We start from the raw sequence: 57,671 nt of genomic DNA, 5'->3' as shown, positions 1-57,671 counted from the left end.
GCCGAAGATCAGTACCAGGTAGCACAGCAGCACGAAGTCGAGCAGCTCGGCCAGCGACAGCACGATCAGGCCGAGCGGTTGCGGCAGCACCCCGAGCAGGGCGAACAGCAGCAGCCGCTTGAGCAACATCACCAGCCATGCCAGCAGCAGGGCGGCCAGGTTGATCCGGCGCCAGTTCGGCAACACGCGGCGGATCGGCGCCAGCACCGGGTTGGTGGTGCGGTAGACGAACTGGCTCAGCGGGTTGTGGAAATCGGCGCGGCAGGCTTCGGCAGCCACGCGCAGCAGCAACAGCACGACCACTGCGTCGAACGCCAGGTCGAGCAGCAGGGAGAGCGCATTCAGCAGGTAGCTCACGGCAATTGGTCCAGTTCGGCGGCGAGTTCCACACCGCGCCGGGTGGCGGCGGCGACGGCGCGGGCGACGATGTGCGACAGGCCGTCGGCGGCGAAGCTTTCCAGTGCGGCCTGGGTGGTGCCATGCGGCGAGGTGACGCGCTGGCGCAGTACGGCCGGGTCTTCGCCGCCCTCCACCAGCATGCGGCCGGCGCCCAGGCAGGTTTGCGCGGCGAGCGCCCGCGCGGTGTCGCGTGGCAGGCCCTGCGCCACCGCGGTGGCTTCCAGTGCTTCGACCAGCGCGAAGAAATACGCCGGACCGGAACCGGACAGTGCGGTGACGGTATCCATCAGCGCCTCGTCGTCGATCCAGCGGGTGATCCCGGCGGCGTCGAGGATGTGTTGTGCCTGCGCCTTCTGCGCCGGGCTGACCCGGTGGTTGGCGCACAGACCGGTGGCGCCGGCGCCGATCAGCGCCGGCGTGTTGGGCATGCAGCGCACGATCGGCAGCCCGCTGCCGAACCAGCGCTCCAACTGGTCCAGCCGCACGCCGGCGGCGATCGAGATCAGCAGCGGCCGGTTGCGCTGCAGGAGGTCGCGCAGATCGGCGTGGATCGCCGGCATCACTTGCGGCTTCACCGCCAGCAGGATCACCTCGGCATCCGCCGCGGCCAGCCGGTTTTCGGCATAGCAGGCGATGCCGAAGTCGCGGCCCAGCGCCTGGCGCGCCTCGGCCAGCGGTTCGGCCACGCTGAGGGTGGCCGGCGCCACGCCGGTTTTCAGCAAGCCGCCGATCAGGCTGCGCGCCATGTTGCCGCCGCCGATGAAGGCAAGTCGTGTCATGCAGGGCTCCTCGTCCGTCCAGAGCACGTACCTTACTGGAGCCGGCGCGCGAGCGACGGGTTTGCCGGCGGAAGGCTGCGCGAAAGGGCGTCGTCGAGGCCGGCTGGCGATTTTTTCGACCGGGTGCGCAAACCGCGTTGGCAGTTTGCGTATGGAGGGCGGAAAGACTGGCCGCACAGCCGCTTGCCCGAGTAGTATCGGCGCGGCTACAGGGGTGCGTAAAGCTCGTCCAGGTGGTGTCGTGATGCCGGTTGCCATGCGCTGCGGCGCACCACGCCCGCGGATGTCATGCGGCCCCGGATGTGGCAGACGAATCCATGCCACCCAGACGATCGGTTGAGGGGAAACGACTTCATGGACATTGCCGAACTGCTTGCCTTCTCGGTGAAGAACAAGGCCTCGGACCTGCACTTGTCCGCCGGGCTGCCACCGATGATCCGCGTCGATGGCGACGTTCGCCGGATCAACATCCCCGCGCTCGAACACAAGCAGGTGCACTCGCTGATCTACGACATCATGTCGGACAAGCAGCGGCGCGACTACGAGGAATTCTACGAAACCGACTTCTCGTTCGAGATTCCCGGGCTGGCACGTTTCCGCGTCAACGCGTTCAACCAGAACCGCGGCGCCGGCGCGGTGTTCCGCACCATTCCGTCCGAGGTGCTGACGTTGGAGGACCTCGGTGCGCCGCACATCTTCAAGGAGCTGATCGAGCAGCCGCAGGGACTGATCCTGGTGACCGGCCCGACCGGCTCGGGCAAGTCGACCACGCTGGCGGCGATGGTCGACCACATCAACAAGAACGAATACGGGCACATGCTCACGATCGAGGACCCGATCGAGTTCGTGCACACCTCGCAGAAGTGCCTGGTCAACCAGCGCGAGATCCACCGCGACACGCTGGGCTTCAATGAAGCGCTGCGTTCGGCGCTGCGCGAAGACCCGGACTACATCCTGGTCGGCGAGTTGCGTGACCTGGAAACCATCCGCCTGGCGCTGACCGCGGCGGAGACCGGCCACCTGGTGTTCGCCACCGTGCATACCAGCTCGGCGGCGAAGACCATCGACCGCATCATCGACGTATTCCCCGCCGGCGAGAAGCCGATGGTGCGCTCGATGCTGTCCGAAAGCCTGCGCGCGGTGATCTCGCAGTCGCTGCTGAAGAAGGTTGGCGGCGGCCGCATCGCGGCGCACGAGATCATGGTCGGCATACCGGCCATCCGCAACCTGATCCGCGAGGACAAGGTGGCGCAGATGTATTCGTCGATCCAGACCGGCCAGCAGTTCGGCATGCAGACGCTGGACCAGTGCCTGCAGGATCTGGTCAAACGCGGCCTGGTGACGCGCCAGCAGGCGCAGGCCTACGCCAAGAACAAGGACAATTTCAAATGAAGCCGGGAATAGGGAATCGGGAATCGGGAATCGTTGAGAAGCGTGGAGCACCGCGCCTGCTCGAACCTCTCGATTTCTGCCGCCGGTTTGCGGTGTGCCTCGACTCCAATTCCCTATTTCCCTATTCCCTATTCCCGGGGCTAAAGCCATGAGTGACTTCGATTTCACCTCGTTCCTGAAACTGATGGTGCACAAGAAGGCCTCCGACTTGTTCATCACCGCGGGCGTCGCTCCTTCGATGAAGGTGCAGGGCCGGATCGTGCCGATCACGCAGAGCCCGCTGTCCATCCAGCAGGCGCGCGACATGGTGCTCAACGTGATGACGCCGGGCCAGCGCGAGGAGTTCGAGAAAACCCACGAGTGCCAGTTCGCGATTTCCGCGCAGGGCGTGGGCCGCTTCCGCGTGTCGTGCTTCTACCAGCGCAACTGCGTGGGCATGGTGCTGCGCCGGATCGAGTCGAAGATCCCCACCATCGAGGAGCTGACGTTGCCGCCGGTGATCAAGCAGCTGGCGATGACCAAGCGCGGCATCATCGTGTTCGTCGGCGCCACCGGGTCGGGCAAATCGACCTCGCTGGCGGCGATGATCGGCTACCGCAACCAGAACTCGACCGGGCACATCATCACCATCGAGGACCCGATCGAATACGTGCACAAGCACGAGGGCTGCATCATCACCCAGCGCGAGGTCGGTATCGACACCGACAGCTGGGACAACGCGCTGAAGAACACCCTGCGCCAGGCGCCGGACGTGATCATGATCGGCGAAGTCCGCACCCGCGAGGGCATGGACCACGCGATCGCCTTCGCCGAAACCGGCCACCTGGTGCTGTGCACGCTGCACGCGAACAATGCCAACCAGGCGATGGACCGCATCCTGCACTTCTTCCCGGAGGATCGCCGCCAGCAGCTGCTGATGGACCTGTCGCTGAACCTGAAGGGCATCGTGGCGCAGCAGCTTATCCCCACGCCCGACGGCAAGGCCCGCCGGGTCGCGGTGGAGATTCTGCTGGGCACGCCGCTGGTGCAGGACTACATCCGCCAGGGCGAGATCCACAAGCTGAAGGAAGTGATGAAGGAGTCCACCCTGCTCGGCATGAAGACCTTCGACCAGAGCCTGGTCGAGCTGTACCACGCCGGCGAGATCAGCTACGAGGATGCCCTGCGCTACGCCGACAGTTCCAACGAGGTGCGCCTGCGCATCAAGCTGGCGCAAGGCGGCGACGCGCATACCCTGTCACAGGGCCTGGAAGGCGTCGAGCTGGAAGAAAACCGCGACTCGCAGAACTTCAGCAGCAATTTCCTCAACCGCTAACGCCGTAACCGCGGCACTGCGAAGAGGCGCCTTCGGGCGCCTTTTCGTTTGGGTGTGGCCGGAAAGGTGGTGCGCCGAAGTCACCTCGACCTTTCGGGGATATGGGTGCGCCAATTGTTACGGAATCGTTGACGTTTTCGTATTTTCTTGTTATCAAATCCCAGGGTCAAGAAATTGATCCCGGAGAGGATTTGCTTTGCCGGTCCAGCTGATTGGGGAATCAGCGGATCGTTCCCGGGCTTCGTCTGCAAGTTCGCCGCGTCCGGTAGGAATCCTCGTTGTCTGCAATTCGCAAAATTTTGCGTGCTATCGATCGCCGTTCGCAATTCTTCAGGGGAAAACGATGAACAAGTTTACGAGTAACGCGCGGCCTCTGCTGCGCCTTTCCGCGCTGTCGGTAGCGCTGGGCATGTCCCTGGCCGGCACCGCGCTGGCGCAGTCCAACATCACCGGCTCGATCTTCGGCCAGGTCGGCGCGAAGCAGGGCGATACGGTGCTGATCCAGAACACGGACACCGGCTTTACCCGCTCGACCACGGTGGACGCCAGCGGTCGCTACCGTTTTTCGTCCTTGCCGGTCGGCAACTACAAGGTCACGCTGCAGAACCACGGGGCCACGGTCAGCAGTCGTGACAACATCACGGTGGTGATCTCGGGCGGATCGGAAGTGTCGTTCGCCTCGCCGGAACGGACCACCGAACTGGGAGCGGTTTCAGTCACGGCCTCCTCGCTGCCGGCGATCGACGTTTCGTCGGTGGACACCCGCACCGTGCTGACGGCCGACCAGCTGCAGAAGCTGCCGCTGTCGCGTGACGTGCTGGCGGCGGCCCTGCTGGCTCCCGGCGTCATCCAGGGCTCGAGCTACAACGCCCCGAGCTTCGGCGGTTCGGCGGCTTCCGAGAACGCCTATTACATCAACGGCTACGCGGTCACCAACCCGCTGACCTCGATCGGTCTCTCGACCCTGCCGTTCGACGCCATCGACCAGGAGCAGGTGCTGACCGGCGGCTACGGCGCCGAATTCGGGCGCTCCACCGGCGGCGTGATCAACATCGTGACCAAGCGCGGCAGCAACGAATGGAAGGCCGGCGTCTACAGCATATGGGCACCGCAGGCGCTGCGTTCCGACCCGCGCAACATCTACTTCGCCAACACCGGGTTCTACGGCTCGGGCAACCGGACGCCGACCGACGGCACCCTGTACCTGAACCGCAATCGCTCGCAGTACTGGACCTCCACCGTGGGCGCCTACGTCGGCGGCCCGCTGATCCGGGACAAGCTGTTCTTCTACGTGAATGCCGAGGTGGAGCGGCAGGAAGGCAACAGCGTCCGCTACTACACCAACTCATCCGCGGCGAACCTCAAGCAGGCGTGGAACGACTACTCCTACAAGAAGCCGCGCTGGACGGCCAAGATCGACTGGAATATCAACGACAGCAACATCGTCGAGCTGACCGGCATCTCCGACAAGACCCTGTACGACGCCAAGTACTCGCCGTACAGCTACGCCAACGACACCCATACCGACACGCAGACCGGCGGCATCTACACCAAGGACGGCGGCGAGCTCTACATCGGCAAGTACACCAGCTACCTGACCGATGACCTGACCCTGTCCGCGCTGTACGGCACGCAGAAGATCGACCATGTCAGCACGCCCTGGGGCTACGATCCGGCCTGCCCGTACATCTCGGTGAATTCCCAGACCGCGGCCCCCGGGCAAACCTACAACACCTGCCAGAAGACCACCGCGCTCCTCCTGGTACCGGGTGCCAAGGACAAGACCCGTGGCGGCCGCCTGGACATCGAGTACCGCATCGGCGACCACGACATCCGCGTGGGCTTCGACAAGCAGATCGCCGATTCGCTGACCGGCAAGAGCTACCCCGGTGGTTACGGCTGGATCTACGGCTGGCAGTCGAACCCCGCCGGGGCGATCGACACCGGCAACGGCGTGGGCTCGCCGGTCTCGGCTGGTGGCCTGGGCACGCAGGGCTACTACGTCTACCGCTACTACCGTACCCAGCTGGCCAAGGTGAAGACCGAGCAGGAGGCGCAGTACATCGAGGATCGCTGGCAGGTGAACAACAACCTGCTGCTCTCGCTCGGCCTGCGCAACGAGCAGTTCACCAACTACAACAGCAGCAACCAGCCGTTCGCGCGCCAGCGCCACCAGCTGGCGCCGCGGCTGGGCGCCTCGTGGGACGTGTTCGGCGACTCCAGCCTCAAGGTGTTCGCCAACGCCGGCCGCTACCACCTGGCGATGCCGAACAACGTGGCCGTGCGCGGCGCCTCCGGCTCGCTGATCACCAGCGAGTACTTCACCTACACCGGCGTCGATCCGCGCACCGGTGCGCCGACCGGCCTCAGCCCGATCGCCGTGGACCACAGCAAGGGCTATACCTGCGGCAACACCAACCTGGTCTCGACCAACCTCGAGTGTGGCCAGGCGCCCGACCCGCGCACGGTGGCGTCCAAAGGCATGAAGTCGCACTTCCAGGACGAGTACATCCTCGGTGCGGAATACCAGGTCAGCCCGACCTTCGTGACGGGCGCCAAGGTCACCCTGCGCAAGCTGCGCAGCGCGATCGACGACACCTGCACCCAGACGCTGGGCGGCCGCTGCTTCCTGTTCAACCCGGGCCAGGCCAACACCTTCCTGCTGGAACAGCCCGATGGCAGCTTCACCGAGGTGCACTACACCAACGAGCAGCTCGGTTTCCCCAAGTTGAAGCGCAAGTACGCCGCGCTGGACCTGTTCGTGGAGCATCCGTTCGCCGACAACTGGTACGGCAAGATCGGCTACACCCTCTCGCACAACTACGGCAACACCGAAGGCCAGCTGCTCTCCGACCTGGATACCGGTGCCGGTGGCCAGGCCGACGTGTCGGTAACCCAGGACTGGGACAAGCCGCAGCTGATGGTGGGCTCCAACGGCTCGCTGCCGAACGACCGCAGGCACCAGATCCGCGCGTTCGGCTACTACCAGTTCAGCAAGGAGTGGCGCGTCGGATCCACCGTGCAGGTGGCGTCCGGCCGTCCCAAGAGCTGCCTCAGTTTCTGGCCTGACACGACCACCAAGGGTATCTACAACTCGTCGAGCTACCACTACTGCGGCCTGAACATCCCGGGCTCGCAGGTCGTGTTCGCCCCGCGCGGCACCAGCGGCACCACGCCGTGGACCTACCGTCTGGACCTCAATGCGGCGTACACGCCGGGCTGGGCGGACAACAAGTTGACGCTGCAGGTCGACGTGCTCAACGTGCTGAACCGCCAGACGCCGCAGTACTACCACATGCGCTACGGGAGCAACCGCACCACGGTGAACCCGCTCTATGGCCGGGTGTTGAACTATACCGACCCGCGGACGGTGCGTTTCACTGTGCGCTACGACATCTGAACATAGCGGATAACGCGGGTTTGGCCTGATGTGCCAAATGCCGAAGCACCACCCCTTGGGCCGCCGGATTTTCCGGCGGCTTTTTTTTCGGGCGCCTTTCCTGTCGGCTCGCGGTACTCAGTGCGCCTACTTCTCCCCGGGCGGCGTGCCGCCGACGGTCAGGCCGCTGGCGTCCACGCTCTTCACGCCCTTGACGAGCTGGGCGACGCGTTCGGCGTGGTCCTTTTGGGACTGCGAGGCAACCGTGCCGCTGAGCGTGACCACGCCATCGTGGGTCGAGACCGAAATGTCGGTGGCCGGGATGCCCTTGGTGGTGCCGAACTCCGATTTCACCTTGGTGGTGATCCAGGCATCGGCCGCCTTGTCCGGCACGGTCTGGTTCTCGGAAGACTGCTGCATGCGCGCGCCGGCGTCCTGGGCTGCGACCTGGCCGAACGGGATGGCCGCGAAGGCGAGCACGAGGGTGGTGGCATACAAGCTGTGGCGGATCGTGGAAGTGCGCATGGCGATCTCCTTGGTGGGATGACGATGCCTGCCTGCCGGAGCGACAGGCGGGATGCTGCCGTCGCCATGGCAACAGCCGGGCCGTGAACGCCGCGTGGCTTCAGCGGGCACCGGTTCAGCGCGGGATTACGGACGCGAAAGGCAGGTCATGGCGATGTTGTCTTCGCGTTGAATGCCGCGAGCCGCGCATGAAAAAAAGCCGGGGCGTCGCTGCGCCCCGGCTTTCCCTCGGTGCCAATGTCTACTTCAGCGCGGTCTGGCTGGTGATCACCATGCCACCCTGGTCCACGTGCATCTGGGCATCGATGCTGTCGACGCGCTCGGCCTGCGATTTCATGGCGGCGAACTGGGCCTTGGTGCGGGCCAGCTCGGCGGCGGCCTCGGCCGCACTGTCGCCCGAGTCGTCGATCGACGGCTCGTCGCTCTTGCCGATCGCTGCAGTGGCGGCGGCCACGCTGTCGATCTTCTGCTCCATCAGCTGCAGCCAGCTCAGGTACATCGCGCCGCTGATGTGCATGCGGCCCATCCGGCCGGTGTCGCCGGTCGGGTCCTTCAGGGCATCGCTCAGGCGGGTGTCCTCGCCTGCGCCGATACCGAAGGCGAGCGCCTTCTCGCCCATGGCCAGCCAGGCCGGCTGGCCCAGCATGCCCACCACGTCCTTCGGCAGCGGCAGCGGCTTGCCGTCATGGCTCGGTTTCAGCGCGGCCAGCGCGGGCACCATCATCTGGCCCATCGCGAACAGGCCGTCGGGGTTGTTGGTGCCGACCAGCACGCGCCCACTGAAGGTGGGCAGGGCGCTCTCCTTGCCCGCCGCCAGCGAGTCCAGCGCAATGCGCAGGCCGAGCATGTCGCCGAACGGCGGGATCGCCGCCTTCTGCATGGCGGGGCCGAGCTTGGCGAAGCTGTCGTTGAGGTCGGTCAGCGAGGGGCAGCTGAACGGCTTGGCGGCCACCGCCTCGGCCTGGGCCAGCCAGAACGTGCGGGCCTCGGCGACCGGCAGGGCCACGCTCAGGTCGAACGGTGCGGTGCCGGCGCCGCCCAGGCCGGGCAGCGCGACCTTGAGCCCGGCGAAGGCCTGGCTAATGTCGCCGGCCAGCGCCACGTCGAAACGCACGTCCTGGTGCTTCGCGTCAAGCCTGGTGTAGCCGAAGCTCATGGCCGGCACGCGTGCGGCGATGCGCGCGGCGTCGGTGCCGCAGCTGGGCGAGCTCTGCAGCTGGGTGGCGACCGGCTCACCGGTCTTCGCTGCGATGGCTTCGGCATGGGCCTTCTGGATCGCGCCGACCAGCGGATCCTTGCCGCCGATCGCCAGCGGCAGCGCGCGAGTCAGATCCAGTTCGCCGAGCAGCCACTTCTGGTAACCCTTGGCCTTGGCCAGCGTCTTCAGCCGGCCATCGTCCTGCAGGCTCTTCTGCGGCCGATCCAGGCCCAGCGCCTGGCGCAGCAGCGCCGGCGAGACATCAGCCGGCAGCAGCGCGGCCACCGCCTGCTTGTTCACCGTGGCCAGCACCAGCTCGGTGCCGGAGGCGGGAAAGGCGTACTTGCGGTAGCTCTGCTTGCCCACGCTGGCGACATCGAGCTTCTTGCCGTAGGCGGTTTCCAGCCTGCCGACGAAACCCTCGAACGCGCCCGGGTCGCTCAGCTGGGAGCGCAGCACCGGGGCCAGGCCGAGGCCGTAGAAGGCGGAGTAGCCCTTGAGGTTCAGGCCGGCGCCCTGGGCGAAGCTCTCGATGGTCTTGCCGTTGAATTCGGCGCGCAGCGCGCGCAGCAGGCGCGCCCCATCGGGGTCCTTTCTGCTCAGCCGCTCGGCGCTGGCGTCGAGCTGGGCGAGCTGGGACGGCAGCTGCGCGTCGGCCTGGGCGAGCAGGGCGCCGCGGGTGGCGTCGTCCATGATGTCGAGGTTGGCCACCACGTACGGCGTGTCCGCCGGCACGAAAGCCAGCGGCGCGTCCTTGTCCTTGTGCCCGCAGGCCGCCAGCATGACGCCGGCGAAACCCAGCGCGATGTATCGCGTCGTCGATCGCATGTTGATCCCCAATGTGGTGAATGCTGCGCCAGTGATTATGCCCGCTTGCCCGTGGCAGTGCCGTGGCGGGCAGCGGGCGCCCGCCGGCCGGTGGGCGGCTCAGCGGGCCAGCACTTCGTCGAGCACGGCCATGCGCACGAACACGCCGTTGCCGACCTGTTCGAGGATGCGCGACTGCGCGCCGTCGGCCACCTCCGAGGCGATCTCGATGCCGCGGTTGATCGGGCCCGGGTGCATCACCAGGCAGCCCGGCGCGGCCAGGCCCAGCCGGCGCCGGTCCAGCCCGTAGTGGGCGAAATACGCCGCCTCGTCCGGCAGTTCGATGCTGGCCATGCGCTCCTTCTGCAGGCGCAGCATGATCACCGCGTCGACGCCCTCGATGGCCTCGTCGAAGTTGCCGTAGCGGCGCACCTGCGGCGCCTCGTCCGCCGGCAGCATCAGCTCCGTCGGCCCGCACAGGCGGATTTCCTTGACCCCCAGCGCGGTGAACGCGTTGATGTCCGAGCGGGCCACCCGCGAATGCTTGATGTCGCCGCAGATCAGCACGGTCAGGTTGCCGAAGTCGGGCCGGTGCTGGCGGATGGTCAGCGTATCCAGCAGGCCCTGAGTGGGGTGCGCGTGGTTGCCGTCGCCGGCGTTGATCACCGAGACCCCGCTCATCGCATGGCGCACCAGCATGTCTGGCGTGCCCGACTGCTTGTGGCGCACCACGATGGCGTCCAGGTGCATCGCCTCGAGCGTGTGCAGGGTGTCGAACAGTTCCTCGCCCTTGCTGGTGGAGGACAGCCCGATGTCGAAGTTGACCACGTCGGCGCCCAGCCGGCGCGCGGCCAGCTCGAATGAGGTGCGGGTGCGCGTGGACGGCTCGAAGAACAGGTTGAGCACGGTGCGCCCGGCCAGCACGTCGAGCTTGCGGGTGCCGTGCGCGCAGGCGTCGCGCAGCGCCTCGGCGCGGTCGAGCAGGCGCTCGATGGTCTCGCGCGGCAGGTTTTCCAGGGAAGTCAGATGGCGCAGGCGAGGGCTCATGGCGGCGGGTCTGGGGTGGAAGGGGAGGTGTGCGTTCAGGGGCTGGCGTTGTCGGCCGCTGGCGCGTCGGCGCCGGCGAGCCAGCGTTCGAGGATGACCGCGGCGGCTTCGGCGTCGATGTCGGCGGCGTCGCGGCGGCGCCTGAGCCCGGCGGCGCGCGCGGTGGCGAAACGTTGCGCCGCTTCCTGCGAGCTGTGCCGTTCGTCGACCAGCACCACCGGCAGGCCATAGCGCTGCTGCAGCTGCGCGGCGAATCGGCGGGCGCGGCGGCTGGCGGGCTGCTCGGCGCCGTCCAGCGCCAGCGGCAGGCCGACCACCAGGGTGTCGGGCTGCCACTGCTGGTGCAGCGAGTCGAGGCGCGGCCAGTCCGGACTGTCGTCGCGGACCGCGAGGGTGGCCAGCGCGCGGGCGCTGGCGGTGTAGGTGCTGCCGATCGCCACGCCGGTGATCCGGCTGCCGACGTCGAAGCCGAACACGCAGCTCATGCGTGGCCCGCGTAGCCGGACAGCTGGCGCGGGTCGACCCCGACCAGGCCGGCAGCGGCGCTCCAGCGTTCCTCCAGCGGGGTGTCGAACACCACGCGGCCGCAGGCCTCGGCGGTGAGCCAGGCGTTGGCCATCAGCTCCTGTTCCAGCTGGCCGGCGTCCCAGCCGGCGTAGCCGAGCACCATGATCGCCTGGCGTGGGCCCTCGCCGGCGGCCATGGCCACCAGGATGTCGCGCGAGGTGGTGACCGACCAGTGGTCGTTGATGCGGTAGCTTGAATCCCAATCGCCCGGTTCGTGATGCAGCACGAAGCCGCGCTCCTGCTGCACCGGGCCGCCGATCAGCACCGGCGCGTCGGCCAGCTCGCTGTCCTGGCATTCCAGTTTCATCTGCGCCAGCACGTCGCCGAAGCGGTACTCGGACAACTGGTTCACCAGCAGGCCCACCGCGCCGGCCTCGTCGTGCTGGCACAGCAGCGCCACGCCGCGCGAGAACGGCGGATCGGCCAGGTTCGGCATGGCGATCAGGAAGTGTCCGGTCAGGGTCGAGGGCTGCACGGCGGTCATGCGTACATTGTAAGCGCAGCGCGTGCCTGGCGCAGACATCGACTGCCTTCGTTCAGCGTGTCTGCAGCACGTTGTTCGGCTGGAAGCGCCAGGTGCGGGTGATGTTGAGCTCGTCGATGCGTTCGGCGCTCCTGGGCGCCGGCGGAAACGGCGCGGCCAGGCGCACGATGCGCTCGGCGGCGGCGTCCAGGATCTTCTGGCCGGAGCTCTGGATCACCTCGATGCTCTTGATGCTGCCGTCGAGGTTGAGCACCACGGTGAGCAGCACGTCGCCGTGCAGCCCGCGGCGGCGGGCCTCCTCCGGGTAGTTGAGGTTGCCGACCCGCTCGACCCGGTCGGACCAGCCGCGCATGTAGGCGGCGTAGGCGTATTCGCGCGTACTGGCGGTGAGGTACTTCACCTTCGGCCGCTTGGCGTAGTCCACCTTCTTCTGGCGCAGCTCGGCGGCCAGCTGGGCGATCGCCTGCTGGCGCTCCAGCTCGGCGGCGGTGGGCGCCTGCTCGTGCGGGTCGACCGCGCTTTGCGCCGTATCGCTGGTCACGCGGAAATCGCTGGCGCCGCGGGTGGTGACCATGCGCGTCGGGGTGGCTTCGCGCGGCTGCGGGGTGGTGGCTTCGACCGGCTGCGCGGCGATGCCGGGGTCGGGTCTGGGGATCGCGCCGGAGAACAGGTCCGACGGTCGCGCCGCGCGGTCGCTGCGGCCGCCGCCGGTGTTGTTGGCCTGGGCCAGGAAATCCGCCTTGTCCGGCGCCTGCTGGTTGGCCACGTTGACCAGGGTCACGTCCAGCGTGGGCAGGCTGGGCGAGGGCTTCACGAAATGGAAGGTGATGCCCAGCAGCAGCACGCCGTGCAGCAGCAGCGAGAACAGCAAGGTGGCGCCGATCGGATCGGGCGGCGAAGGGGCGGTTGCAGTGGCGCTCACGCGTTGCGGTTTCCGGTGACGTGCCGTTCGATGACGTCGAACAGCTGGCCGGCAATGTTAAGCCCGAACTGCGCATCCAGTTCGCGCACGCAGGTCGGGGATGTGACGTTGATCTCGGTCAGATAGTCGCCGATCACGTCCAGCCCGACGAACAGCAGGCCGCGCCGGTGCAGCTCAGGCGCCACCTGGCTGACGATCCAGCGGTCGCGCTCGGACAGCGGCACGCCGACGCCGCGCCCGCCGGCGGCCAGGTTGCCGCGGAACTCGTCGCCTTGCGGGATGCGCGCCAGCGCGTAAGGCACCGGCTCGCCATCGACCACCAGCACGCGCTTGTCGCCGGCGCTGATCGCCGGGATGAACTTCTGCGCGATGGTGAATTGCCGCCCCTCACCGTGCGGGCCGCCGCCGAGCAGGGTTTCCAGCATGGAATTGAGGTTGCCGTCGCCGGTCCGGGCCCGGAAGATGCCGCGCCCGCCCATGCCGTCCAGCGGTTTCAGCACCACTTCGCCGTGTTCGGCCGTGAACCGGCGCAGTTCGCCTGCGTCGCGCGACACCAGGGTCGGCGCGATGCACTGCGGGAAGGCCAGCGCGAACAGCTTCTCGTTGCAGTCACGCAGCGCGCGCGGGTCGTTGACTACCGCCACGCCGCCGCGCTGGGCCGCCTCCAGCACCATCGTGTCGTAGATGAACTGCGCGTCGACCGGGGGGTCCTTGCGCATCAGCACCACGTCCAGCTCGCGTAGGTCGCGCCACTGCGCCGGGCCCAGCGTGAACCAGCGCTGCGGATCCTCGCGCACTTCCAGCGGGGCGATCCGCGCCCATGGCTCGCCGTCGCGCAGCGCCAGGTCGCCCTGCTCGAAGTAGTGCAGCGAATGGCCGCGGCGGCGCGCTTCCAGCAGCATCGCGAAGCTGGTGTCCTTGGCTGTCTTGATCGCGCCGATGGGGTCCATCAGCATGCCGACCGAAAGGGTCATCATGGTTCTCCGAGAGTGGCTCGCCGTGGGCCGGCAGGTGTCGCAAGGCGGTTATGTCCGGCCGATATACTAAGGCGGCGCCGGTCGGGGCGCCGAATTGCGACGAGGCCGGCAGACCCGCGCTGTCGTCAGTGGCCAGATGGTGCCACTATGGGGCACCCGGCAACGGCGGCCCGCGCTGCGTTGATTATTGCTTGACAGTCTTGGCGGGCAGGCGGTAAACAGCAAAGCCACTGGATTCACCGTCTTAGCGCGGTTGTTGTTGGTTGTTTCGACATTTTTTTGCATGCGCACCATCCGGCATGGCCGTTGCATGTCTTGATGACTATCCTGAGCTCGGGGCGGGCCGCAGGGGGAGTAGTGAATTTGAACATGAGCGCTAACGAGTTGGACGGTCTGAAAGTCATGGTGATCGATGACTCGAAGACCATCCGCCGCACGGCGGAAACCCTGCTGAAAAAAGAGGGCTGCGAGGTGCTGACCGCGGTCGACGGTTTCGAGGCGCTCGCCAAGATTTCCGACCAGAAGCCCGCCATCATCTTCGTCGACATCATGATGCCGCGGCTGGACGGCTACCAGACCTGCGCACTGATCAAGAACAACCCGCAGTTTCGCGCCACGCCGGTGATCATGCTTTCCTCCAAGGATGGCCTGTTCGACAAGGCGCGCGGCCGCATCGTCGGCGCCGAGCAATACCTGACCAAGCCGTTCACCCGGGACGAGTTGCTTGGTGCCATCCATCGTCACGTCAGCACGGTATCGAGCCACTGACTGCAGCTTCCGAGGGGGACCAGTGGCCACCATTCTCATCATCGACGACTCGCCGACCGACGTGCGCGTGTTCACCACGCTGCTTGAGCGGGCCGGGCATCAGGTCGTTGCCGTCAGCACTGCCGAGGAGGGTATCGAGTGCGTGCGCGCCGATATGCCCGACCTGGTCATCATGGACGTGATCATGCCCGGCATGAACGGGTTCCAGGCCACGCGTACGCTCACGCGCGACCCGAAAACCCAGAACGTGCCGATCGTGATGATCACCACCAAGTCGATGGAGACCGATCGCGTGTGGGGCTTGCGCCAGGGCGCTCGTGCGTTCATCACCAAGCCGGTGAACGAGAAAGAGCTGCTGGCGTGCATCAACGAATTGCTGCCGAGCGAGAAATGAACCCGTCCGTCAACCGCACTCCGTTCGAGATCCTGGCCCGTTACGAGCGACTGTCGCTGGCGCATGCATCGGATACGCAGGACAAGCTGGAAGCGCCCGGGTTGTGGCGCGGCATCGGTTTCCGGGTCGGTTCGCGCCTGCTGGTCAGCGGCATCGACGAGATCAACGAACTGCTGGCGGTTCCCCTGCTCACCCCGGTGCCGGGCACCCAGCCGTGGCTGCTCGGCGTGGCCAACGTGCGCGGCAACCTGGTGCCGGTGATCGACTTCGGCCGTTTCCTGTTCGGCGACCGCACCCAGCACACCGACCGCAGCCGCCTGCTGGTAGTGCGCCAGGGCGGCGGCAACGTGGCGCTGCTGGTGGACGAGGTGTTCGGCCAGCGCACGGTGGACGAGGAGCAGCGACGCGAGGCGGGGCGCGAGGAAGATCCGCGACTGGCCCGTTTCGTCGACAGCCGGGTGGGTGAGCAGCAGTTGGCCGTTTTCAGCATGAACCGGCTGGTACGCGCACCGGATTTCCGGCAGGCCGCGGCCTGACCCCGGGGCAGGGCTGCGGTGGCATGTAGGTTCGGCGCCCGCGCGGGCCGGAAACTTGGGGCAAGCATTCCCTGGCCGGTACCCGCTGTGCGGGGCCGGCAGCGTAATCAGTTAGACGGATGAGGTGAACATGAGCACTACAGGGGGCGTCAGCAGGGAACGCGGGTATACCGCACTCATTGTCCTGCTGCTGATTGCGATCGGTTTCGCGGCGCTGGACTTCTTCCTGCTCAACCAGAAGAACGGCGAGGATCGCCAGGCGATCGCGCTGACCACGCAGATCCAGGTGCTGTCGCAGCAGACGGCGAAGTTCGCGCTGGAATCGGCGGACGGCAACACCGACTCCTTCAAGGAGCTCGAATCCACCCGCAACGCGATCGACTCCGCCGTGCAGCGGCTGGGCAAGGGCGACCCCAAGAGCGGCATGCAGCCGTACTCGGACAACAACGCCACGCCCGCCGGCCGCGCGGTGAGCGCGCTGGATGCGTCGTGGAAACAGCTCGACGCCGACATCAGCAAGATCCTCTCCAACAAGGCCGTCGTGCTCGACTCCGGTCAGCGCGCGCGAACGCTGGCGCAGCAGATGCCGCTGCTCAATTCGAGCATGGAACAGGTGGTCAACATCCTGCAGCAGCGCAACGGCAGCTCCGAGCAGATGCTCGGCACCTCGCGCCAGATGCTGTCCGCCGACCGTATCATCCGCCGCGTGCAGGAAGTGCTGCAGGGCGGCGACAGCGCCCAGTCGGCGGCCGACGGCCTGTCGCGCGACGCGCAGCTGTACGGCAACGTGCTGAAGGGCCTGATCGAGGGCAACCCGGACAGCGGCGTGCGCCCGATCAACGACGCCAACGCGCGCAAGATCCTCACCGACATGGATGCCAGCTGGGCCCAACTGGCCGACCCGGTGGCCAAGCTGGTCGCCGCCGCCGGCAACATCGCCGACGTGAAGCGCGCGGGCAACCAGGCCTCGCTGGATTCGCAGACCGTGCTGCTGCGCGCGAATGACCTGTCCGAGCAGATCGGCAAGCTGCCGCTGCGGCGGCTGTTCCCGAACGTGTGGTGGGGCCTGCTCGGCGCGATCGCCGCGGTGGCGTTCGCGCTGTTGCTGGTCATCACCCTGGTGCGCGACCAGCGCCGCCGGTTCGCCCAGAGTACCGAGCTGAACCAGCGCAACCAGGAGGCGATCATGCGTCTGCTGGACGAGATGGGCTCGCTCGCCGAAGGCGACCTGACCGTGAAGACCACGGTGTCGGAGGACATCACCGGCGCCATCGCCGACTCGGTGAACTACGCCATCGACGAGTTGCGATCGCTGGTGACCACCATCAACGAGACCTCCGAGCAGGTGTCGTCCTCGGCGCAGGAAACCCAGACCACCGCCCGCCATCTGGCCAACGCGGCCGAGCAGCAGGCGCAGCAGATCAGCACCGCGACCTCGGCGATCAACCAGATCGCCAGCTCGATGGATGACGTGTCGAAGAACTCCGCCGAGTCGGCCGACGTGGCCGAGCGCTCGGTGAAGATCGCCTCGCACGGCGCCGAGGTGGTGCGCGAGACGATCTCAGGCATGGACTCGATCCGCGACCAGATCCAGGAAACGTCGAAGCGCATCAAGCGCCTGGGTGAATCCTCGCAGGAGATCGGCTCGATCGTGGAACTGATCAACGACATCGCCGAGCAGACCAACATCCTGGCCTTGAACGCGGCGATCCAGGCGGCCTCGGCCGGCGAGGCGGGCCGCGGTTTCGCGGTGGTGGCGGACGAAGTGCAGCGACTGGCCGAACGCTCCACCAGCGCGACCAAGCGCATCGAGACCCTGGTGCAGACCATTCAGTCCGATACCAACGAAGCGGTGAACTCGATGGAGCAGACCACCGCCGAGGTGGTCGCCGGTGCACGTCTGGCGGAAGACGCCGGCAGCGCGCTGGGCGACATCGAGCGCGTGTCGCACGACCTGTCCGCGCTGATTCAGAACATCTCCACCGCGGCGCGCGAGCAGTCCGCGGCGGCGACCGATATCTCGGTGTCGATGAACGCAATCCAGGAGATCACCTCGCAGACTTCGCAGGGCGCAAGCCAGACGGCCGACTCGATCGGTACGCTGGCGCAACTGGCGAGCGACCTGCGGCGCTCGGTGGCGCACTTCAAGCTGCCGGGTTGACATCGGCCGGGCCGGTTGCCGGCCCGATTGAGCAAAGCACAAGACAGGGGGCAGTCTCGCTGGTTGCAGGATGCTTGCGTTGTGCAACCGTTGAGAGAGGCGCATGAGACTTCAAGACCACATCGATTTCACCACGCTGCAGTGGGTCAAGCCGGAACTTGACGACACCTTGTCGATCGCCCGCGAGGCGCTGGAGTCGTACGTCGACAACCCGGGCAAGCGCGACTACATGCGCACCTGCGTGGATCACCTGCACCAGGTGCAAGGCACCCTGCAGATGGTCGAGCTGTATGGCGCGGCGATGGTGACGGCGGAAATGGAGGCGCTTGCCCTGGCCCTGCTGGGGGAGAAGGTCACCTATCGCGAAGAAGCCTATGCCGCGTTGATGCGTGGTTTGATGCAACTGCCCGACTACCTGGAGCGGCTTTCCAGCGGGCACCGCGACGTGCCGGTGGTGCTGCTGCCGCTGCTCAACGACCTGCGTGCCAGCCGCGAACTGGAACCGCTGCCCGAATCGGCGATGTTCCACCCCAACCTGGATGCGTTCCTGCCGGAGCAGGCGCCCGCGGCGATGAGCGAAACCTACGCCGACGCGCATCGCGGCGAACTGGCGGAGCTGCGCCTGCGCTTCCAGCAGCAGCTGCTGGGCTGGTTCCGCGGGCAGAACGCCGCGCAGCAATTGGTCAACATGCGCAAGACCCTGCTGGCGATCACCGCGCGCTGCCATCAGGTGCATGGCCGGCGCCTGTGGTGGATCGCCGCCGGGGTGCTGGAAGGCCTGGAACAGGGCGTGCTGAAGGGGCAGGCCGGCGAAATCCGCCAGCTGATCGGCAAGGTCGACCGCAACATCCGGCTGCTGATCGAACAGGGTGAAGCCAGCCTGCGCGGCGGCGATGCGGACGACGTGGCCCGCAAGCTGCTCTACATCGTGGCGCAGGCCAAGCAACGCAGCCCGCAGATGGAGCAGTTGCGCGATACCTACGCGCTGGACACGCTGCTGCCCGATGCCGGCGAACTGGAGCACGCGCGCGGCTCGATGGCCGGGCACAACCGCGCCCTGCTCGATTCCGTCTCGCGCGCACTGAAGGACGACCTGCTGCGCGTCAAGGAGGCGCTGGACCTGTTCCTGCGCCAGCAGAACGGCGACCCGGCCCAGTTGGCGGCACAGGGCGAGGTGCTCGAACGCGTGGGCGACACGCTCGGCATGCTGGCGCTGTCGGTGCCGCGCCGGGTGGTCGCCGAGCAGCGCCGGGTGCTCGACGAGATCGCCAACCGCATGCGCCAGGCCGACGAGGAAACCCTGCTCGACGTGGCCGGCGCACTGCTGTACGTCGAAGCGTCGCTGGACGACCACATCGAAAGCCTGGGCTCCGAGGACGAAGCGGACACGAGCCAGGTCATGCCCAGCCTGCCGCGCAGCGAAGCACTGGGCGTGGTAACCACGCTGATGCAGGAGGCGATCGCCAACACCGGCAAGGTCAAGGACGCGATCGTCGCGTTCGTCGAATCCGGCTGGGAACACGGCCGCCTGGCCGGTGCGCCGGCGCTGATGGACGAAGTCGCCGGTGCCATGCACATGCTGTCGTCGCCGCGCCCGGCCGAGCTGGCCCGGGGCGTGGGCCGCTTCATCGGCAACGAACTGCTGGATGACCGGCGCGTACCGAGCGGGGTGCAGATGGACCAGCTGGCCGACGCATTGGCGGCGCTGGAGTATTACCTGGAGGCGGCGCGCGAGCATCGCGGCGGCCTGGAACACATACTCGACGTGGCCGAGCACAGCCTGAGCCTGCTCGGCTACTGGCCGCTGCCGTCGGCCCGCGCGGCATCCGCCGCGCCGCTGGCATCCGAGGCGGCGTCGGTCGAATCCGCGGCTGCGGACGAGGAACATCTGGAACTGACCGAGTCGGTCAGCCTGCTGCCGGGCGAGGACCTGAGGCAGCTCTTCGTTGGTGACAGCCAGCCGCTTGCCGCCGCCGTCCACGACCTGGACGGGCTGCGCCTGGCGCAGACCGAAACCGCCGCCCCGGTCGGCGCGGATCGCGCCGCGGCGGACGAGGCGGGCGAGGACTGGATCGAGATCGAGGAAGAGGTGGTCGAGCGGGTCCCGGTGCGCGACGCACTGGCAGACAACACCAACTTCAACGTCAATGCCGAAGGCATCGACGACGATATCCGCGAGATCTTCCTCGAGGAGATGCAGGAGGAAATCGACAACCTGCGCAGCGCCGAGCAGCTTTGGCTGGCCGACCCTGCGCAGAATGCGGCGCTGGTCGGTATCCGCCGCTCGTTCCACACGCTGAAGGGCTCGGGCCGGCTGGTCGGTGCCGGGGTGCTGGGCGAGTTTGCGTGGAAAGTGGAGGACATGCTCAACCGTGTGCTGGACGGCACCATCCAGCCGGACGAGAACGTGCAGGCGCTGGTGCGCCATGCGATCGATGCGCTGCCGCAGCTGCTGGCCGCACTCAAGGACGAAGGCATGCCACGCGCACCGCTCGGCGCGATCATGCATACCGCCGAACAGCTCGCGGCCGGCAACCCGGCGCGGGTGGAGGATCACGCACCACGCGCGATGGAGACGGTGCGGCGCATCGTGCGCCGGCGCGTGCCGCGTCTCGCCACGGCGGCTGAGGCCATACCCGCGGCGGGCCTGGCCGGAGTGGGCGCCGCCCCGGAGCCGGTCGAACCCGAGCACGCCGTGGAGATGCCGGTGATGCCGCCGGTGGACCCGGTGCTGCTGGAGATCCTGCGCAGCGAGGTGGCGCAGTACCTGCAGACCATCCGCGCCGCGATCCAGCGCAGCGGCGACGAGTTGCCGATCGGCGAGGAACTGCTGCGCGCCGTGCACACGCTGCACGGGGCGATCGCGATGGTCGACATTCCGCTGCTGACGCAGTTGCTGTCGCCGCTGGAAGGCCTGTTCAAGCGCCTGCGTGCCGCCAACCTGCCGCTGTCGTCCGAGGGCCTTCGCCTGCTGGGCCAGGCGGTCGACGTGGTCGATCGCGTGATGGGCCAGTTCGACGCGGTCGAGCCGCAACTGCCGGACGCCGACGCGCTCACCGCGCAGATCACCAACCTGCGCGACCGCTACCCCGAGTCGAAGGTGGCGCACGTCGTGTTCGAGCCGCAGGCCGAAGAGGCCGAGTCGGCGGAAATCGCCGGCATGACCGACGAGGCCGATGCCTACCAGGCGATCATCGCCGACTCGCTGGAGGCCAGCATGGCCGACGCCGCGACGGCACGGGCCGGGACGGCGCCCGCCGACGCACCAGCCAATGCCGGCGAGATCCCGGAGATCCATCTGGAAGATGCGCAACACACCGAGCTGACCGCCGAGCTGGTGGCGGCGCTGGGCGCCTTTGAGCCCGAGCGGGCCGACGCCGAGCGGGCGGCTGCCGAAAAGCTGGCGGCCGAGCAGGCCGCGGCGGCGCAGGCGGAAGCAGAGAAACTGGCGGCCGAACAGGCCGCGGCAGCGCAGGCGGCAGCAGAGAAGCTGGCGGCCGAACAGGCCGCGGCAGCGCAGGCGGCAGCAGAGAAGCTGGCGGTCGAGCAGGCTGCGGCAGCGCAGGCTGCCGCAGAGAGACTGGCGGTCGAGCAGGCTGCGGCAGCGCAGGCTGCCGCAGAGAAGCAGGCGGCCAAACAGGCGGCAGCGGACCGGGCGAACGAAGAAGCGACTGGCACTGCGACGCCGGAGCCCGCGTATGCCCTGGCCGGGTCCGGCCATATCGACGCCGACCTGCTGGAAGTCTTCATCGACGAGGCGCGCGAGATCCTCGACCACGCCGACGACGTGCTGGCCCAGTGGCATGCCGAACCCGCCGAACTGGCGCACGTGCCGGAACTGCAGCGCGACCTGCACACGCTCAAGGGTGGCGCACGCATCGCCGGGCTGACGGCGGTGGGCGACCTCAGCCATGCGATCGAGACCCTGCTGGAGGAGCCGATCCGCGATGTGTCCAGGACCGGGCCACTGATTGCCGCACTGGAGGCCAGCTTCGACCAGTTGCACGCGCTGGTGCAACGGGTGGCGCAGGGCCAGGCGACCGACTACCCGCGGGCGATGATCGACCACCTGCTGGAGCTGGCCGGCGAAACCGTGCTGGCCGACGACGCGACCGCCGCGATGCCGGCGCCTGTGCCGGTTCCGGCCGCATCGTCGCCGGTCGTTTCCGCGGCGGGCGAACCAGGGCTGCCCGAGCTGATGCCGGAAGCAGAGGAGGAAGTGCGCTCCCCGCAGGAGCAGATCCGCGTTCGCGCCGACCTGCTCGACAACCTGGTCAACCATGCCGGCGAAGTGGCGATCTACCGCTCGCGGCTGGAGCAGCAGGTTGCCGGCTACCGTTTCAACCTGGTCGAGCTGGAACAGACCGTCGCGCGTCTGCGCAGCCAGTTGCGCATGCTGGAAATCGAGACCGAGGCGCAGATCATCGCGCGCTTCCAGCGCGAGCATCGCGAGGCGGGCATGGCGGCGTTCGATCCGCTCGAGCTCGACCGCTACTCGCAGCTGCAGCAGTACTCGCGTGCACTGGCCGAGTCGGTATCCGACCTGGTGTCGATCCAGAGCATGCTGGACGAGCTGACCCGCCAGGCCGAGACACTGCTGATCCAGCAGTCGCGGGTCAGCACCGAGCTGCAGGACGGCCTGCTGCGCACGCGCATGCTGCCGTTCGACACGATGGTGCCGAACCTGCGCCGCACGCTGCGCCAGGCAGCGCAGGAGCAGGACAAGCACGCGCAGCTGCACGTGGACGGTGCCCACGGCGAAATGGACCGCAACCTGCTCGACCGCATCAAGGCGCCGTTCGAGCACATGCTGCGCAACGCGATCGCGCACGGCATCGAGACTCCGGCCGAGCGTCGCAAGGCCGGCAAGCCGGTCGAGGGCGTGGTGAACATCACGGTCGCGCGCGAAGCCACCGAAGTGGTGATCCGGGTCAGCGACGACGGTCGCGGCCTGAACCGCGAGGCGATCCGCAAGCGCGGCATCGAGCGCGGGCTGCTGCGCCCCGAGACCCGGCCGACCGACAACCAGCTGCTCTCGCTGATCACCCAGACCGGCTTCTCCACCGCCAGCCAGGTCACCCAGCTGGCCGGCCGCGGCGTCGGCATGGACGTGGTGGCGAACGAGATCAAGCAGCTCGGCGGCTCGCTGTCGATCGAGTCGGAGGAAGGCAAGGGCACCACCTTCATCCTGCGCCTGCCGTTCACCCTGGCAGTGACCCAGGCCATCCTGGTGCGCATCGGCGAGGCCACGTTCGCGATTCCGATGACCTCGGTGCAGGGCGTGGCGCGGGTCAACCCGGACGAGCTGACCGCGCTGATGGCCGAGGCCGAACCCTCGTTCCAGTATGGCCTCGAGGATTACGGCATCCACGACCTGGCCGAACTGCTGGGTCTGCCGCCGGGCCTGCCGACCGAGGACGAGCAGCAGCCGTTGCTGCTGACCCGCGCCGGCGACCTGCGCGCGGCGATCCGCATCGACGCGGTGCTCGGCTCGCGCGAGATCGTGGTCAAGTCGGTCGGCCCGCAGATCAGTTCGGTCCCCGGCCTGCTCGGTGCGACCATCATGGGTGACGGTTCGGTGCTGATCATTCTCGACCTGGCGCCGCTGGTCCGCCACGGCATGATCCGGCGCGAACAGCGCCTGGCCGAAGGCCTCAGCGCGGTCCAGGCGCCGGTGGTCGAGGAAGTGCAGACCAAGCCACTGGTGATGGTGGTGGACGACTCGATCACCATGCGCAAGGTCACCAGCCGCGTGCTGGAGCGCCACGAGTACGAGGTCAGCACCGCGAAGGACGGCGTGGACGCGCTGGAGAAACTGCACGAGCGCGTGCCGGACCTGATGCTGCTGGACATCGAGATGCCGCGCATGGACGGCTACGAGCTGGCCACCCACATGAAGGCCGACCCGCGGCTGCGCGACGTGCCGATCATCATGATCACCTCGCGCAGCGGCGACAAACACCGCCAGCGCGCGTTCGACATCGGGGTGGACCGCTACCTCGGCAAGCCGTATCAGGAAGCCGAGTTGCTGGTGCAGATCGGAGAGGTGCTGGAGCAGCGTGCGGTGGAGCCGGTTCATGACTGATACGGCTCCCGCGGTCGCCTTGCTGTTCGACGACACCGAGCTGGGTAGCCAACTGCGTGAGGCGCTGCACGAGCGCGGCGCCCGGATCGTGCACGAAGGCGGCGTCGCCAGCCTCAGCCGCGAGTTGCTGCAGCAGGTCGGTGCCGACGTGCTGGTGGTCAACCTGGACGACAGCGCCGACGACGCACTCGACCGTCTCTACGAGGTGATCGACGACGACTGTCCGCGGGTGGTGTTCAACGACGCCCAGGCCAGCCGCGCGCTGGCCGGCTGGGACCGCGCCCGCTGGGCGCGCCATCTGGCGGTCAAGGTGCTGGCCGAGGGCGACATCGACCCGCCGCGACCGGGCGACGCGCCCGGCATCGAGGTGGCCGCGACGGCGCAGCCGCCAGCGCCTGCGGCCGAGGTCGTCGCGATGGCCGCTCCGGTGATGACCGCTCCTGCGGCGCAGCCGGTGGTCGAACCCGTCGTGGCGGTCGACGCCGAACCGGTGGCCGGGGTCCCGGCGCACGATGGCGCCGACGGTCGGCATGGTCAGGTCGCATCGGTGGAATCGGAAAGCCTGGCGGCGGAGCTCGAAGCTCTGCTGGCCTCCGGCGAACTGCCGCCCGATGACGACATGTCAGCCGGTCCGGGCTTGCGTTTTGTCGATGACGAAGAGCCGCCGTCGCTGCACGACGGGAACTTTGGTGCGCCGGCGGGGAGTCCGGCGGCGGTGCCGACGGCAGAGGCGCCGGTACTGTCCGGTCTGACGCCCTCGGCGTTCCAACTGGATTCCTTGCCATCGTCGTCGCTGACCGACGTCGCGCTCGCCACCGCGCCGGCATCACCGGCGGCGGCATCGCCGGTGCGTGCCCCCGCGGGCTGGACGCTGGTCGACGACGAGGCGCCCCAGGCCGCGCCGGAAGCCCCCGAAAGCCCGGATGCCCAGGTGTTCGGGATCCAGAAGCTGAGCGCTGCCGACTTTCTCGCGCCCGATGTCGAGATGGTCGCCGCCGACGTCGAGCCACGTATGAGCCTCGAGCTGGTGTCGATGGAGGAAGCCATCGCACCGCAGGCGTACGTGCATGAGCATGAGATGGTGCTCGACGATCTCGACGGTGCGCTGAGCCGGGTGGTGCTGCTCGGTGCCGCCATCGACGGCATCGACGCGGTGTGCGCCTTCCTGGCCGCGTTGCCGGCGTCGACCGGGCAGACTTTCCTGCTCACCCAGCACCTGGGTCGGCAGTCCGATGCGTCGCTGGTGGCGGAGTTTTCCGCCAACTGCGCGTTGCCGGTGCGGCTGGCCAAGGGCGGCCGCACCAGGCCGGGCGAGGTATTGCTGGTGCCGGCCGGGCAGCAGGTACGCCTGCGCCGCGATGGCATCGTCGAACTGCAGGCGAACGGCGCCGATGCGCCGCCGGAGCCGTCGATCGACGCCAGCCTGACCATGGCGGCGAATGCGTTCGGGCGCGATGCGCTGGCAATCGTGTTCGCCGGGCGCGGCAACGATGCCGTGGCCGGCGCGCAGGCGATCCATGATCGCGGTGGGCAGGTCTGGGTGGAGTCGTCGTCCGGCGAGCATTTCGCCGACATGGTCAGCGGCATCCTTGCCGAACGACTGGTCAGTTTCTCCGGTACGCCGCCCGAACTGGCGGCGCACCTGATCGAGGTGTTTCCATGAGTGATCCGCTGCCGCGTGAAATCCGTTGCGTCCTGGTGCCGGTGGGCAACCTGCGCCTGCTGCTGCCCAATGCCACCATCGCCGAGGTGGTCACCCACAGCACGCCCGAACCGCTGGCCGGTGCGCCTGCCTGGCTGCTCGGCCGGATCGCGTGGCGCGGCTGGCGGGTGCCGCTGGTGTCGTTCACCCAACTGGCCGGCACCGAGGAGGGCGACGCCGAACTGATCGAGCGCGTGGCCGTGCTGAAGGCACTCGGCGGTAACCCGAAACTGCCGTTCATCGCCGTGCTCACCCAGGGCTTCCCGCGCCTGACCACGCTGAATGCGGAGCTGATCATTCCTACCCACGACGGCAAGCCGCTGCCGCCGGGCGTGCGCGCGCATGTGCTGGTGCGTGACGACGTGGCGATGATCCCCGACCTGGAATGGATCGAGGCCAGCCTGCTGGACCTGCTCGATGCCGCCGAGCCGGCAGAGTCGATGGCGTCGTCGGTCTCGGACGACTGAACCGCTTCGGTGGGCGGCGGACTCAGCCGTCGCCGTGCAGCGCCTGCAGTGCCGCCAGCGCGGCCAGGCCGGCGGTTTCCGTGCGCAGGATGCGCGGCCCCAGCCGCAGACCCTCGAAACCGGCGGCGCCGAGTGCTTCGACATCGCGCTCGCCCAGACCGCCTTCCGGCCCCACCACCAGCAGGCCGCCAGCCGCGGTGAAGCGCAATTCGCGCGACGCCCGGCCCGCTTCCGGCAGCAGCGCCAGACGCAGCGCGCCGTCGTCGGCCAGGTCGTGCAGCCAGGCCGCCAGCGGCAGTGCCGGGGCGACCTCCGGCAGGTGCGCGCGGCCGCTCTGCTCGCAGGCACTGGCCACCACCGCGCGCCAGTGCGCCAGCCGCCTTTCCGCGCGGGCGGCGTCCAGCTTCACTTCCGAGCGCTCGGTCAGCAGCGGCACGATGCGCGCCACGCCCAGCTCGGTTGCCTTCTGCACGATCAGGTCCATCTTCTCGCCGCGCGCCACACCCTGGGCCAGGGTCAGCGGCAGTGGCGATTCGTTGCGTACGAGCTGCTTCGATTCGATCCGCACACTCAGCTCGCGCTTGCCCATGGCGAGGATGATCGCGGCGTAGTCGTGGCCGTCGCCGTTGAACACGGTGAGCGGGTCGCCGGGGTTCATGCGCAGCACGCGTGCGACGTGTTCGGCGGCCTGTGCCGGCAGGTTCAGTTCGGCGGCGACGGCGAGCGGCTGGTCGAGGTGGATACGGATCGTGCGCATCGGAACGGGTTGGGCGGGAAGGGCCGCCCAGCATAGCGCGGCGCACCACCGCCACGCCCGCGGATGAACGCACGCGAGACGGCCTGACGCCGCCGCTTGCCCCTGCTGTCGGGTCGTATCAGCATGGACTGCACTCCCCATGCGCGCTCGCCGCATCCTGTCCGCGAGCCGGAGGTGCCATGTCTAGGTTCGTTCTGATTTCCGCCATATTGCTGGCCGGCTGCGGCACAAGCGCCGCATTGCTGGCACAGGATGCCGCCACTGCGACGCGGCCGGCCGGCTCGTCCAGTCAGCCGTCGGCGCCCTCCGCCGCCCGGCCCGACGAGTACAACTGCATCCGTGAAACCGGCAGCCATATCCCGGCCAGGCAAGGGCGCTGCCTGCCGGTGAACGGGCGCAGCTACACCCTGCAGGAGCTGCAGCGCACAGGCGAGCCCGAGCTGGGCCGGGCGCTGCAGAAACTCGACCCGCGCATCACCGTCCGCGGGCACTGAGCAAAACGGGTTCAGTCCGCCACGGCGTGTTCGATGCCGGCGATGGCGGTGTCGACCAGCAGGTCGATGTCGGTCGTACTGACCACGTAGGGCGGCATGAAGTACACCACGTTGCCCAGCGGGCGCAGCAGCGCACCGTGCCGCAGGCCATGCAGGTAGACGCGCAGGCCGCGCCGCTCCGCTGCGGGATATGGCCGCCGGTCGGCCTTGTCGGCGACCAGCTCGACGGCGGCGATCATGCCGGTCTGGCGCACGTCGGCCACATGAGGATGATCGCGCAGCGGTGCCAGCCGCCGCGCCAGGTGCGCGGCCAGTGCGCGGTTGCGCGCCAGCACCGGCTCGTCGCGGAAGATCGCCAGCGTCTCCAGCGCGACCCGGCAGGCCAGCGGGTTGCCGGTGTAGCTGTGCGAGTGCAGGAACGCCTTGCCGGCGTTGTACTCGGCGTAGAACGCCTGGTAGACCCGCTCGCGGGTCAGCACCGCCGACAGTGGCAGCGTACCGCCGGTGAGCCCCTTCGACAGGCACATGAAGTCGGGCGACACCGATGCCTGCTCGCAGGCGAACAGCGTGCCGGTGCGACCGAAGCCCACTGCGATCTCGTCGGCGATGAAGTGCACCGCGAACTCGTCGCACAGCGCGCGCAGGCCGGCGAGGTAGGTCGGGTGGTACATGCGCATGCCGCCGGCGCATTGCACCAGCGGCTCGACGATCACCGCGCAGGTCTCGTGGGCGTGGCGTTCCAGCAGCGCGCGCAACTCGTCGAGGCGGCGTTTGGCCGTCTGCTCGGCGGACTCGCCGGGTTCGCCTTCGTACGCATCCGGCGATGGCGCCAGGAACGGTGTCAGCAGGAGCGGCGCATAGGTCTTGCGGTACAGCGCCACGTCGCTCACCGACAGCGCACCCAGCGTCTCGCCGTGGTAGCTGCCGGTCAGCGCGATGAAGCGGGTCTTCTCGCCATGGCCCTGGTTGAGCCAGTAGTGGAAGCTCATCTTCAGCGCCACCTCGATCGCCGCTGAACCGTTGTCGGCGTAGAACACCTTGTCCAGTCCCGGTGGGGTGATCCGCACCAGCTCCTCCGCCAGTTCGATCGCTGGCGTGTGGGTGAAGCCGGCGAAGATCACGTGCTCCAGCCGCTGTGCCTGGTCGGCAAGGGCGGCGGCGAGGCGCGGGTTGGCGTGGCCGAACAGGTTGGTCCACCACGAGCTGATGCCGTCCAGGTAGCGCCGGCCGTCGGCATCGACCAGCCACGCGTCTTCGCCGCGCACGATCGGCAGCATCGGTATCGTCTCGTGGTCGTGCATCTGCGTGCAGGGATGCCAGACATGTCGCAGGTCGCGTGCGGCGAGCGCGGCGTTGCCGCTTGCGGGATGGTTCATCCGGCTATGATCGGCGCTGGGCGGCGGACACTCAAGTCCACGCGGCGTCACTGCGGAAACCACGCTTGAAGTCACTGCGGACATACCTGATCGGCCTCGGCGTAGTGCTGGCCGCGGCCACGCTGCTGTGGTTCCTGCCGGCGCGCTGGGCGCTGCCGTGGCTGGTGCCGCGGCTGCACGGACTGCAGCTGCAGCAGGTGCAGGGCAGCGTGTGGGATGGCCGGGCTGGCGCGGTGACGACCGCCGACGGAAAGGCCCTGGGGCGACTGCAGTGGCAGTTGTCTCGGCGCGCCCTGCTCGGGCAGCGGCGGCTGCAGCTGCAATTCGAGGGGCCGCAACTGGCGTTTTCAGGCAGGGTCGGGCGCTTGGCTGATGGCCGGGTCGAAGCACGCCAGGCGAACGTGCGCGTGCAGCTGGCCGCACTGGATCGTTACGCGGCGTCGCCACTGGGACAGCCGCGCGGCGAACTGCAGCTGGACATCGACCATGCCCTGCTGCAAGGCGGCTGGCCGCTGCAGCTGGCGGCGCAGGCACGATGGCCGCGGGCGGTCATGCACACGCGCGACGGCGACGTGGCGCTGGGCACGCTGCTGGCGCAGGCGAGCGCGCAGGGCGGCGTGATCCAGGCCCAGCTGCACGACGATGGGCACGGCCCGCTGCACGCCGATGGCAAGCTCCAGCTGAGCCCGCTGGGCTGGCGACTGGACGCGACGCTACGCGCCCGACAGACTGACCCGGCCCTGCGCCGCTGGCTGGCCAGGCTGGGGCCGCCGGCGGCCGACGGCAGCGTGCGCATCGAGCGCGGCGGCGGCCTGGCCGGCAGTGGCAGTGTGCCGGCCCAACCCACGAACTGAAGGACGCGAGACAGCATGAGCCCGGATATCGCCGCAACCGCCCTGGCGGCCGCACGTGAGGCCGCCGCCGCCGCGGCCGAGGTGATCAGGCATTACTGGCGGCGTGGCGTCGAGGTGGAGCTGAAGCCCGATGCCACGCCGGTGACGATCGCCGACCGCGAGGCCGAGCAGGCAATCCGGAAGGTGCTGCAGGCGGCCCTGCCGCAGGCGTCGATCTATGGTGAGGAGTTCGGCCTGGACGGCGAACGCGGTGACCTGCTGTGGCTGGTCGACCCGCTCGACGGCACCAAGAGTTTCGTGCGCCGCACGCCGTTCTTCTCCACCCAGATCGCGCTGCTGGACGGCGATGAACTGGTGCTCGGCGTATCCAGCGCGCCGGTCTACGGCGAGACGATGTGGGCCAGCGTGGGCCACGGCGCGTGGCTCGATGGCGTGCGCGTGGGCGTGGCGGACACGGCACAGATGGCGCAGGCCTCGATCTCCATCGGCAACGTGAAGACGCTCACCGCCGACGCGCGCTGGGAAGCGCTGGGCGCGCTGATCCGCGACAGCAACCGGATTCGCGGCTACGGCGATTTCTGCCACTACCACCTGCTCTCGCGTGGCAGCCTGGACCTGGTGATCGAGTCGGACGTGAACATCCTCGACATCGCCGCGCTGGCGGTGATCGTGCGCGAGGCCGGTGGCGTGTTCACCGACCTGGATGGTGCGCCGCCGACGCTGGACACGCGCAGCGTGCTGGCCGGCACGCCGGCGATCCACGCGCAGGCCCTGCAGCGCCTGCGGCGTTGAGCGGCGCGGGTTAGAATCGCCCGATGCGCAAACTACCGACCGTCCACGCCACGCGCGACGTTACCGACAGCCACTTCCTGCACGTCGAGCAGCTCGATCTGGAATTCTCCAACGGCGTGCGTCGCACCTACGAGCGACTGAAGGGCAGCGGCCTGGGCGCGGTGATCATCGTACCGATGCTGGACGACGACACCGTGTTGCTGGTGCGCGAGTACGCCGGTGGGCTCGGCCGCTACGAGCTGGGCCTGCCGAAGGGTCGGCTGGATCAGGACGAAACCGCCGAGCAGGGCGCCGAGCGCGAGCTGAAGGAGGAGGTTGGCTACGGCGCGCGCAAGCTGAAGATCCTGCACAACCTGTCGTTGTCGCCGTCGTACATGACGCACATGGCGCATGTGGTGCTGGCACAGGACCTCTACCCCGAGAAGCTGGTCGGCGACGAGCCGGAGGAACTCGAGGTGGTGCCGTGGAAGATGGCCGAGCTGCACGCCCTGCTGGGCCGCGACGACGTCACCGAGGGGCGCTCGATCGCCGCGCTGTTCATGGCCCGCGAGTACCTCGCCGGGCGCTTCCGGCGCACATGAGCACGCCGCCAGGAAATATTCCGTCCGGGCTGGCCCGACAGGTTGGCGCGATCGCCCGCGCCGCCGGCACGGCCATCCTCGACGTCTACCACAGCGATTTCGCGGTGCAGACCAAGGCCGACGCCTCGCCCTTGACCGCCGCCGACCTGGCCGCCCAACAGGTCATCATGGCCGGCCTGGCCGCGCTGGAGCCGGCACTGCCGGTGCTATCGGAAGAAGCGAAGGCCCTGCCATGGTCAGAGCGCCGGCACTGGTCGCGTTACTGGCTGGTCGACCCGCTCGACGGTACCCGCGAATTCATCAAGCGCAACGGCGAATTCACCGTCAACATCGCGCTGATCGACGACCACCGCAGTGTGCTCGGCGTGGTGCTGGCGCCAGTCAGCGGCGAGCTGTATGTGGCCGCCCGGGACCATGGCGCCTGGCTGCAGGCGCAGGCCGACGGCCCCTGGCAACGCATCCACACGCGTCCGCTGGGGCAGCCGCCGCTGGTGGCCGGCAGCCGTTCGCACGGCGGTGTGCAGGGCGGCATGCTGCAGCAGCTGGTCGGTAGCGAGTACCAGCTGGTGCCGCTGGGTTCGTCGCTGAAGTTCTGCCTGATCGCGCGCGGCGCGGCGGACCTCTACCTGCGCCTGGGCCTCACCAGCGAGTGGGACACCGCCGCGGCGCAGTGCGTGCTGGAGGAGGCCGGCGGGGCGGTGCTCGACCTGGCCGGCCAGCCGTTCCGCTACAACCGCGGCGAGTCGCTGCTGAACCCCGAGTTCGTCGCCGTCGGCGACCTCTCGATCGACTGGATCGCACGGCTGCAGACGCCATGAGCGACTCGCCCCGGCATAGCCTCGACGATCTGCTCGCCATCATGGCGCGCCTGCGCGATCCCGAGCGCGGTTGCCCATGGGACGTGAAGCAGGATTTCGCCTCGATCGCGGCGTACACCATCGAGGAAGCCTACGAGGTCGCCGACGCGATCGACCGCCGCGACTGGCACGACCTGCGCGACGAGCTGGGTGACCTGCTGCTGCAGGTGGCGTTCCACGCGCAGATGGCGGCGGAGCAGGGCCTGTTCGATTTCGCCGACGTCGCCCACGCGATCAGCGCCAAGATGCTGCGGCGCCACCCGCACGTGTTCGGCGACACGCGCTACGCCGATCTCGACGAGCAGATGCAGGCGTGGGAAGCGATCAAGGCGGCCGAGCGCGCGGACAAGGGCGCGCCGGTCGACACCAGCACGCTGGCCGGCATCTCCAGCGGCCTGCCGGAGTGGAAGCGCGCGCAGAAACTGCAGCAGCGTGCGGCCGCCGTGGGTTTCGCCTGGCCCGGCCCCGCGCCGGTGCTGGCCAAGCTGGCCGAGGAGGTGGACGAGGTGCGCGCCGAGTTCGCCAACGGCGCCGACCCGGCCCGCCTGCAGGACGAGATCGGCGATGTGCTGTTCGTGCTGGTGAACCTGGCGCGCCACGCCGGCGTGGATTTTTCGCAGGCGTTGCGCCACGCCAATGCCAAGTTCGAGCGGCGCTTCCGGCAGATGGAACAGCTGGCGGCGGCCGACGGCACGGCGTTCGCCGAGCGCACACTGGACGAGCAGGAGCAGCTGTGGCGGCGCGCCAAGCAGCAGGAGCGCCAGCCTTAGCACCGACGCGACGGCAGCGGGCCGTCGCGGCGGTCGTTTGCGGAAGTTACTTTGCCGCCGGTGCCGCCTTGTCGGCATGCTGCATCCAGGCGGCGCGCATCTTCTCGTGCTCGGCGCGCATCTTCGCCTCGTTGGCCAGGTTCTCGTCCAGCCCCTTGCGCAGCGTGGCGATGGCCTGGTCGATGTTGGCCGGCTGCGCCTGCAGGTGGGCCAGCTGCTGGTAGGCGTAGTCGCGCACATGCGGATCCTGCGACTTGGCCAGCACGTCGTTGTAGACCGCCGCCATCTCCTTGCTGCGGCCGGCATGCATATACAAACGCTCCAGCTCCTGCAGGTCGCCGATCACGCCGCTGCGCTGGTGGTCGAAGCCGTGCATGCGCATGCTGTGGTCACGGTCGCCGTGATGCGCGCGCATGTCCTTGCCGGCCATCGCGGACGGAGTCGCCGACGGCGGAGGCGGCGTATTCTGGGCCATCACGAATGAAGCCGATCCGGCGATGAGCACGGCCAGCGCGGAAGCAAGCAGGGTTTTGTGGGGCATGGTGTGTCTCCTCGGTAGGTAGGTCAGGAAACGCGACCGGCCCGGGCACGTTGACCGGGCCGTCCATGCTTGCAACCTTTCGGCCGCCAGCTGCATCCCAGTCGGGTCGTCCATCCAAGGAGAAACCCATGCGCCGTCTTCTCACCGCCGCCCTGCTGCTGTCCCCGCTGGCCGCTTTCGCCGCCACCCCGTGCAAGTACGAGGCGGCACGCAACCTGCAGCTTGACCTGGCCGGCGTGCGCAGCGTGCAGGTCGACGTGCACAGCCACGACCTGCACCTGACCGGCAGCGCCGACGCCAAGGGTCTGAGCGTTCGCGGCCGCGCCTGCGCCTCCGAACAGGCGGCGCTGGACAAGCTGCAGATCACCCAGCACCGCGAGGGCGACCAGCTGCTGATCGACATCGGCAACAGTGGCGGCTTCAACTTCAGCCTGTTCGGCGGCAGCTCCTACGCGAGTCTGGAAGCCACCGTGCAGATGCCGGCGAACCTGCCGGTCACCGTTCGCGTGGGTTCCGGCGATGCCGACGTCGGCGGCGTGCAGCAGTTGCAGGCCAGCGTGGGGTCGGGCGACCTGCACGTGCGCCAGGTGGCCGGCAAGTTCGCCACCAGCGTGGGCTCCGGCGACGTCGACGCCAGCGACGTCGGCAGCCTGGAACTGGGTTCGGTGGGCTCGGGCGACTTCAAGGCCGACGGCATCAAGGGCGACGCCCGCATCGGCAGCATCGGCTCGGGCGACGTCACGCTGCGCAACGTCGGCGGCAGCGTGCATGCCGACACGCTGGGCTCCGGCGACCTGAGCGTGAACGACGTCGGCGGCGACCTCAGCCTCGGCGCCAAGGGCAGCGGCGACGTCAATCACTCTGGCGTGAAGGGCAAGGTCAGCGTGCCGCACGACAACGACTGAGGGCTGGGAATAGGGAATAGGGAATAGGGAGTAGGGAATAGGGAGTAGGTAGTAGGTAGTAGGTAGTAGGTAGTAGCCCGCTCGCGGCGATGCGCCTGCTTTTGCGTATCCTGAATCCCCGCTACCCGCACCAGCGCCAGGCGAGGTACACCAGCGGCGCGCATACCAGCAGGAACGGCATCGACACCAGGTGCAGCAGCCGCAAGCCATGCGGCTGCTTCGCCAGGCGCAGCGCGATCAGGTTCGCCAGCGAGCCGGTCGCCACGCCGAAGCCGCCCACGTTCACCGCCACCGCCAGCGCGGTCGCGTCGGGCGTGCGTTCCAGCAGCAGCACGGTCGCAGGCACGTTGCTGATCAGCTGCGAGGCGACGATGCCGCTGGCGTACAGGGTCAGTGGCTGGCCGAAATCGCGCCGGTCCAGCATCCGCTGCACCAGCGGCAGCTCGGCGAAGTGGCCGAGGCCCAGGAAGATCGCGGCGAAGGTGAGCAACAGCAGCCAGTCGATCCGTGCCAGGCTCGATCGCGCTAGCAGCGCAAACAGTGCCAGCAGCAGGGTGGCGCCCAGTGGTGCATGGCCGTATTCCATCAGCAGCACCATGCCCGCCAGCGCGGCCATCGACCACGCGCCGAGCCGTGCGGACACTATCCGGCCGTCGATCCGCTCCGGCGCCAGGGCCACCCGCTCGCACGGCAGCCACAGCAGCGTGAACGTCGCCACCAGCACCAGCATGACCGCGGCGACCGGCAGCATCGCTGCGGCGAAATGCAGGAATGGCAGTTGCGAGTGCTGCCACAGCAGCAGGTTCTGCGGGTTGCCGATTGGGCTCAGGGTGGAGCCCGCGTTCACCGCCAGCGCCTCCAGCACCGCCATGCGCAACACTGGCAGGTTCGAGATGGCGCCGATCGCCAGGGTCAGCGGCACGATCAGGAACAGGCTCACGTCGTTGGTCAGCACCATCGACAGCAGCGCCGTCGCCGCCACCAGCAGCAGGCCCAGGCTGCGCAGCGAATGCGCACGCGCCACCACGGCCGCCGCCGCGTGCTGCACCAGCCCGCTGTCGCGGATACCCTGGATCGCGATCAGCAGGCCCGCCAAGCCTGCCAGCGTCGGCAACTGCAGCCAGCGCCGGTAGTTCGCCAGCGGCTGCGGATCGAGCAGGGCCAGCGCGAGCGCCAACGCCGCGAACAGCCACAGCAGCCATTCTTCCCTGAGGCGCTGTCGCGGGCGGTTCGCTGTCATCGGGACATCCGGAGGAGGGTGCCGCGCACTTTATCAGCCGGATCTCCGGCAGCCGCTCAGAGCTTGTGAAGAAAACCACATCCTGTGGTTTTCTTCGATCGCGAGTCCGGTAGACGCCCCGACTCGCTCACATGAAACAGTCACTTGTGCGACTGTTTCATGTCAGGCCATCGGGCAACCGCTCCCTGCGTTGCCTCAACTCGGGCATCCATGCCCTCGCCATGCCCTTGCATGCCCTCGCCGTGGCCGGTCTGAGAGGTTGAAAAAATCACGACCTCTCAGCCTTCGCGCAACAGCCGCATCGGCGGCGTGCGGCTGACCTTGCGGGTACCGGTCAGGCCCAGCAGCATCACCACCAGCGCGGCGCCGACGGCGCCACCGAGCAGCGACCATAGCGGCGGCACGAAGTGCTCGATGTGGAACACCGCCTGGCCCAGCCACAGCCCGGCGCCAGCGGCGCCCAGTGCGGCGGTGAGGCCGGCGACCAGGCCCAGCAGGGCGAACTCGCAGGCGGCGGCCACGCGCAGCTGTGCGCGCCGTGCGCCCAGCGTGCGCAGCAGTGCGGCTTCGTGGCGGCGCTCGGCCGCGCTGGCGGCGAGTGCGGCGGCCAGCACCAGTGCGCCGGCAAGCAAGCTGAAGCCGAGGATCCAGCGCACCGCATGGCTCACGCGGTCGACGATCTCGCGCACGCGGTCGAGCAGCGAATCGACATCGACCAGGCTGAGGTTGGCGTAGTCGCGCGACAGCTGCGCCAGCTCCGCGGCGTGACCGCGCGGCAGGTGGAAACTGGCCAGCCAGGTGTGCGGCAGGCCGCTGGCGTGGGCTGGGTCGAGCAGCAGGAAGAAGTTGACCCGGAACGAGCTCCAGTCAACCTTGCGGATGCTGCCGACTTTTGCCTCGATGCTGCCTTCGCCGACATCGAAGCGCATCGTGTCGCCGATTTTCAGCGAGAACATGTCGCGCCACATGGTGTCGATCGACACCTCGGCGGCGGCCGGCCGCGCGCCGGGCCAGCGGCCGGCAACCACCTCGTTCGCCTGCGGCAGCGCGTCCGACCAGGACAGCCGCAGCTGGCGGTCGGCCCAGTCCTTCGCGCGTTCGTCGTCGAAGTGCAGCCGGTCGACCGGCTGGCCGTTGATCGCGGTGAGCTTGCCCACTGCCAGCGGCAGCATGTTGAGTTGGTTGCCGCCGACGACCGCCAGCGCCCGCGTGAAGCCGGCGCGCTGGTCGTCCTGCAGGTTCAGCGCGAACCAGTTCGGCGTGTCCGCCGGCAATTCCTGGCGCCACCCCTGCAGCAGCGCCGGCGCCACCGCCGCCAACAACAGCAGCGCACACAGGCCCAGGCTGAGCGCGGTGGCCTGGATCACGCTCAGCGCCGGCCGCCGCGCCAGCGCGGCGAGGCCCAGCCGCAGCGCGGGGTGGGCGCCCGGCGCGATGCGCCTGGCCAGCCACAGCAGCGCACCGGCCAGCAGCGCCGCAATCAGCGCCACGCCGAGCAGGCTCGCGGCGAGGATACCGGCCAGGGTGAGTGAACTGCTCTGGCTCCAGATCAGGCCCAGCGCCACCAGCGCCGGGACCAGGTACAGCGCATCGAAGCGACGGACCCGTCGCTGCATGCTCTGGCGGAACACCGACACCGGTGGCACTTCGGCCAGCCGTGCCAGCGGCGGCAGCGCGAAGCCGACCAGCACCGCGATACCCATCGCGGCGGCGGCGAATGACGGCGCCAGCGGCAACGCCGTCGGCACGTTGCCGAACAGCTGGCTGGCCAGCAGCCACGCCAGTTGTGCCAGGCCCAGCGCGAGCAACATGCCGAACGCGGCGGCCGGCACAGCGAGCGCACCCAGCGTGCCCAGCAACAGGCCGAGCACGCGCCGTCGCGGCGTGCCCAGCGCACGCAGCAGCGCCACTTCGGCGGTCTTGCGTCGCGCGTAGCGCTGCGCGGACAGCGCGATCGCGATGCCGGCCAGCAGGGCCGACAGCAGGGCAGTGAGGCGCAGGAACGCACCGGCGCGGTCGAACGAGGTGCGCATACGTTCCTGGGTCTGTTCCGGGGTGATCAGCTCGGCGCCTTGCGGCAGTGCGGTCGCCTGCGCCCAGTCGCGCCACGCTTGCACCGCGGCCGGCGCACCGGCCAGCAACAGGCGGTGGCGGCCGCGGCTGCCAGTGCCAAGCAGACCAGCCTGTTCGGCGTCGGCCAGGCTCATCAGCGCGCGCGGCGCCAGCGCCAGCAACTCGCCGCCGTCGGGCTGGCGCAGCAGTTCGGCGGCGATGGTCAGCTCACGCCCGCCCAGTTGCAGCGGCTGGCCGACCTGGAGGCCCAGCGCCACCAGCGCGCGATGGTCGAGGTAGACCTCGCCCGCGGCGGGGGGCTGGCCGTTGCGCGTGCCGCCGGCGGCATCACGCAGTTCCAGTTTGCCGCGCAGCGGATAGTGCGCATCGACGGCCTGCACGTCGAGCAGTTGGGTCTGTTCATGGGCAAACGCCACGCTGGGAAAGCTGGCGGCGCGGGCGAGCTGCAGGCCGTCGCGACGCGCGCGCTCGGCGAAGGCCTCCGGCAAGGCTTGCGGCGAGGACACGCCGACGTCGCCGCCGATCAGCTCGGCGGCGCTGGCCAGCATGCCGCGTTCGATCCGCGCCGCCAGCGTGGCGACCACGCCCAGCGCCACCACCGCCAGCACCAGCGAGGCGGCCAGCGTGCGCAGTTCCGGCAGGTGCCACTCGCGGCGCAGGCTGCGCAGGGACAGGCGAAGCAGGTTCATCGCTTTGCTCCTCCCGCTGCGCAGCAGGAGGAGGCTGGGAGGGGGAAGCTCGGGCTGGCGGGCAGATCAAAAGCACCCCACCCTGATCCCCAGCGATCGAAGGAAGTCTCTTTGGGGCAGGCAGGGGAGGGAGCAAAGGCGGTGCGTGGAGCTGAGGTGTTCATGCGGGATCCCCGGACGCGGCCAGCACGCGGCCCTCTTCCAGCTCGATCCGGCGATCGCAACGCGCGGCCAGGGTCGTGTCGTGGGTGACCAGCACCAGGGTGGTGCGGTGGTCGCGGTTCAGCGCGAACAGCAGGTCGCTGATGTGGTGGCCGGTGCGCTGGTCGAGGTTGCCGGTGGGTTCGTCGGCGAACAGCACGCGCGGGCCGTGCACGAACGCGCGGGCGATCGCCACGCGCTGCTGTTCGCCGCCGGACAGCTGGGCCGGATAGTGCCGCCGCCGCGCGCCCAGGCCCACCGCTCCGAGCGCATCGCGTGCTCGCGATCGCGCCGCGCTGCTGCCTTCCAGCTCCAGCGGCAGCATCACGTTCTCCTCGGCGGTGAGCGCGGGGAGCAGGTGGAACGACTGGAACACGAAGCCGACCAGGCGCCGGCGCAGGTCGGCGCGGGCCTCCTCGTCCAGCTGCTGCAGCGCATGGCCGTCCAGCGCGATGTGGCCGCTGTCAGGCGTGTCCAGCCCGGCCAGCAGGCCGAGCAGGGTGGTCTTGCCGGAGCCGGAGGCGCCGACGATGGCGAAGCTCTCGCCCGGCTGCACCTGCAGGCTGACCTGGCTGAGGATCTCCAGTCTCCCCTCGGGGCCGTTGACCGACTTGCTAACATCGCAGGCTTCAAGAAGAGGCCGGGAAGAATCGCTCATGCGTCGACGCCTGTGGTGGCTGGTTTTTCTGTGCGGTATCGGCAGCGCCCAGGCGGCGGCGCCGAAAACCGTGCTGGTGCTGGGTGATTCGTTGTCCGCCGCGCACAACATCCCGGTCGAGTCCGGCTGGGTGCAACTGCTGGATACGCGTCTGGACCAGATGGTGCCGAAGTGGCGCGCGATCAATGCCAGCATCAGCGGCGAGACCTCGCTGAGCGGGCGCAACCGCCTGCCCGCACTGCTGGCGAAGTACCGGCCGACCGTGCTGGTGCTGGAACTGGGCGCCAACGACGGCCTGCGTGGCCTGCCGTTGCCGGCGCTGCGCGACAACCTCGATGTGATGATCCGTGCCGCGCAGCAGGCGAAGGTGCGCGTGCTGCTGGTCGGCATCGAGCTGCCGGTGAACTACGGCCCGCGCTACCGCGACGGGTTGCGCGCGGTCTATGGGGAACTGGCGCGCAGCCGGCAGGTGGCGCTGGTGCCGTTCCTGCTCGAAGGCGTCGCGCTCGACCCCGCGTTGATGCAGGCCGATGGCCTGCATCCGGTGGCTGCCGCCGAGCCGCGGGTGCTGCAGACGGTATGGACGGTGCTGCAGCCGCTGCTGCACTGAAACCGAACCGGATCTGAACCACCGTGCCACGCTTTCACGCAGCCGTCACTTGCGCGCCGGTTATCTCTTCACATATGTGAAGCCACGGGAGGTATGGACGATGACCGTACATGACGAACAGGCGGGCTTGATCCTGCTGGTCGAGGACAACCGCCAGATTGCCGAGATGATCGGCGAATTCCTGGAGCGGCGTGGCTATTCGGTGGATTACGCCGCCGACGGCGTGAGTGGGTTGCACCTGGCGGTGTCCAACAGCTACGACGTGTTGGTGCTGGACCTGATGCTGCCGGGCCTGGACGGGCTGGAGGTCTGCCGCAAGCTGCGCCGGGAAGCCAAGAAGGCCACCCCGGTGCTGATGCTGACCGCCCGCGACACGCTGGAGGACAAGCTGGCCGGGCTCGAGGCCGGCGCCGACGATTACCTGGTGAAGCCGTTCGAGGTGCGTGAGCTGGAGGCGCGGCTGCGCGCGCTGATTCGCCGCGACCGCCGCCAGGTGTCCACCGAGGTGCTCAGCGTCGGCGACATGACTCTGGACACCGCCACGCTGCGGCTGACCCGCGACGGCCAGGAACTGACCGTATCGCCGATCGGCCTGAAGCTGCTGGCGATCCTCATGCGCGAGTCGCCGCGGGTGGTCAGTCGACGCGACATTGAACGAGAGATATGGGGTGATACGCTGCCCGATTCCGATACCCTGCGCTCGCACCTTTACAACCTGCGTCGGGTCATCGACAAACCTTTCGCGCGACCGCTGCTACACACCATCCACTCCGCGGGCTACAGGCTGGCGGATCTCGAATCGGAAGTGGCTTCTTCGCCCCAGACGGCCTGACATCAATCACCGTGCATCAGAGGTAGGCGCACACAGGTAATGGACAGCAGGGCCAACGCAGTTACGTCTCGTGTGGGTGCCTTCCGTCGGCGCGTCGCGTGGGTGTTCACCCTGCAGTTCGTGATCGTGGTGGTGGTCTGCATGCTGGGCATCTACAACGTCGCGCACACTGCGGTGGTGATCATGGTGATCGTGCTCACCACCGCGCTCGCCTGGCTCGCCTTGCGGCGCGAGTGGCGGCCGGTGCGCGCGCTGGCGCGGCTGGTGAATCGCTGGGACGGCGAGCTGCTGGATCCGGCATCACTGCGCCTGGAGCAGTTGTCCACCCATGCCGACGCCGACGTGGCCTCGCTGGCGCGGGGCCTGCACGGCTTCGCCACGCGCCTGGCCAGCTACAACCAGCGCGAGCGCAACTTCACCCGCGACGCCAGCCACGAGCTGCGCAGCCCGCTCACCGTGATCAAGATGTCGGCGGACATGCTGGCCGAGGAGGACGGCCTCAGCGACTTCGGCGTGCGCTCGGTGCTCCGGATCAAGCGCGCCACCCGCGAGATGGAAGTGCTGGTGGATGCGCTGCTGATCCTGGCGCGCGAGACGGACAGCCCTGCCGACGACCAGTATTTCGTCGTCAACGATGCGCTGCGCAAGGAACTGGATTTCGCCCGCGAGTTGCTGGCCGGTCGGCCGATCGAGCTGCTGCTGGAAGAGCCCGCCCGCTTCGCGTTGCAGGGCTCGCCGCGGGCGTTCTCAGTGCTGTGCTGGCAGTTGATCCGCAATGCCTGCCAGCAGACCGAGCAGGGCAGCGTAGTGGTCAGCGTGCTGCCCGGCGCGATCAGCGTGCGCAACCGGATTACCTCGCAGACGCCCGGCAACGGCTACCCGGCACGCGCCCGCGGTGCCGACCGGCACGGTTTCGAACTGGCTATTGCCCAGCGGATCAGCGACCGCTTTGCGTGGTCGCTGGAATTGCAGACGGGTCAGGGCCAGGAAAACATCGCGCGCATCCGTTTCCCGCATCCGCTGCCAGCGTATGCGCCGGAGCAGAGTTTCATGAAGTCGTAGGCCTCAGAGCTTGTGAAGAAAACCACTTCCTGTGGTTTTCTTCAGTCGCGAGTCCGCTACACGCCCGGACTCGCTCACATGAAACAGTCACTTGCGTGACTGTTTCATGCTCGGCCCTCGGGCAGCCGCTCCTGCGCTGCCTCAACTCGGGCATCGGGCAACTGCTCCTGCGTTGCCTCAACTCGGGCATCCATGCCCTCGCCATGCCCTCGCCATGCCCTCGCCGTGGCCGGCCTGAGAGGTTGAAAAAATCACAACCTCTCAGTCCAGTTGCAGGCGCAGCGACAGGTCGACGGCGTGCACATGCTTGGTCAGCGCACCGACCGAGATGAAGTCCACGCCGGTGCGGGCGTATTCGCCAATCGTGTCCAGATCGACGTTGCCGGAGGCTTCCAGCGGCACGCGGCCGGCGGTGCGCCGCACCGCCTCGTGCATCTGCGCCGGCTCGAAATTGTCCAGCATGATGCGGTCCACGCCGGCCTGCAGCGCCTGCTCCAGTTCGTCGAGGTTCTCCACCTCGACTTCGAGCAGCAGGTCCGGGTGCAGGCGACGTGCCGCCCGTACCGCAGCGGCGATGCCGCCGGCGGCGATGATGTGGTTTTCCTTGACCAGCACTGCGTCGTACAGCCCCATGCGCTGGTTGTGGCCCCCACCGCAGCGCACTGCGTACTTCTGCGCGACGCGCAGGCCGGGAATGGTCTTGCGCGTGTCCAGCACGCGCACCGGGGTGCCGGCGACGGCGGCGACGTACGCAGCGGTCACCGTGGCGGTGGCTGACAGCAGCTGCAGGAAGTTCAGCGCCGGGCGCTCGGCGGTGACCAGCGAGCGGGCATGCCCGGACAGGCGGCAGATCACCGCGCCGGGGGCGACCCGCTCGCCATCACGCACCTGCCAGTCGATCCGCACGGCGGGGTCGAGGCGGCGGAAGCAGGCGTCGAACCATGGCGTGCCGGCGATCACCGCCGCGTCGCGGCAGGTCAGTTCGGCATGGGCGCCGGCCGCGGCCGGCAGCAGCCCCGCGGTGGCATCGCCCGGGCCGAGATCCTCGGCAAAGGCGCGGTCGATGTCGGCGGCGATCTGCGCGGCATCCGGAGCCGCGAACGGTGCGGCTTCGATCATCCGGCGGCCGCGTCCGCCGGCGGCGTGGGGGCATCCTGCTGGCTCAGCTTGTTGACGATCGCGCTCATCGCACGATCGAACAGCGCGTTGGCGGCAAGCAGGCGGGCACGGCCATCGGTGATCAGCACGGTCAGTTCCTGCGGCGAATAATCAGCCACCTTCAGGCCGCGCCGGTTGACGAACAGGTAGCGGCCGCTCATCGGGCTGATCCACGACAACTTGGCACGGGTCATCGCCTCGTCGGGCAGGCAGAACTCCAGCCAGGTGCCCGGTTGCAGCGCCTGTACCTGGTGCCACTCCGGACTGTCCAGCGGTGCTTCGGCGAGATCTTCCTCGACGCTGTCCGGCGGCGTGGTGGCCTGGTCGATGACCGGCTGGATGCTGTCGGGGATTGCCAGCATCGCGGCATCCTCCTCGACCGCCACGGCCTCGGTGGCGCCCACGGTTTCGCCGAGCCGCTGCCGGTAATAAGTGTGCAACTGGCCCAGCAGGCGCTCGATATCCTGTTCCTGGAACGCCACGTTCGCCAGGCCCTGGCGCAGCGCGCGCTCGATGCCGGGCAGCATCTGGCGCAATGCCTGCCGGCTTTCCGCCGTGGTAGCCGGCTTGGTGCTGGCGATGAAGTCGTCGACGAAGCGCAGCGCGCTCTTGAACTCGGGTGAGCTTTCGCCCTGGCGCAACAGGGTCAGCACCAGATGGTTGGCCCAGGCGCGGGCGAGCACGCCGTGCACCAGTGGCGGCAGCCTGTACTCGCCGACGCGGTCGAGGATTTCGCGCGCGGCGCGACGGCGCGCCTGCTCGAGCTTCTCGCGACCGCGGGTGGATTCGGCCACGCGCTGCTCGGCCAGTTCGGAACGGCGCTTGTTGAGATCCTGGAACTGCTGCAGGTCGAGCAGCAGGCGTTCGAAGATGCCCATGTCGTCGTCGAAGTCGTGCAGCAACTGGTCGACGATCGACTTCACCTTGTCGTGCAGGCGGCGGTCGCGGTCGGATTCCTCGGACCAGCCCTTGGCCTGCTCGGCCAGGCAATCCAGCAGTCGTCGCGCCGGATGCTGGCGGTGCGCGAACAGCTTGCGGTCCAGAATCGCCGCCTTTAGATACGGGATCTGCAGCCGCGCCAGCATCACCTGCATCGTGGCCGGCAGGTTGCGGTCCTCCAGGATGAATTCGAACAACATGCCGACCAGGTCGATGGTATCTTCATCGATGTTGGCGACGTGGCTGGGCTTCTCGCCGCGCAGCGCACCCAGCTGGGTCAGCAGTTGGCCCTTGAGCTGGAGTACCTCGCGGCTCAATGCGGCGGCATCGCCCGGTTGCGCGTACGGCAGTGGCCCGGCGCTGGCGATCTGGCTCTGCAGCACGCTGAGTGCGCCCAGCAGCTCGTTCGCCGACGGCAGCGGTCCGCCCGGCATCGCATGCATGGCGTTGCCGCCGGCGGCCGGGCCGCGGCGCGCGCTGAACAGCGCATGCAGGGTCTGCAGCAGGTCGCCGGGAATCTCGCCGGTCGCCTCGCCGGCCACCTCGGCAGCCGCCTGCGCGGCGCCGGTCGCGTCGCCGCGCAGCGCTTCGTGGCGCAGCTGCGGCAGCACGCCGGCGCGGACCAGCTCGGTATTGATTTCCTGATAGAGCTCTTCCAGCGAGGACAGCACGTAGCGATCGAACAGCTTGTAGATGATCAGCTTGACGCGCATGTCGGCGCTGAGCTCATGCAGCGCCTGGCGGAATGACTGGGCCAGGATCGCCGGCGCCACCGGATTGCTGGAATCCTCGATCTTGCGGCCGCCGCAGATCACCGACAGGCGCTGGTTGACCGCGAACAGGTCGCGCGCGAGGCGCGCGTCGTTCTTGCTGATCATGCTGGTGATGGCCAGCGATTCCTCCAGCTCGTTGTCGGCCACCAGCGTCAGCTCGGGGGTGCCGAACGGCGAGGCCGGGTTGCCCGCGGGCTGCGGATGGATCAGCTCGCCGATCTGGCGGTTGATCGCGCCGAGGAAGCTGCGCTCCACCGTGGGCCGGCGCTTGCGCACTTCGCGCATGCCGTCGAAGTAATGCATCTGCGCGGCGTTGTTCTCGGCCTTCTCGGCCAGGTCGAACAGGGCGTCGTCGACGTGCTCGAAGGCGTTGCCGACCCATTGCTGCAAGCGCTTGCCGGCGATGTTGCGCACGGAGGCGAGCAGTTCGCCGACGCGTTCGCTGGCCGGGTCCAGGCGCTGGCTGAGATGGATGACTCGGGATGGATCACTGGCTTCGTTCATCGCCAACCCCTGAAACGTTGGTACGCGATCCGACCCGGGAAGGCGCCGCGCAAGCGTTGACGATAAGGCAAAGCGGGGGGCCGTGTCATGCGTCGGGCGCCTGTCGGGAAGCGCTGCGCGGCCTCAACTGGCGGGGAATCCGTTCAGCTGGGCGGTGCCGATGCCTTCCTCGGGCAGCATCACCGGAATGCCGTCCTCGACCCGGTAGATCACCTTGTGGTCGGTGGTGATCAGGCCTTCGCCGATCCGCTCGCGCACGGTGGCGCCGGCGACGGTGTCGACCTTGCCTGCGCCGATGGCGTCGTTCAGCGCGTCGAGCTCGCGCTTGCCCAGCGGACGCAGGGGCATTTTGCTGACCGGGCAGCACAGAATATCGAGCAGACGCTTGTCCATGCTTGGATGTGCAGGGTGGGGAAAGCCCTTACAATAGCCGTTTTTGGACGGCCCGGCCATGACAGGAACAAGCAGGGCGCCGCGTGTCGGCGTAGTGATGGGCTCGCGTTCGGACTGGGAAACCATGCAGCACGCGGCGAACGTGCTGACCGAGCTGGGCGTGGCGCACGAGGTGCGGGTGGTTTCCGCCCACCGCACGCCGGACCTGCTGTTCAGCTACGCCGAACAGGCGCCGGCACGCGGGGTGCAGGTGATCATCGCCGGCGCCGGCGGCGCAGCCCACCTGCCGGGCATGCTGGCGGCGAAGACCCGCCTGCCGGTGTTCGGTGTGCCGGTGCAGTCGAAGGCGCTGAACGGGATGGATTCGCTGCTGTCGATCGTGCAGATGCCGGCCGGCGTCCCGGTCGGCACCCTGGCGATCGGTCGGGCCGGCGCGGTGAACGCCGGTCTGCTGGCGGCCGCGGTGCTGGCGCTGCACGATCCGGCGCTGGCCACGTCGCTGGAGCATTGGCGCGCACGCCAGACCGAGGCCGTGCTCGAACAGCCGGACCCGAGCCGATGAGCGATCGGCGGCAACCCGTGCTGGGCGTACTCGGCGGCGGCCAGCTGGCGCGCATGCTGGCGCTGGCGGCGGCGCCACTGGGCGTGAAGACGCTGGTGGTGGACAACGTGGCCGACGCCTGTGCAGGGCAGGTTGCGCCGCTGGTGGTGGCCGACTGGGCCGACTACGACGCGCTGGAGGCTTTCGCCGCGCAGGTCGACGTGGTCACCTTCGATTTCGAGAACGTGCCGGCCGAGACGGCGCGCTGGCTGGCCGAACGGGTGGCAGTGTCGCCGGCGCCACAGGCGCTGGCGGTGGCGCAGGACCGGCTGGCCGAGAAGACCCTGTTCCGCGAGTGCGGCCTGCACACGCCCGACTTCATGACGGTGGATACGCGCGAGCAACTGGATCAGGCGCTGGCCGCGATCGGCGTGCCGGCGATCCTCAAGACGCGCCGGCTCGGCTACGACGGCAAGGGCCAGTTCCGCCTGCACGTGCTGGCGGATGCGGAGGCGGCCTGGGCCGCGCTGGGTGCCCAGGCGGCGAAGCATGGCCTGATCCTGGAAGCGTTCGTGCCGTTCGAGCGCGAGTTGTCGGTGATTGCCGTGCGCGGCCGTGACGGCGATTTCCGCACCTGGCCGCTGACTCGCAACTGGCATGTCGACGGCGTGCTGTCGATGAGCCTGGCGCCGGCGCCGGACATCGGGCAGCTGCAACAGCGCGCCACCGCGCTGGCACGCACGCTGGCCGAGCGGCTGGGCTACGTCGGCGTATTCGCGCTGGAGTTGTTCGTCAAGAATGGCGACTTGCTCGGCAACGAGATGGCGCCGCGCGTGCACAACTCAGGCCATTGGACCATCGAGGGCGCGTACGCCAGCCAGTTCGAGAACCACGTGCGTGCGGTGCTCGGCCTGCCGCTGGGCGACACCGGCGCGCGCAGCCCGTCGGCCATGTTCAACTGGATCGGCGAGCTGCCCGACGCGTCCGCGCTGCTGCGGACCGTCGACGCGCACTGGCACGACTACGGCAAGCAGGCCCGCCCTGGCCGCAAGGTGGGCCATGCCACGGTGTGCGCGCCGGACGCCCGGCAACTGGCCACACGCCTGGGCGCGATTGCCGCGGCGCTCGGGCGCGAGGCGCAGGTGGCGCCGGTGTTGTCTGCGCTCGGTTGAGCGGGGCCGGCGCGGGCACAAAAAAACGGAGCCGCCAGGCTCCGTTTTTTTGTCTGTACCGGGGGAGAATCAGGCCAGGTTGCCGGCCGCGAATTCCCAGTTCACCAGGTTCCAGAACGCCTCGACGTACTTCGGGCGGGCGTTGCGGTAGTCGATGTAGTAGGCATGCTCCCACACGTCGGTGGTGAACAGCGGCTTGTCGCTGCCGGTGATCGGGGTGGCCGCGTTGGAAGTGTTGACGATGCCGAGCGAGCCGTCCGGACGCTGCACCAGCCAGGTCCAGCCGGAGCCGAAATTGCCGGCGGCGGACTTGCTGAACTCCTCCTTGAACTTCTCGAACGAGCCGAACGCCTTGTTGATCGCGTCGGCCAGCTTGCCGCTCGGTGCGCCACCGCCCTTCGGGCTCATCGAATTCCAGTAGAAGGTGTGGTTCCAGACCTGTGCGGCGTTGTTGAACATGCCGCCGGAGGATTTCCGGATGATCTCCTCGAGCGGGGCGCTGGCAAACTCGGTGCCCTCGATCAGCTTGTTGAGGTTGGTCACGTAGGCCTGGTGATGCTTGCCGTAGTGGTATTCCAGCGTTTCGGCGGAGATGTGCGGCTCCAGTGCGTTCTTTTCGTACGGCAGCGGAGGAAGTTCGATCGCCATGATGGGGCTCCTTGAAGGTGGCTGGGGGGGAGGAAAGGTCGGCGTAGCGGACGGCAGCCGACGGGTGACTGATACAATACCGGCTTGCCTGCATTGTAAAGATGAAACACCGAGCCATGGACATCAACGAGCAAATCAGGGCGGTACTGGCCGAGCATCCCATCGTGCTTTTCATGAAGGGCACGCCCGAGTTTCCGATGTGCGGCTTCTCCAGCCGCGCGGCCAGGGCGCTGGCTGACGCCGGCGCCGTGTTCCATGCAGTGAATGTGCTGGCCGATCCGCAGGTTCGCGCGGCGCTGCCGCACTTCTCGAACTGGCCGACGTTCCCGCAATTGTTCATCCAGGGCGAACTGATCGGCGGTTGCGACATCATCGAGGACCTGAAGTCTTCCGGCGAGCTGTCCCGCATGGCTTGCGACGTGGCCGGGGTGGCGCCTTGACGACGTTGCGCGCGTCGCGCCTGCCCACGGGCTGGCAGCCCGCCGCCGACACCCTGGCCGATCGCGTGGTGCTGGTCACCGGCGCCTACGGCGGGCTCGGCGGCGCGGTGGCGCGAGCGGCGTCGCGTGCCGGCGCCATGGTGGTGATCACCGGCAAGCGCCAGCGCCAGCTGGAACAGCTGTACGACGCGATGCTGGCCGAGGGCCTGGCCGAACCAGTGATCCATCCGCTGGACATGGAACTGGCCACGCCGCGCGATTACGTCGCGCTGGCCGAAGGGCTGGAGCGCGATTTCGGCCGGCTCGACGGCATCGTGCACGCGGCGGTCAGCTTCGGCGGACTGACCCCGATCAGCATGCACAAGCCCGATGCCTGGTTGCGCGCGATGCACGTCAACGTGAACGCGCCCTTCGCCCTGACCCAGGCCTGCCTGCCGCTGCTGACCCAGGCTGCCGACAGCGCGGTGGTGTTCGTGCTGGATGATCCCGCGCTGCTGCAGCGCGCGCACTGGGGCGGCTACGGTGCATCGAAGGCGGCGCTGGAACGGTTCGTGGCGATCCTGCACGAGGAGACCGATAGCGGTCCGCTGCGCACCCATGCGATGCTGCCGGCGCCGATGCGCACCGCGCTGCGGCAGCTGGCGTATTTCGGCGAGGACATTCTGCAGCGGCCGTTGCCGGACGCCGCCGCCGCCGCTGCGGTGTACCTGCTCGGCGCGCAGGGTGCCGCGGCGCGCGGCACGTTGCTGGACCTGCGAGACGCCTGACCGGTAGTCACCCGGCGGCACCGTTGCGTGTCGCGCCACTAGAAGGGAGTCGAGATGGAATCGCAGATGACTACATTGTCGGCGGGCATCCTGCTGTTCCTGATCATGGACCCGCTGGGCAACATCCCGTTGTTCCTCAGCCTGCTGAAGGAAGTACCGCCGAAGCGCCGGCGCCGCGTGATGGTGCGTGAACTGCTGATCGCGCTGGGCGTGCTGCTGGTGTTCCTGTTCGGTGGCCAGTACATCCTCAAGCTGCTGCAGCTGAAGCAGGAGTCGATCAGCATCGCCGGCGGCATCGTGCTGTTCCTGATCGGCATCCGCATGGTGTTTCCGCCGGCCGATGGCAGCGGCATCTTCGGCAAGGCCGGCGGCGGCGAGCCGTTCATCGTGCCGATGGCGATTCCCGGCGTGGCCGGCCCCTCGGCGATGGCGGCGCTGCTGCTGCTGACCAACACCCAGCCCGGCCGCACCGCCGACTGGACCATTGCGCTGCTGCTGGCGTGGCTGGCCAGCTCGGTGATCCTGCTCAGTGCCACCTACCTGTTCCGCTGGCTGGGCGAGAGCGTGCTCACCGCGCTGGAGCGCGTGATGGGCATGTTGCTGATCGCACTGTCGGTGCAGATGTTCATGGCCGGCGTGGCTGCCTTCCTTCACGAGAACGTTTGAAACGATGACCTTGGCCCGGTTGTCGCAGAGCAAGGCTCGCATGATCGTGCGGCTGTCATAATCGGCCGGCAGGATGGGGGGAACCCGAGGAGGCAGACATGCTGAGCATCGAACAGTCCCTTGTCGATCGAGTGCCCTGGTTGGCGCAATATCCGCGTCTGCGCCGGCCGATGGCGGGCATGCTCGGGCGGCTGGCCGACGAAGACGGCTTCAACCGCGTGCTGGCCCGGGTCGGTGGTGCCGAAGGCTTCGACTTCGTCGATCGCGTGCTGGACGTGCTCGGCACCAGCCACCACGTCAACCCCGGCGACCTCGAGAACATTCCCGTCGAGGGCCCGCTGCTGGCGGTGGCCAACCATCCGCTGGGCATGCAGGACGCGCTGGCGCTGCTGCAGCTGATCGGCTCGGTGCGCCGCGACGTGCGCATCCTCGGCAACGACTGGCTGGCGACAGTGCCGCAGCTGGGCCAGTTGCTGCTGCCGGTGGACGTGTTCGGCAAGGGAGCCGCCTCGCGCCTGCGCGGCATCTATCGAGCGCTGGAGCGTGGCGAGGCGCTGATCGTGTTCCCCGCCGGCGAGGTCTCGCGCATGCGCCCCGGCGGCGTGCGCGACGGCCACTGGTCGGACGGCTTTGCGCGGTTGTCCTTGCGCAGCAAGACGCCGGTGCTGCCGGTACACGTGTCGGCGCGCAATTCGGCCATGTTCTATGGCCTGTCGATGCTGGCCAAGCCACTGAGCACAGCGATGCTGCCGCGCGAGGCGGTGGCGCCCGGCAAGCGGCGGATCGGTTTCAGCATCGGCGCGCTGGTCAGCCCCGAGGAGCTTGCGCAGCGCAGCGGCGGCTCGCCGAAGCAGGCCGCCAGGCTGATGCGCCGGCACGTCTACCGGGTCGGCCAGCACCGCGGCCTGGTGTTCGGCGGTCAGGCGCCGCTGGCCTTGCCCGAGCCGGCTGCGGAGGTCGCGGCGGAGCTTTTGCGCTGCGAGAAACTGGCCGACCTGGGTGATGGCAAGCAGGCGTGGCTGTTCATGGGGATGCCCGACAGCGCGGTGATGCGCGAGATCGGCCGCCTGCGCGAACTGACCTTTCGCAAGGTCGGCGAAGGTACCGGCGCCCGGCGCGACCTGGATGCCTACGATGCGCACTACGAGCATCTGGTGCTATGGGACCCGCAGGCGCTGCGCATCGTCGGCGCCTACCGCTTCGGCCACGGCGGCCGGCTGATCGCCGAGCGCGGCATGGGCGGCCTGTATACCTCCAGCCTGTTCGACTATTCGCCGGCGCTGGAATCGCGCCTGGCGCAGGGGCTGGAACTGGGGCGCAGCTTCATTGCGCCGGCGTACTGGCGCTCGCGCGCGCTGGATCAGTTGTGGCAGGGCATCGGCCTGTATCTGCAGCGGCACCCGGAGCTGCGCTACCTGTTCGGCCCGGTGAGCATGTCGATGAGCCTGCCGCGCGAGGCGCGCGAATGGATCGTCGCGGCGCATCAGCATTATTTCGGCGCGCCGGGTCTCGCCGCGGCGCGCCAACCCTTCGTGGTCTCGGCCGAAGTGGTGCAGGGAGTGCGCACGGCGCTGGAGGGGCTGGACGCTGTTGCCGGCCTGGGCAGGCTGAAACACCACCTGGACGCGCTGGGCGTGAGCATGCCGGTGCTGTATCGCCAGTATGTCGACCTGGTCGAGCCCGCCGGCGTGCAGTTCTTCGACTTCGGCGAGGACCCGGGTTTCTCCGGCTGCGTGGACGGCCTGGTGATGCTTGACCTGGCCAACCTGAAACCGGCCAAACGTGCGCGCTATCTCGACAAAAGGGAATGATCCGATATAGGCGACGGAGCAGGCTTGGCCGCAATGAAGGCGCCAGCTTGGCTCTATCTCATTGATCAGGAAGGATTCGTGTTGCGACCAAGGGAGATTCGATGACTACCGTTGTCGTGTGACCGTTACAAAAAAGTCACACAATGCCGTTAAAATCGCTTAACAAGCGCGCGGGCGGGAAGGTCCAGCGAGCGGAAATTTTTGCAGGTCCATGCTCCATGGGGCCGCAGCAATACCAAAACCGGGGTTATGCATCGCGTCTGTTCACGCCTGGCACCTGCCGGGCGTGGCGGCGTTTTTGACCCCAATCATGAGTCTTTTTTCGTTGCGAGCCTGAGGGACGACCCAAGTAATGAACAATCGAATTCGCGCCAAACTCCTGCCGTTTGCCATTGCCTCGTTGCTGGCGGCGTCAGTGCCTGTCATTGCGCAGGACACCTCCTCCTCGATCAGCGGCCGCGTGCTCGACGCGAACGGCCAGCCGGTGGCCGGCGCCACCGTGCAGATCGTGCACGAGCCGTCGGGAACCACCAAGATCACCACCACCGACGCGGATGGTCGCTATTCGGCGCAAGGCCTGCGTGTTGGCGGCCCGTTCGACGTGACGGCTTCCAAGGCTGGCCTGAGCCAGGTCGAGCAGAACAACGTCTACTTGCAGTTGTCGCAAAGCACGGCGGTGAACCTGACCATGGGTGCAGTGGAAGCGAAGAACCTGGAAGGCGTGACCGTTTCGGCCAATGCCCTGGCGCAGACCTTCACGCCGGACAACAAGGGGCTTTCGACCAACGTTTCGCAGCGCGAACTGCAGGCGACGCCGACGCCGGGTCGCTCGATCCAGGACATCGCCCGGCTAGACCCGCGTATCGTCATCACGGATCGCGGTGACGGCTCGATGTCGGCGATGGGCCAGAACAGCCGCTACAACAACATCAGCGTGGACGGTGTCTCCGTCGGTGACCCGTTCGGCCTGAACTCGAATGGCATGCCGTACATCGGCTCGCCGGTGTCCACCGACACCATCGAGGAATACAACATTTCGACTGCGAACTTCGACGTGGCCTCCGACACGGTCGGTGCCAACATCAACGCGGTGACCAAGAGCGGCACGAATGAGTTCCACGGTTCGGTGTACTACGCCTATCGCAACGCCGACAAGCTGGTTGGCAACGCGGGCTGGCTCGACAAGGATCGCGAGTACAAGGGTTACAAGAACGACTGGACGGCGGGCGCCACGCTGGGCGGCCCGATCATCAAGGACAAGCTGTTCTTCTTCGCGAATTTCGAGAAGGAAAAAACCGTTGGCCTGGGCGCCGACTCGGCCAATGGCCTGGATCCGTCGCTGACTGGCGCATCGACCTCCAACAAGGTCTCGCCGGCGGACCTGCAGCGCGTCATTGATGCCGCAAATGCCCTGGGCCTGAAGCCGGGCTCCTTCAGCGGCGGCACCTCCGACCTGGAGGACAAGCGCTACCTGCTGAAGCTGGACTGGAACATCGCCGACAACCATCGCGCGAGCCTGTCCTACCAGCGCACCAAGGAAACCCAGCCTATCGTGCAGGGCAACTCCTCCAGCTCCATCGGCTTGACCAGCTACTGGTACACCAAGAACAGCGACACCAAGAACACCGTGCTGCAGGTGTTCGACGACTGGACCGGCAACTTCTCCACCGAGGCCAAGATCGGCTACTCGCAGTTCTCGCAGGTGCGCACGGTCGATACGCAGCAGCCGCAGGTTTGGGTGGACATCACCCGCACCCTCGACAAGAAGGGCAAGCAGCAGGGCAAGGCGCCGTACGTCGACCTGGGCGAGGATCAGTACAGCCATTACAACGTGCTGGACATCAAGACCTGGAAGGGGTTGTTCGCCGGTACGCTGTATCTGGACGAGCACACCATCAAGGGCGGCGTCGATTTCCAGCAGAACAAGATCTACAACCTGTTCGGCCGCACCCAGTTCGGCGCGTACGAGTTCTATGGCATCGACAACTTCGAGAAGGGCATCTACGGCTCCTACAACCTCTATCAGCCGGCCGCCGGCTACACGATGGCCGACGTAGCGGCCGCCTGGACCCTGCGCCAGTACGGCTTCTTCCTGCAGGATACCTGGCAGCCCACCGGCAACCTGTCGGTGCAGTACGGCGTGCGCGTGAACCTCAACAAGACGGGTGATTCGCCGATCTACAACCCGACCTTCACGACCGCGTTCGGGTATCGCAACGACAACACCATCGACGGCATGAAGCTGGTCGAGCCGCGTCTGTCGTTCAATTACAGCTTTGACAGCGAGCGGATGATGCAGCTGCGCGGCGGCGTGGGCCTGTTCCAGTCCAATCCGCCGACGGTGTGGATGACCAACCCGTACCAGAACAATGGCATGACTGTGGCCACCTACTCGGTGTTCAACAACCAGGGCCTGCAGCCCGGCGTCGGCAACACGCTGCCGGTGTTCAGTGCGGACCCGTTTGCGCAGAACCTGCCTCCGGGCAACGCGCAGATGAACGTCGACACGGTCGACCCGAACTTCCAGTTGCCGTCGGTGTGGAAGATGAGCCTGGCGTTCGACCGCGAGCTGCCGTGGCTGGGCACGATCTTCTCGGCCGAATACCAGCGGATCATCACCCGCAACGGCATCTTCTACAAGAACATCAATATCGGTGCGCCGACCGGCGTGCTGCCAGACGGCCGCAACCAGTACTGGAAGACCCCGGGCGAGGCCAGCGTCTCCAGCGACGCGCGGGCCAACCAGGACAAGCGTTTTTCCGGCACGTCGACCCTGCTGACCAACACCCACAAGGGCCGCTCCGAGGCGCTGACCCTGTCGCTGAAGAAGCCGTTCTCGGAGAACTGGTTCGGCAGCCTGGGCGTGACGTTCGGCAATGCCACCGAGGTGAATCCGGGCACGTCCAGCCAGGCCAGCTCGAACTACTCCAACAATGCCTGGGTGAATCCGAACGACGACGTGGCATCCACGTCGAATTATGCGATCAAGCAGCGCCTGAATGCTTCGCTGACCTGGCAGCATCGTTTCTTCGGTGATTATGTGACCAGCGTCAGCGCGTTCTACGACGGCCACAGCGGACAGCCGTACAGCTGGGTCTTCGGCAACGACGCCAACGGCGATTCGTACAAGACCGACCTGATCTACATCCCGAACAAGGGCGATGTGAGCTTCAAGGCGGGCACCAGCCAGGCCGCGATCGATCAGTTCTTCAACTTCATCCAGAACGATTCCTACCTGAAGGATCATCAAGGTGCCATCGCTGGCCGCAACCGTGCCGCTTCGGCCTGGGTGAACCAGGTAGACCTCAGCTTCCGTCAGGAAGTGCCCGGCATCTTCAAAGGCAACAAGGGCGAGCTGCGTCTGGACATCTATAACTTCATGAACCTCCTGAACAGCGACTGGGGCCAGCAGAGCTACGTGCCCTTCCCGTACACGCGCACGCTTGCCAGCTACGAAGGCGTGGGTGCGGACGGGAAATACATCTACTCGCTGCCCACCGACAAGAGCGGCAACTACCAGCCGGCCCCGAAGATCACCTACGACGCCGGCCGCAACACCAAGACCAACGTGGTGTCGCGCTGGTCGGCGATGATCACGCTGCGCTACACGTTCTAAGCGCATCGCGCCGTCTGGCGGGAAAAGCCGGTGGCCCGTGAGGGCGCCGGCTTTTTTCTGGCCGATGCACGCGCAGGCCGATACTTGACCCTGTCCGGCGTATGGCACGAAGCTACGCGGCTAGTCTTGAGCCAAGGCCGACGCACCCAAGAACATGGAGACTCGATGAACGCCCCTTATGCCGATCCTTCTGTCACGGCCAAGACCGTCAGCGCCCGCATCTCGCCGATCGGCGGCCTGGACGTCCTTTCCCGCAACGAGGTGGCGCGCCTGCGCGGCGCCAGCGGTTCGGGCCTGCATGCGCTGCTGCGCCGCTGTGCGCTGGCGGTGCTGACTTCCGGCAACATCAGCGATGATCCGCGGGCGATCCTGGAGCAGTACCCGGATTTCGACATCCAGGTGCTGCAGCAGGATCGCGGCATGAAGATCGAACTGTCGAACGCGCCGGCGCAGGCGTTCGTGGACGGCCAGATCATACGCGGCATCAACGAGCTGCTGGTGGCGGTGGTGCGCGACATCGTCTACGTGTCGACCCAGCTGGAGCAGATTGGTTTCGATCTGGACGCGTCCGCCGCGCTGACCCAGAGCGTGTTCGAGATCCTGCGCAACGCACGCATCCTCAAGCCGCAGGTCGACCCGAACCTGGTGGTGTGCTGGGGCGGCCATTCGATCTCGCGCGAGGAGTACGACTACACCAAGCTGGTCGGCTACCAGCTCGGCCTGCGCGGGCTGGACATCTGCACCGGCTGCGGTCCGGGCGCGATGAAGGGACCGATGAAGGGCGCGACCATCTCGCACGCCAAGCAGCGGCGGCGGCACAACCGCTACATCGGCATCACCGAGCCGGGCATCATCGCGGCCGAGTCGCCGAACCCTATCGTCAACCACCTGGTGATCATGCCGGACATCGAGAAGCGGCTGGAGGCGTTTGTGCGCCTGGGCCACGGCATCATCGTGTTCCCCGGCGGCGTCGGCACGGCCGAGGAGATCCTCTACCTGCTTGGTATCCTGCTGCACCCGGACAACGCCAGCACGCCGTTCCCGCTGATCTTCACCGGTCCGCGCCAGTCGGCGGCCTATTTCGAGCAGATCGACCGCTTTCTGCGGCTCAGCCTGGGCGACGAGGTGGCCCGGCATTACCAGATCGTCGTGGACAACCCGGAAACGGTGGCGCGCATGATGATCAAGGGCCTGGAGAAAGTGCGTCACAACCGGCTCGACACCAAGGATGCATTCTTCTTCAACTGGGCGCTGCAGATTCCGCTGGAGTTCCAGCAGCCGTTTCGCCCTACCCACGAGGCGATGCGCGCACTGCAGATTTACCATGAGCGTCCCCGGCACGAGCTGGCGGCCGACCTGCGCCGGGCGTTTTCCGGCATCGTCGCCGGCAACGTGAAGGAAGAGGGCATACAGGCGATCGAGCAGCACGGCCCGTTCGCCATCGACGGCGACGCGGACATCATGCGCGCGCTGGACAAGCTGCTGCAGGCCTTTGTCGACCAGCACCGCATGAAGCTTCCCGGCGGTACCGCGTACGTGCCGTGCTACCGGGTGCTGAGCGCCTGACGAGGCGCGGCGGCGGCCCGGCGTGGCTTGACAGTTCGCCAGGTGCTTAGCAAACTACGCAGCTCCCGCCCGAATAGCTCAGCTGGTTAGAGCACTTGACTGTTAATCAGGGGGTCGTTGGTTCGAGTCCAACTTCGGGCGCCAGATGCAAGCCAAGGGCCGGCAGTGATGCCGGCCCTTGTTCTTTCCGGGGCCGGCAAAACCGGCGTAGACGTTGCTGCGACGTCATGCCCCGTGGCATTTGCCACCGCAATCGCCGTCGTTGCGTATCATCGCGATATATTCCGCCTCATGTTGACGTGATGGCTGCAACCTGACGCCATCACGCCCGAGCCCCCACGCGCGATCCCCACAGGTTCCCCATGCGCCGCAACCATCCGGCAGGCCGCCTGCCCGAACCGCCCAGCCCGATCGCCGACGACGGCGACGAGACGCACTTTTGCCGCACCTGTGCGTTCTCCGGAGCGTGCATTGCGGAGGGTTATGGCAAGCCGGAGCTGGTCGAGCTGCACTGCCTGGTCGAGCATGTCGGGCCGTTCCACGCGGGCGAGCACATCTTCCGCACTGGCGACCCGTTTCGCTCGATCTTCGCGGTGCGCGCCGGCACGGTGAAGACCAGCATGGTCGACCCCGCCGGGCGCGAGCAGGTGCTTGGCTTCTACCTGCCCGGCGAGGTGATTGGGCTCAACGCGATCTACCCGGACCAGTTCCCGTGCGATGCGGTGGCACTGGATACGGCGTATTTCTGCCGTTTCTCGTTCCCGGCGATGAGCGCGCTGGCCACGCGCATGCCGGCGGTGCAGCAGCGCCTGTTCCGGCTGATCAGCAAGGAGCTTGGCATGGCCACCCTGCTGGCCGGCGACCACAACGCCGACGTGCGCATGGCTGCTTTCCTCACCGACCTCGCCGCGCGTTACGAGGAGCGCGGCTTTTCCGGCACGCGCTTCCATCTCAGCATGTCGCGCGGCGACATCGCCAACTACCTGCGGCTGGCTGCCGAAACGGTGAGCCGCGTGCTCAGCCGGTTCCGCCAGCAGGGCCTGATCGAACTGGAGGGGCGCGAAATGGTATTGCGTGATCCCGAAAGGCTGCGCGCGATCGGCAAGAACCTGCTGCCGCAGTGAGCGTCTCCGCGGCAGCTGTGGCGGCTTGACGCAGCAGCCGTTTTCCATCGGCAGAGATGACATACGTCAAGCGCGATTCGCAACGTCTCCCTAGGCTCTGCGCGCAGAAACCACAGGGAGACACCCATGTCACGTTCGTTGTTCCTTGTTCTTGCCACGGCGAGCGCGTTGGCGCTTGCCGGCTGCTCCGGCAAGCCGTCCGCGGTATCGCCGGTGGGGGAGGCTGACGCCAGCCCCGCTGCGATCGCCGCCACCCATGGCGACTTCGGTCCCCCGCAGGGCAAGCCGATCCATGCGGTGCTGACCAGCCCGCCGCACGTACCGCCGCCGGTCAACCGCAACTACCCGGCGAAGGTG

48 protein-coding genes, 1 tRNA gene and 1 pseudogene (1 of these 50 running past the window's edge) are annotated in these 57,671 nt (G+C 67.9%); 31 read left to right on the top strand and 19 right to left on the bottom strand.

Annotation, left to right across the window (positions count from 1 at the left end):
- On the bottom strand, positions 1–357 hold the 5' portion of the coding sequence (locus tag UUA_RS08120; protein ID WP_008435803.1) for a YggT family protein. Its footprint begins 219 nt before the window's first position; only the first 357 of its 576 coding nucleotides appear in the window; it begins with the start codon at positions 355–357; its stop codon lies beyond the left edge, outside the window.
- Positions 354–1,178: a pyrroline-5-carboxylate reductase gene (gene proC, locus UUA_RS08115; RefSeq protein ID WP_008435802.1), complete on the bottom strand. Its 825-nt coding sequence runs from the start codon at positions 1,176–1,178 to the stop codon at positions 354–356. Before proC ends, UUA_RS08120 begins: the two co-directional genes overlap by 4 nt.
- Before the next feature lie 354 nt (positions 1,179–1,532).
- On the opposite strand from proC, the gene UUA_RS08110 reads away from it, so the two are divergent.
- The 3 genes from UUA_RS08110 to UUA_RS08100 all read left to right on the top strand — a co-directional run bounded on the left by UUA_RS08110 (position 1,533) and on the right by UUA_RS08100 (position 7,285).
- Entirely contained in the window at positions 1,533–2,570 is a 1,038-nt protein-coding gene (locus tag UUA_RS08110; RefSeq protein ID WP_008435801.1) for a type IV pilus twitching motility protein PilT, read from the top strand.
- 148 nt (positions 2,571–2,718) lie between these two features.
- Positions 2,719–3,885 carry a PilT/PilU family type 4a pilus ATPase gene (locus tag UUA_RS08105; RefSeq protein WP_008435800.1) on the top strand — a complete coding sequence of 389 codons (1,167 nt, stop codon included), beginning with the start codon at positions 2,719–2,721 and terminating at the stop codon, positions 3,883–3,885.
- 343 nt (positions 3,886–4,228) lie between these two features.
- Positions 4,229–7,285 (top strand): TonB-dependent receptor, encoded by a 3,057-nt coding sequence (locus UUA_RS08100; protein ID WP_008435799.1) that lies wholly within the window; start codon positions 4,229–4,231, stop codon positions 7,283–7,285.
- Between the two features lie 126 nt (positions 7,286–7,411).
- On the opposite strand, the gene UUA_RS08095 is transcribed toward UUA_RS08100, so the two are convergent.
- From UUA_RS08095 to gshB, 7 genes are all read right to left on the bottom strand, one after another.
- Entirely contained in the window at positions 7,412–7,789 is a 378-nt protein-coding gene (locus UUA_RS08095; protein ID WP_008435794.1) for a BON domain-containing protein, read from the bottom strand.
- A gap of 241 nt (positions 7,790–8,030) precedes the next feature.
- Positions 8,031–9,815 carry a hypothetical protein gene (locus UUA_RS08090; RefSeq protein WP_039953719.1) on the bottom strand — a complete coding sequence of 595 codons (1,785 nt, stop codon included), beginning with the start codon at positions 9,813–9,815 and terminating at the stop codon, positions 8,031–8,033.
- Between the two features lie 99 nt (positions 9,816–9,914).
- Positions 9,915–10,841, bottom strand: coding sequence for an aspartate carbamoyltransferase catalytic subunit (locus UUA_RS08085; RefSeq protein WP_008435792.1), 927 nt, complete (start codon positions 10,839–10,841; stop codon positions 9,915–9,917).
- Between the two features lie 35 nt (positions 10,842–10,876).
- On the bottom strand, positions 10,877–11,326 hold the full coding sequence (gene ruvX, locus UUA_RS08080) for a Holliday junction resolvase RuvX (protein WP_008435791.1): 450 nt from the start codon (positions 11,324–11,326) through the stop codon (positions 10,877–10,879).
- Positions 11,323–11,892: a YqgE/AlgH family protein gene (locus tag UUA_RS08075; protein ID WP_008435790.1), complete on the bottom strand. Its 570-nt coding sequence runs from the start codon at positions 11,890–11,892 to the stop codon at positions 11,323–11,325. The genes ruvX and UUA_RS08075 overlap by 4 nt, the downstream gene beginning before the upstream one ends.
- Before the next feature lie 52 nt (positions 11,893–11,944).
- Positions 11,945–12,814, bottom strand: a complete 870-nt coding sequence (locus UUA_RS08070; protein WP_008435789.1) for an energy transducer TonB — start codon at positions 12,812–12,814, stop codon at positions 11,945–11,947.
- Complete coding sequence (gshB, locus tag UUA_RS08065; protein ID WP_008435788.1) at positions 12,811–13,788, bottom strand: glutathione synthase; 978 nt, start codon at positions 13,786–13,788, stop codon at positions 12,811–12,813. Before gshB ends, UUA_RS08070 begins: the two co-directional genes overlap by 4 nt.
- A 330-nt stretch (positions 13,789–14,118) precedes the next feature.
- Between gshB and UUA_RS08060 the strand changes: the two genes are divergently transcribed.
- From UUA_RS08060 to UUA_RS08030, 7 genes are all read left to right on the top strand, one after another.
- Positions 14,119–14,559 (top strand): response regulator, encoded by a 441-nt coding sequence (locus UUA_RS08060; protein WP_425476890.1) that lies wholly within the window; start codon positions 14,119–14,121, stop codon positions 14,557–14,559.
- Between the two features lie 22 nt (positions 14,560–14,581).
- The gene (locus UUA_RS08055) at positions 14,582–14,953 is read left to right on the top strand and encodes a response regulator (protein ID WP_008435786.1); all 372 of its coding nucleotides are present in this window, start codon (positions 14,582–14,584) and stop codon (positions 14,951–14,953) included.
- The gene (locus UUA_RS08050) at positions 14,950–15,489 is read left to right on the top strand and encodes a chemotaxis protein CheW (protein WP_008435785.1); all 540 of its coding nucleotides are present in this window, start codon (positions 14,950–14,952) and stop codon (positions 15,487–15,489) included. The genes UUA_RS08055 and UUA_RS08050 overlap by 4 nt, the downstream gene beginning before the upstream one ends.
- A gap of 130 nt (positions 15,490–15,619) precedes the next feature.
- Complete coding sequence (locus tag UUA_RS08045; protein WP_008435780.1) at positions 15,620–17,650, top strand: methyl-accepting chemotaxis protein; 2,031 nt, start codon at positions 15,620–15,622, stop codon at positions 17,648–17,650.
- A gap of 103 nt (positions 17,651–17,753) precedes the next feature.
- On the top strand, positions 17,754–23,735 hold the full coding sequence (locus tag UUA_RS08040) for a FimL-related protein (RefSeq protein ID WP_008435778.1): 5,982 nt from the start codon (positions 17,754–17,756) through the stop codon (positions 23,733–23,735).
- Positions 23,728–25,398 carry a chemotaxis protein CheB gene (locus tag UUA_RS08035; protein ID WP_008435776.1) on the top strand — a complete coding sequence of 557 codons (1,671 nt, stop codon included), beginning with the start codon at positions 23,728–23,730 and terminating at the stop codon, positions 25,396–25,398. The genes UUA_RS08040 and UUA_RS08035 overlap by 8 nt, the downstream gene beginning before the upstream one ends.
- Positions 25,395–25,904, top strand: coding sequence for a chemotaxis protein CheW (locus UUA_RS08030; protein WP_008435775.1), 510 nt, complete (start codon positions 25,395–25,397; stop codon positions 25,902–25,904). Before UUA_RS08035 ends, UUA_RS08030 begins: the two co-directional genes overlap by 4 nt.
- A gap of 22 nt (positions 25,905–25,926) precedes the next feature.
- On the opposite strand, the gene UUA_RS08025 is transcribed toward UUA_RS08030, so the two are convergent.
- On the bottom strand, positions 25,927–26,661 hold the full coding sequence (locus UUA_RS08025; RefSeq protein WP_008435773.1) for a 16S rRNA (uracil(1498)-N(3))-methyltransferase: 735 nt from the start codon (positions 26,659–26,661) through the stop codon (positions 25,927–25,929).
- 179 nt (positions 26,662–26,840) lie between these two features.
- On the opposite strand from UUA_RS08025, the gene UUA_RS08020 reads away from it, so the two are divergent.
- A complete protein-coding gene (locus UUA_RS08020) occupies positions 26,841–27,155 on the top strand; it encodes a hypothetical protein (RefSeq protein ID WP_039953714.1) in 315 nt (104 codons plus the stop codon).
- Between the two features lie 11 nt (positions 27,156–27,166).
- On the opposite strand, the gene UUA_RS08015 is transcribed toward UUA_RS08020, so the two are convergent.
- Positions 27,167–28,531 carry an adenosylmethionine--8-amino-7-oxononanoate transaminase gene (locus tag UUA_RS08015; protein WP_008435769.1) on the bottom strand — a complete coding sequence of 455 codons (1,365 nt, stop codon included), beginning with the start codon at positions 28,529–28,531 and terminating at the stop codon, positions 27,167–27,169.
- A 65-nt stretch (positions 28,532–28,596) separates the two neighbouring features.
- Between UUA_RS08015 and UUA_RS08010 the strand changes: the two genes are divergently transcribed.
- The 5 genes from UUA_RS08010 to mazG are packed head-to-tail and all read left to right on the top strand — an operon-like array spanning position 28,597 to position 32,385.
- Positions 28,597–29,385, top strand: coding sequence for a type II secretion system protein N (locus tag UUA_RS08010; protein WP_008435768.1), 789 nt, complete (start codon positions 28,597–28,599; stop codon positions 29,383–29,385).
- A 15-nt stretch (positions 29,386–29,400) separates the two neighbouring features.
- On the top strand, positions 29,401–30,177 hold the full coding sequence (locus tag UUA_RS08005; protein WP_008435767.1) for an inositol monophosphatase family protein: 777 nt from the start codon (positions 29,401–29,403) through the stop codon (positions 30,175–30,177).
- 23 nt (positions 30,178–30,200) lie between these two features.
- Positions 30,201–30,758: an ADP compounds hydrolase NudE gene (gene nudE / locus UUA_RS08000; protein WP_008435766.1), complete on the top strand. Its 558-nt coding sequence runs from the start codon at positions 30,201–30,203 to the stop codon at positions 30,756–30,758.
- Positions 30,755–31,576, top strand: coding sequence for a 3'(2'),5'-bisphosphate nucleotidase CysQ (gene cysQ / locus UUA_RS07995; RefSeq protein ID WP_008435765.1), 822 nt, complete (start codon positions 30,755–30,757; stop codon positions 31,574–31,576). Before nudE ends, cysQ begins: the two co-directional genes overlap by 4 nt.
- Complete coding sequence (gene mazG / locus UUA_RS07990; RefSeq protein ID WP_008435764.1) at positions 31,573–32,385, top strand: nucleoside triphosphate pyrophosphohydrolase; 813 nt, start codon at positions 31,573–31,575, stop codon at positions 32,383–32,385. Before cysQ ends, mazG begins: the two co-directional genes overlap by 4 nt.
- A 46-nt stretch (positions 32,386–32,431) precedes the next feature.
- On the opposite strand, the gene UUA_RS07985 is transcribed toward mazG, so the two are convergent.
- On the bottom strand, positions 32,432–32,926 hold the full coding sequence (locus UUA_RS07985) for a hypothetical protein (protein WP_008435763.1): 495 nt from the start codon (positions 32,924–32,926) through the stop codon (positions 32,432–32,434).
- Positions 32,927–33,054: 128 nt separating this feature from the next.
- Between UUA_RS07985 and UUA_RS07980 the strand changes: the two genes are divergently transcribed.
- The gene (locus tag UUA_RS07980; protein ID WP_008435762.1) at positions 33,055–33,831 is read left to right on the top strand and encodes a DUF4097 family beta strand repeat-containing protein; all 777 of its coding nucleotides are present in this window, start codon (positions 33,055–33,057) and stop codon (positions 33,829–33,831) included.
- Between the two features lie 121 nt (positions 33,832–33,952).
- On the opposite strand, the gene UUA_RS07975 is transcribed toward UUA_RS07980, so the two are convergent.
- From UUA_RS07975 to UUA_RS07965, 3 genes are all read right to left on the bottom strand, one after another.
- Positions 33,953–35,071: an SLC13 family permease gene (locus UUA_RS07975; protein ID WP_008435761.1), complete on the bottom strand. Its 1,119-nt coding sequence runs from the start codon at positions 35,069–35,071 to the stop codon at positions 33,953–33,955.
- Between the two features lie 278 nt (positions 35,072–35,349).
- Positions 35,350–37,833: an ABC transporter permease gene (locus tag UUA_RS07970; protein ID WP_008435760.1), complete on the bottom strand. Its 2,484-nt coding sequence runs from the start codon at positions 37,831–37,833 to the stop codon at positions 35,350–35,352.
- A 160-nt stretch (positions 37,834–37,993) separates the two neighbouring features.
- Entirely contained in the window at positions 37,994–38,692 is a 699-nt protein-coding gene (locus tag UUA_RS07965; RefSeq protein ID WP_039953712.1) for an ABC transporter ATP-binding protein, read from the bottom strand.
- Here UUA_RS07965 and UUA_RS07960 point away from each other — a divergent pair.
- The 3 genes from UUA_RS07960 to UUA_RS07950 all read left to right on the top strand — a co-directional run bounded on the left by UUA_RS07960 (position 38,691) and on the right by UUA_RS07950 (position 41,196).
- Positions 38,691–39,302, top strand: coding sequence for an arylesterase (locus UUA_RS07960; protein WP_008435758.1), 612 nt, complete (start codon positions 38,691–38,693; stop codon positions 39,300–39,302). The two genes, UUA_RS07965 and UUA_RS07960, sit on opposite strands and share 2 nt — an antisense overlap.
- Before the next feature lie 100 nt (positions 39,303–39,402).
- On the top strand, positions 39,403–40,134 hold the full coding sequence (locus UUA_RS07955) for a response regulator transcription factor (RefSeq protein WP_008435757.1): 732 nt from the start codon (positions 39,403–39,405) through the stop codon (positions 40,132–40,134).
- Positions 40,135–40,173: 39 nt separating this feature from the next.
- Positions 40,174–41,196: a sensor histidine kinase gene (locus UUA_RS07950; protein ID WP_039953710.1), complete on the top strand. Its 1,023-nt coding sequence runs from the start codon at positions 40,174–40,176 to the stop codon at positions 41,194–41,196.
- Positions 41,197–41,457: 261 nt separating this feature from the next.
- On the opposite strand, the gene nadC is transcribed toward UUA_RS07950, so the two are convergent.
- From nadC to UUA_RS07935, 3 genes are all read right to left on the bottom strand, one after another.
- Positions 41,458–42,315, bottom strand: a complete 858-nt coding sequence (nadC, locus tag UUA_RS07945; RefSeq protein ID WP_008435755.1) for a carboxylating nicotinate-nucleotide diphosphorylase — start codon at positions 42,313–42,315, stop codon at positions 41,458–41,460.
- On the bottom strand, positions 42,312–44,570 hold the full coding sequence (locus UUA_RS07940; RefSeq protein WP_008435754.1) for a DUF1631 domain-containing protein: 2,259 nt from the start codon (positions 44,568–44,570) through the stop codon (positions 42,312–42,314). Before UUA_RS07940 ends, nadC begins: the two co-directional genes overlap by 4 nt.
- A gap of 123 nt (positions 44,571–44,693) precedes the next feature.
- Complete coding sequence (locus UUA_RS07935) at positions 44,694–44,963, bottom strand: Trm112 family protein (RefSeq protein WP_008435753.1); 270 nt, start codon at positions 44,961–44,963, stop codon at positions 44,694–44,696.
- A 58-nt stretch (positions 44,964–45,021) separates the two neighbouring features.
- Between UUA_RS07935 and purE the strand changes: the two genes are divergently transcribed.
- Together purE and UUA_RS07925 are read left to right on the top strand one after the other, a co-directional pair.
- Entirely contained in the window at positions 45,022–45,525 is a 504-nt protein-coding gene (purE, locus tag UUA_RS07930; protein WP_027492062.1) for a 5-(carboxyamino)imidazole ribonucleotide mutase, read from the top strand.
- On the top strand, positions 45,522–46,676 hold the full coding sequence (locus tag UUA_RS07925; protein WP_008435749.1) for a 5-(carboxyamino)imidazole ribonucleotide synthase: 1,155 nt from the start codon (positions 45,522–45,524) through the stop codon (positions 46,674–46,676). The genes purE and UUA_RS07925 overlap by 4 nt, the downstream gene beginning before the upstream one ends.
- Before the next feature lie 69 nt (positions 46,677–46,745).
- On the opposite strand, the gene UUA_RS07920 is transcribed toward UUA_RS07925, so the two are convergent.
- A complete protein-coding gene (locus tag UUA_RS07920; protein WP_008435747.1) occupies positions 46,746–47,324 on the bottom strand; it encodes a superoxide dismutase in 579 nt (192 codons plus the stop codon).
- 116 nt (positions 47,325–47,440) lie between these two features.
- Between UUA_RS07920 and grxD the strand changes: the two genes are divergently transcribed.
- From grxD to UUA_RS07875, 9 genes and pseudogenes are all read left to right on the top strand, one after another.
- A complete protein-coding gene (gene grxD / locus UUA_RS07915; RefSeq protein WP_008435745.1) occupies positions 47,441–47,764 on the top strand; it encodes a Grx4 family monothiol glutaredoxin in 324 nt (107 codons plus the stop codon).
- Positions 47,761–48,531, top strand: coding sequence for an SDR family NAD(P)-dependent oxidoreductase (locus UUA_RS07910; RefSeq protein ID WP_008435744.1), 771 nt, complete (start codon positions 47,761–47,763; stop codon positions 48,529–48,531). The genes grxD and UUA_RS07910 overlap by 4 nt, the downstream gene beginning before the upstream one ends.
- 66 nt (positions 48,532–48,597) lie before the next feature.
- Positions 48,598–49,197 (top strand): YhgN family NAAT transporter, encoded by a 600-nt coding sequence (locus tag UUA_RS07905; protein WP_008435743.1) that lies wholly within the window; start codon positions 48,598–48,600, stop codon positions 49,195–49,197.
- A 98-nt stretch (positions 49,198–49,295) separates the two neighbouring features.
- Complete coding sequence (olsF, locus tag UUA_RS07900; protein ID WP_008435742.1) at positions 49,296–51,008, top strand: bifunctional ornithine lipid synthase OlsF; 1,713 nt, start codon at positions 49,296–49,298, stop codon at positions 51,006–51,008.
- A gap of 352 nt (positions 51,009–51,360) precedes the next feature.
- The gene (locus UUA_RS07895) at positions 51,361–54,624 is read left to right on the top strand and encodes a TonB-dependent receptor (RefSeq protein ID WP_008435741.1); all 3,264 of its coding nucleotides are present in this window, start codon (positions 51,361–51,363) and stop codon (positions 54,622–54,624) included.
- A 165-nt stretch (positions 54,625–54,789) separates the two neighbouring features.
- Positions 54,790–56,190: a nucleotide 5'-monophosphate nucleosidase PpnN gene (ppnN, locus tag UUA_RS07890; protein WP_008435739.1), complete on the top strand. Its 1,401-nt coding sequence runs from the start codon at positions 54,790–54,792 to the stop codon at positions 56,188–56,190.
- A gap of 67 nt (positions 56,191–56,257) precedes the next feature.
- Positions 56,258–56,334, top strand: a tRNA-Asn gene (locus UUA_RS07885).
- A 218-nt stretch (positions 56,335–56,552) separates the two neighbouring features.
- The gene (locus UUA_RS07880) at positions 56,553–57,314 is read left to right on the top strand and encodes a helix-turn-helix domain-containing protein (protein ID WP_008435738.1); all 762 of its coding nucleotides are present in this window, start codon (positions 56,553–56,555) and stop codon (positions 57,312–57,314) included.
- 126 nt (positions 57,315–57,440) lie between these two features.
- A pseudogene (locus tag UUA_RS07875) lies at positions 57,441–57,671 on the top strand (copper-containing nitrite reductase); the annotation flags it as partial.

This window comes from Rhodanobacter thiooxydans LCS2 (assembly GCF_000264375.1).
GTDB lineage: Bacteria > Pseudomonadota > Gammaproteobacteria > Xanthomonadales > Rhodanobacteraceae > Rhodanobacter > Rhodanobacter thiooxydans.
The sequence above is the reverse complement of the archived record's forward strand: the minus strand, read 5'-3'. Positions and strand labels throughout refer to the sequence as shown.

Coding starts and splice junctions, on each gene's coding strand:
- proC (WP_008435802.1), bottom strand. CDS start 1,178: ATGACACGACTTGCCTTCATCGGCGGCGGCAACATGGCGCGCAGCCTG.
- UUA_RS08110 (WP_008435801.1), top strand. CDS start 1,533: ATGGACATTGCCGAACTGCTTGCCTTCTCGGTGAAGAACAAGGCCTCG.
- UUA_RS08105 (WP_008435800.1), top strand. CDS start 2,719: ATGAGTGACTTCGATTTCACCTCGTTCCTGAAACTGATGGTGCACAAG.
- UUA_RS08100 (WP_008435799.1), top strand. CDS start 4,229: ATGAACAAGTTTACGAGTAACGCGCGGCCTCTGCTGCGCCTTTCCGCG.
- UUA_RS08095 (WP_008435794.1), bottom strand. CDS start 7,789: ATGCGCACTTCCACGATCCGCCACAGCTTGTATGCCACCACCCTCGTG.
- UUA_RS08090 (WP_039953719.1), bottom strand. CDS start 9,815: ATGCGATCGACGACGCGATACATCGCGCTGGGTTTCGCCGGCGTCATG.
- UUA_RS08085 (WP_008435792.1), bottom strand. CDS start 10,841: ATGAGCCCTCGCCTGCGCCATCTGACTTCCCTGGAAAACCTGCCGCGC.
- ruvX (WP_008435791.1), bottom strand. CDS start 11,326: ATGAGCTGCGTGTTCGGCTTCGACGTCGGCAGCCGGATCACCGGCGTG.
- UUA_RS08075 (WP_008435790.1), bottom strand. CDS start 11,892: ATGACCGCCGTGCAGCCCTCGACCCTGACCGGACACTTCCTGATCGCC.
- gshB (WP_008435788.1), bottom strand. CDS start 13,788: ATGACCCTTTCGGTCGGCATGCTGATGGACCCCATCGGCGCGATCAAG.
- UUA_RS08050 (WP_008435785.1), top strand. CDS start 14,950: ATGAACCCGTCCGTCAACCGCACTCCGTTCGAGATCCTGGCCCGTTAC.
- UUA_RS08045 (WP_008435780.1), top strand. CDS start 15,620: ATGAGCACTACAGGGGGCGTCAGCAGGGAACGCGGGTATACCGCACTC.
- UUA_RS08040 (WP_008435778.1), top strand. CDS start 17,754: ATGAGACTTCAAGACCACATCGATTTCACCACGCTGCAGTGGGTCAAG.
- UUA_RS08035 (WP_008435776.1), top strand. CDS start 23,728: ATGACTGATACGGCTCCCGCGGTCGCCTTGCTGTTCGACGACACCGAG.
- UUA_RS08030 (WP_008435775.1), top strand. CDS start 25,395: ATGAGTGATCCGCTGCCGCGTGAAATCCGTTGCGTCCTGGTGCCGGTG.
- UUA_RS08025 (WP_008435773.1), bottom strand. CDS start 26,661: ATGCGCACGATCCGTATCCACCTCGACCAGCCGCTCGCCGTCGCCGCC.
- UUA_RS08020 (WP_039953714.1), top strand. CDS start 26,841: ATGTCTAGGTTCGTTCTGATTTCCGCCATATTGCTGGCCGGCTGCGGC.
- UUA_RS08015 (WP_008435769.1), bottom strand. CDS start 28,531: ATGAACCATCCCGCAAGCGGCAACGCCGCGCTCGCCGCACGCGACCTG.
- UUA_RS08005 (WP_008435767.1), top strand. CDS start 29,401: ATGAGCCCGGATATCGCCGCAACCGCCCTGGCGGCCGCACGTGAGGCC.
- nudE (WP_008435766.1), top strand. CDS start 30,201: ATGCGCAAACTACCGACCGTCCACGCCACGCGCGACGTTACCGACAGC.
- cysQ (WP_008435765.1), top strand. CDS start 30,755: ATGAGCACGCCGCCAGGAAATATTCCGTCCGGGCTGGCCCGACAGGTT.
- mazG (WP_008435764.1), top strand. CDS start 31,573: ATGAGCGACTCGCCCCGGCATAGCCTCGACGATCTGCTCGCCATCATG.
- UUA_RS07985 (WP_008435763.1), bottom strand. CDS start 32,926: ATGCCCCACAAAACCCTGCTTGCTTCCGCGCTGGCCGTGCTCATCGCC.
- UUA_RS07980 (WP_008435762.1), top strand. CDS start 33,055: ATGCGCCGTCTTCTCACCGCCGCCCTGCTGCTGTCCCCGCTGGCCGCT.
- UUA_RS07975 (WP_008435761.1), bottom strand. CDS start 35,071: ATGACAGCGAACCGCCCGCGACAGCGCCTCAGGGAAGAATGGCTGCTG.
- UUA_RS07970 (WP_008435760.1), bottom strand. CDS start 37,833: ATGAACCTGCTTCGCCTGTCCCTGCGCAGCCTGCGCCGCGAGTGGCAC.
- UUA_RS07960 (WP_008435758.1), top strand. CDS start 38,691: ATGCGTCGACGCCTGTGGTGGCTGGTTTTTCTGTGCGGTATCGGCAGC.
- UUA_RS07965 (WP_039953712.1), bottom strand. CDS start 38,692: ATGAGCGATTCTTCCCGGCCTCTTCTTGAAGCCTGCGATGTTAGCAAG.
- UUA_RS07955 (WP_008435757.1), top strand. CDS start 39,403: ATGACCGTACATGACGAACAGGCGGGCTTGATCCTGCTGGTCGAGGAC.
- UUA_RS07950 (WP_039953710.1), top strand. CDS start 40,174: ATGGACAGCAGGGCCAACGCAGTTACGTCTCGTGTGGGTGCCTTCCGT.
- nadC (WP_008435755.1), bottom strand. CDS start 42,315: ATGATCGAAGCCGCACCGTTCGCGGCTCCGGATGCCGCGCAGATCGCC.
- UUA_RS07940 (WP_008435754.1), bottom strand. CDS start 44,570: ATGAACGAAGCCAGTGATCCATCCCGAGTCATCCATCTCAGCCAGCGC.
- UUA_RS07935 (WP_008435753.1), bottom strand. CDS start 44,963: ATGGACAAGCGTCTGCTCGATATTCTGTGCTGCCCGGTCAGCAAAATG.
- purE (WP_027492062.1), top strand. CDS start 45,022: ATGACAGGAACAAGCAGGGCGCCGCGTGTCGGCGTAGTGATGGGCTCG.
- UUA_RS07925 (WP_008435749.1), top strand. CDS start 45,522: ATGAGCGATCGGCGGCAACCCGTGCTGGGCGTACTCGGCGGCGGCCAG.
- UUA_RS07920 (WP_008435747.1), bottom strand. CDS start 47,324: ATGGCGATCGAACTTCCTCCGCTGCCGTACGAAAAGAACGCACTGGAG.
- grxD (WP_008435745.1), top strand. CDS start 47,441: ATGGACATCAACGAGCAAATCAGGGCGGTACTGGCCGAGCATCCCATC.
- UUA_RS07905 (WP_008435743.1), top strand. CDS start 48,598: ATGACTACATTGTCGGCGGGCATCCTGCTGTTCCTGATCATGGACCCG.
- olsF (WP_008435742.1), top strand. CDS start 49,296: ATGCTGAGCATCGAACAGTCCCTTGTCGATCGAGTGCCCTGGTTGGCG.
- UUA_RS07895 (WP_008435741.1), top strand. CDS start 51,361: ATGAACAATCGAATTCGCGCCAAACTCCTGCCGTTTGCCATTGCCTCG.
- ppnN (WP_008435739.1), top strand. CDS start 54,790: ATGAACGCCCCTTATGCCGATCCTTCTGTCACGGCCAAGACCGTCAGC.
- UUA_RS07880 (WP_008435738.1), top strand. CDS start 56,553: ATGCGCCGCAACCATCCGGCAGGCCGCCTGCCCGAACCGCCCAGCCCG.